Annotated in this window: 45 protein-coding genes and 4 pseudogenes; 25 read left to right on the forward strand and 24 right to left on the reverse strand. The window is 69.8% G+C overall.

Features of this window, described 5'->3' with window-relative positions; all coding sequences use genetic code 11:
* The first annotated feature begins 322 nt into the window (after positions 1-322).
* From FPZ41_RS12300 to FPZ41_RS12310, 3 genes are all read left to right on the forward strand, one after another.
* Entirely contained in the window at positions 323-562 is a 240-nt protein-coding gene (locus FPZ41_RS12300; protein ID WP_152861996.1) for a hypothetical protein, read from the forward strand.
* 53 nt (positions 563-615) lie between these two features.
* Complete coding sequence (locus tag FPZ41_RS12305; RefSeq protein WP_228022693.1) at positions 616-945, forward strand: resolvase; 330 nt, start codon at positions 616-618, stop codon at positions 943-945.
* A 64-nt stretch (positions 946-1,009) separates the two neighbouring features.
* Positions 1,010-1,678 carry a class I SAM-dependent DNA methyltransferase gene (locus tag FPZ41_RS12310; RefSeq protein ID WP_152861998.1) on the forward strand — a complete coding sequence of 223 codons (669 nt, stop codon included), beginning with the start codon at positions 1,010-1,012 and terminating at the stop codon, positions 1,676-1,678.
* 368 nt (positions 1,679-2,046) lie between these two features.
* Here FPZ41_RS12310 and FPZ41_RS12315 read toward each other — a convergent pair whose 3' ends face one another.
* From FPZ41_RS12315 to FPZ41_RS12325, 3 genes are read right to left on the reverse strand one after another with little or no spacing between them, the layout of a single operon-like run.
* On the reverse strand, positions 2,047-2,823 hold the full coding sequence (locus FPZ41_RS12315) for an amidohydrolase family protein (RefSeq protein ID WP_152862000.1): 777 nt from the start codon (positions 2,821-2,823) through the stop codon (positions 2,047-2,049).
* A complete protein-coding gene (locus FPZ41_RS12320; RefSeq protein WP_152862002.1) occupies positions 2,820-3,251 on the reverse strand; it encodes a thioesterase family protein in 432 nt (143 codons plus the stop codon). The genes FPZ41_RS12315 and FPZ41_RS12320 overlap by 4 nt, the downstream gene beginning before the upstream one ends.
* Positions 3,252-3,884, reverse strand: a complete 633-nt coding sequence (locus tag FPZ41_RS12325) for a TetR/AcrR family transcriptional regulator (protein WP_322620144.1) — start codon at positions 3,882-3,884, stop codon at positions 3,252-3,254. It lies immediately after the preceding gene.
* Positions 3,885-4,279: 395 nt separating this feature from the next.
* On the opposite strand from FPZ41_RS12325, the gene FPZ41_RS12335 reads away from it, so the two are divergent.
* The 5 genes from FPZ41_RS12335 (at position 4,280) to FPZ41_RS12355 (ending at position 9,364) form a co-directional block, all read left to right on the forward strand.
* On the forward strand, positions 4,280-5,269 hold the full coding sequence (locus FPZ41_RS12335; protein WP_152862005.1) for a BtrH N-terminal domain-containing protein: 990 nt from the start codon (positions 4,280-4,282) through the stop codon (positions 5,267-5,269).
* A 600-nt stretch (positions 5,270-5,869) separates the two neighbouring features.
* Positions 5,870-6,988: a tyrosine-type recombinase/integrase gene (locus FPZ41_RS12340; protein WP_152862007.1), complete on the forward strand. Its 1,119-nt coding sequence runs from the start codon at positions 5,870-5,872 to the stop codon at positions 6,986-6,988.
* On the forward strand, positions 6,988-7,323 hold the full coding sequence (locus tag FPZ41_RS12345; RefSeq protein WP_152862009.1) for a helix-turn-helix domain-containing protein: 336 nt from the start codon (positions 6,988-6,990) through the stop codon (positions 7,321-7,323). Before FPZ41_RS12340 ends, FPZ41_RS12345 begins: the two co-directional genes overlap by 1 nt.
* Positions 7,320-8,786, forward strand: coding sequence for a site-specific integrase (locus tag FPZ41_RS12350; protein ID WP_152862011.1), 1,467 nt, complete (start codon positions 7,320-7,322; stop codon positions 8,784-8,786). Before FPZ41_RS12345 ends, FPZ41_RS12350 begins: the two co-directional genes overlap by 4 nt.
* A gap of 41 nt (positions 8,787-8,827) precedes the next feature.
* Positions 8,828-9,364 carry a hypothetical protein gene (locus FPZ41_RS12355; RefSeq protein WP_152862013.1) on the forward strand — a complete coding sequence of 179 codons (537 nt, stop codon included), beginning with the start codon at positions 8,828-8,830 and terminating at the stop codon, positions 9,362-9,364.
* A 105-nt stretch (positions 9,365-9,469) separates the two neighbouring features.
* Here the strand turns inward: FPZ41_RS12355 and FPZ41_RS12360 are convergent, their stop codons facing one another.
* A complete protein-coding gene (locus FPZ41_RS12360; RefSeq protein WP_322620145.1) occupies positions 9,470-10,702 on the reverse strand; it encodes a metal-dependent hydrolase family protein in 1,233 nt (410 codons plus the stop codon).
* 248 nt (positions 10,703-10,950) lie between these two features.
* Here FPZ41_RS12360 and FPZ41_RS12365 point away from each other — a divergent pair, with 248 nt between their 5' ends.
* The 3 genes from FPZ41_RS12365 to FPZ41_RS12385 all read left to right on the forward strand — a co-directional run bounded on the left by FPZ41_RS12365 (position 10,951) and on the right by FPZ41_RS12385 (position 14,157).
* Positions 10,951-11,604, forward strand: coding sequence for a trimeric intracellular cation channel family protein (locus FPZ41_RS12365; RefSeq protein WP_152862017.1), 654 nt, complete (start codon positions 10,951-10,953; stop codon positions 11,602-11,604).
* 1,480 nt (positions 11,605-13,084) lie between these two features.
* On the forward strand, positions 13,085-13,741 hold the full coding sequence (locus tag FPZ41_RS12380; protein WP_152862021.1) for a YeeE/YedE family protein: 657 nt from the start codon (positions 13,085-13,087) through the stop codon (positions 13,739-13,741).
* Positions 13,741-14,157 carry a YeeE/YedE thiosulfate transporter family protein gene (locus FPZ41_RS12385; protein WP_152862023.1) on the forward strand — a complete coding sequence of 139 codons (417 nt, stop codon included), beginning with the start codon at positions 13,741-13,743 and terminating at the stop codon, positions 14,155-14,157. The genes FPZ41_RS12380 and FPZ41_RS12385 overlap by 1 nt, the downstream gene beginning before the upstream one ends.
* 439 nt (positions 14,158-14,596) lie before the next feature.
* Here FPZ41_RS12385 and FPZ41_RS12390 read toward each other — a convergent pair whose 3' ends face one another.
* Positions 14,597-15,442 carry an SDR family oxidoreductase gene (locus FPZ41_RS12390; protein ID WP_152862025.1) on the reverse strand — a complete coding sequence of 282 codons (846 nt, stop codon included), beginning with the start codon at positions 15,440-15,442 and terminating at the stop codon, positions 14,597-14,599.
* A gap of 85 nt (positions 15,443-15,527) precedes the next feature.
* Between FPZ41_RS12390 and FPZ41_RS12395 the strand changes: the two genes are divergently transcribed.
* Positions 15,528-16,130, forward strand: a complete 603-nt coding sequence (locus tag FPZ41_RS12395) for a TetR/AcrR family transcriptional regulator (protein ID WP_322620146.1) — start codon at positions 15,528-15,530, stop codon at positions 16,128-16,130.
* 12 nt (positions 16,131-16,142) lie between these two features.
* Here FPZ41_RS12395 and FPZ41_RS12400 read toward each other — a convergent pair whose 3' ends face one another.
* Positions 16,143-16,391, reverse strand: a complete 249-nt coding sequence (locus FPZ41_RS12400) for a hypothetical protein (RefSeq protein ID WP_152862028.1) — start codon at positions 16,389-16,391, stop codon at positions 16,143-16,145.
* 376 nt (positions 16,392-16,767) lie between these two features.
* A pseudogene (locus FPZ41_RS12405) lies at positions 16,768-17,999 on the reverse strand (IS110 family RNA-guided transposase).
* 286 nt (positions 18,000-18,285) lie between these two features.
* Between FPZ41_RS12405 and FPZ41_RS12410 the strand changes: the two are divergent.
* On the forward strand, positions 18,286-18,663 hold the full coding sequence (locus FPZ41_RS12410) for a hypothetical protein (protein ID WP_152862030.1): 378 nt from the start codon (positions 18,286-18,288) through the stop codon (positions 18,661-18,663).
* Between the two features lie 29 nt (positions 18,664-18,692).
* Here FPZ41_RS12410 and FPZ41_RS12415 read toward each other — a convergent pair whose 3' ends face one another.
* The 5 genes from FPZ41_RS12415 to FPZ41_RS12435 form a co-directional block, all read right to left on the reverse strand.
* Positions 18,693-19,061: a nuclear transport factor 2 family protein gene (locus tag FPZ41_RS12415; protein ID WP_152862032.1), complete on the reverse strand. Its 369-nt coding sequence runs from the start codon at positions 19,059-19,061 to the stop codon at positions 18,693-18,695.
* A gap of 307 nt (positions 19,062-19,368) precedes the next feature.
* On the reverse strand, positions 19,369-19,752 hold the full coding sequence (locus FPZ41_RS12420) for a hypothetical protein (RefSeq protein WP_152862034.1): 384 nt from the start codon (positions 19,750-19,752) through the stop codon (positions 19,369-19,371).
* 62 nt (positions 19,753-19,814) lie between these two features.
* Positions 19,815-20,192: a hypothetical protein gene (locus FPZ41_RS12425; protein WP_322620147.1), complete on the reverse strand. Its 378-nt coding sequence runs from the start codon at positions 20,190-20,192 to the stop codon at positions 19,815-19,817.
* On the reverse strand, positions 20,189-20,566 hold the full coding sequence (locus FPZ41_RS12430; protein ID WP_152862036.1) for a hypothetical protein: 378 nt from the start codon (positions 20,564-20,566) through the stop codon (positions 20,189-20,191). Before FPZ41_RS12430 ends, FPZ41_RS12425 begins: the two co-directional genes overlap by 4 nt.
* Before the next feature lie 654 nt (positions 20,567-21,220).
* Positions 21,221-22,408 (reverse strand): MFS transporter, encoded by a 1,188-nt coding sequence (locus FPZ41_RS12435; protein WP_152862038.1) that lies wholly within the window; start codon positions 22,406-22,408, stop codon positions 21,221-21,223.
* A 108-nt stretch (positions 22,409-22,516) separates the two neighbouring features.
* On the opposite strand from FPZ41_RS12435, the gene FPZ41_RS12440 reads away from it, so the two are divergent.
* Positions 22,517-23,359 carry a LysR family transcriptional regulator gene (locus tag FPZ41_RS12440; RefSeq protein WP_152862040.1) on the forward strand — a complete coding sequence of 281 codons (843 nt, stop codon included), beginning with the start codon at positions 22,517-22,519 and terminating at the stop codon, positions 23,357-23,359.
* Between the two features lie 210 nt (positions 23,360-23,569).
* Here the strand turns inward: FPZ41_RS12440 and FPZ41_RS12445 are convergent.
* Positions 23,570-23,927, reverse strand: a pseudogene (locus FPZ41_RS12445) (glutaredoxin domain-containing protein).
* Positions 23,928-24,231: 304 nt separating this feature from the next.
* Here FPZ41_RS12445 and FPZ41_RS12450 point away from each other — a divergent pair.
* From FPZ41_RS12450 to FPZ41_RS12460, 3 genes and pseudogenes are all read left to right on the forward strand, one after another.
* Positions 24,232-25,410, forward strand: a complete 1,179-nt coding sequence (locus tag FPZ41_RS12450; protein ID WP_152862042.1) for a Cmx/CmrA family chloramphenicol efflux MFS transporter — start codon at positions 24,232-24,234, stop codon at positions 25,408-25,410.
* A pseudogene (locus FPZ41_RS12455) lies at positions 25,407-26,147 on the forward strand (helix-turn-helix domain-containing protein); the annotation flags it as partial. The gene FPZ41_RS12450 and the pseudogene FPZ41_RS12455, both read left to right, overlap by 4 nt.
* Positions 26,148-26,208: 61 nt before the next feature.
* Entirely contained in the window at positions 26,209-26,631 is a 423-nt protein-coding gene (locus tag FPZ41_RS12460; RefSeq protein WP_152862044.1) for a VOC family protein, read from the forward strand.
* Here the strand turns inward: FPZ41_RS12460 and FPZ41_RS12465 are convergent.
* Both FPZ41_RS12465 and FPZ41_RS12480 read right to left on the reverse strand, forming a co-directional pair.
* Positions 26,607-26,858: pseudogene (locus FPZ41_RS12465) on the reverse strand (IS982 family transposase); the annotation flags it as partial. The gene FPZ41_RS12460 and the pseudogene FPZ41_RS12465 overlap by 25 nt on opposite strands.
* Before the next feature lie 1,069 nt (positions 26,859-27,927).
* Positions 27,928-28,296: a nuclear transport factor 2 family protein gene (locus FPZ41_RS12480; RefSeq protein ID WP_152862046.1), complete on the reverse strand. Its 369-nt coding sequence runs from the start codon at positions 28,294-28,296 to the stop codon at positions 27,928-27,930.
* 673 nt (positions 28,297-28,969) lie between these two features.
* On the opposite strand from FPZ41_RS12480, the gene FPZ41_RS12485 reads away from it, so the two are divergent.
* Positions 28,970-29,680, forward strand: coding sequence for a hypothetical protein (locus FPZ41_RS12485; protein ID WP_322620148.1), 711 nt, complete (start codon positions 28,970-28,972; stop codon positions 29,678-29,680).
* Positions 29,681-29,934: 254 nt separating this feature from the next.
* On the opposite strand, the gene FPZ41_RS12490 is transcribed toward FPZ41_RS12485, so the two are convergent.
* Together FPZ41_RS12490 and FPZ41_RS49855 are read right to left on the reverse strand one after the other, a co-directional pair.
* Positions 29,935-30,522 (reverse strand): HD domain-containing protein, encoded by a 588-nt coding sequence (locus tag FPZ41_RS12490; protein ID WP_152862048.1) that lies wholly within the window; start codon positions 30,520-30,522, stop codon positions 29,935-29,937.
* A 267-nt stretch (positions 30,523-30,789) separates the two neighbouring features.
* Complete coding sequence (locus FPZ41_RS49855; protein ID WP_322620149.1) at positions 30,790-31,704, reverse strand: AraC family transcriptional regulator; 915 nt, start codon at positions 31,702-31,704, stop codon at positions 30,790-30,792.
* A 143-nt stretch (positions 31,705-31,847) separates the two neighbouring features.
* On the opposite strand from FPZ41_RS49855, the gene FPZ41_RS12500 reads away from it, so the two are divergent.
* Complete coding sequence (locus FPZ41_RS12500; protein ID WP_152862050.1) at positions 31,848-32,495, forward strand: DsbA family protein; 648 nt, start codon at positions 31,848-31,850, stop codon at positions 32,493-32,495.
* Positions 32,496-32,548: 53 nt separating this feature from the next.
* Positions 32,549-33,199 (forward strand): NAD(P)-dependent oxidoreductase, encoded by a 651-nt coding sequence (locus tag FPZ41_RS12505; RefSeq protein ID WP_152862052.1) that lies wholly within the window; start codon positions 32,549-32,551, stop codon positions 33,197-33,199.
* 210 nt (positions 33,200-33,409) lie between these two features.
* On the opposite strand, the gene FPZ41_RS12510 is transcribed toward FPZ41_RS12505, so the two are convergent.
* Complete coding sequence (locus FPZ41_RS12510) at positions 33,410-33,832, reverse strand: hypothetical protein (protein ID WP_131566732.1); 423 nt, start codon at positions 33,830-33,832, stop codon at positions 33,410-33,412.
* A gap of 264 nt (positions 33,833-34,096) precedes the next feature.
* On the opposite strand from FPZ41_RS12510, the gene FPZ41_RS12515 reads away from it, so the two are divergent.
* From FPZ41_RS12515 to FPZ41_RS12530, 4 genes are all read left to right on the forward strand, one after another.
* Positions 34,097-35,932 (forward strand): asparagine synthetase B family protein, encoded by a 1,836-nt coding sequence (locus FPZ41_RS12515; protein ID WP_152862054.1) that lies wholly within the window; start codon positions 34,097-34,099, stop codon positions 35,930-35,932.
* Between the two features lie 66 nt (positions 35,933-35,998).
* On the forward strand, positions 35,999-37,063 hold the full coding sequence (locus FPZ41_RS12520) for a PLP-dependent cysteine synthase family protein (protein WP_322620150.1): 1,065 nt from the start codon (positions 35,999-36,001) through the stop codon (positions 37,061-37,063).
* Positions 37,064-37,083: 20 nt separating this feature from the next.
* Complete coding sequence (locus FPZ41_RS12525) at positions 37,084-38,277, forward strand: M24 family metallopeptidase (protein ID WP_152862058.1); 1,194 nt, start codon at positions 37,084-37,086, stop codon at positions 38,275-38,277.
* Positions 38,278-38,279: 2 nt separating this feature from the next.
* Positions 38,280-39,395 (forward strand): pyridoxal-phosphate dependent enzyme, encoded by a 1,116-nt coding sequence (locus tag FPZ41_RS12530; protein WP_152862060.1) that lies wholly within the window; start codon positions 38,280-38,282, stop codon positions 39,393-39,395.
* Between the two features lie 642 nt (positions 39,396-40,037).
* Here the strand turns inward: FPZ41_RS12530 and FPZ41_RS12535 are convergent.
* From FPZ41_RS12535 to FPZ41_RS12545, 3 genes are all read right to left on the reverse strand, one after another.
* Entirely contained in the window at positions 40,038-40,871 is an 834-nt protein-coding gene (locus tag FPZ41_RS12535; RefSeq protein ID WP_152862062.1) for an AfsR/SARP family transcriptional regulator, read from the reverse strand.
* 623 nt (positions 40,872-41,494) lie between these two features.
* The gene (locus FPZ41_RS12540) at positions 41,495-41,770 is read right to left on the reverse strand and encodes a DUF6059 family protein (RefSeq protein ID WP_152862064.1); all 276 of its coding nucleotides are present in this window, start codon (positions 41,768-41,770) and stop codon (positions 41,495-41,497) included.
* A gap of 249 nt (positions 41,771-42,019) precedes the next feature.
* Positions 42,020-44,176, reverse strand: a complete 2,157-nt coding sequence (locus tag FPZ41_RS12545; protein ID WP_407698776.1) for an MMPL family transporter — start codon at positions 44,174-44,176, stop codon at positions 42,020-42,022.
* A 99-nt stretch (positions 44,177-44,275) separates the two neighbouring features.
* Here FPZ41_RS12545 and FPZ41_RS12550 point away from each other — a divergent pair, with 99 nt between their 5' ends.
* The gene (locus tag FPZ41_RS12550) at positions 44,276-44,608 is read left to right on the forward strand and encodes a PadR family transcriptional regulator (protein WP_152862066.1); all 333 of its coding nucleotides are present in this window, start codon (positions 44,276-44,278) and stop codon (positions 44,606-44,608) included.
* Positions 44,609-44,941: 333 nt separating this feature from the next.
* Here the strand turns inward: FPZ41_RS12550 and FPZ41_RS12555 are convergent, their stop codons facing one another.
* The 3 genes from FPZ41_RS12555 to FPZ41_RS12575 all read right to left on the reverse strand — a co-directional run.
* Positions 44,942-45,583 (reverse strand): permease prefix domain 1-containing protein, encoded by a 642-nt coding sequence (locus FPZ41_RS12555; protein ID WP_322620151.1) that lies wholly within the window; start codon positions 45,581-45,583, stop codon positions 44,942-44,944.
* Positions 45,584-45,835: 252 nt separating this feature from the next.
* Positions 45,836-52,381, reverse strand: a complete 6,546-nt coding sequence (locus FPZ41_RS48205; protein ID WP_228022694.1) for a type I polyketide synthase — start codon at positions 52,379-52,381, stop codon at positions 45,836-45,838.
* Between the two features lie 37 nt (positions 52,382-52,418).
* On the reverse strand, positions 52,419-53,276 hold an 858-nt coding region (locus FPZ41_RS12575), incomplete at its 5' end, for an acyl carrier protein (protein WP_228022695.1).

Below are 53,276 nucleotides of genomic sequence, written 5' to 3' on the forward strand. Positions count from 1 at the left end.
CGCGGCATTGCCACCCGCTATGACAAGACCCCCGAGAGCTACCTTGCCGGACTCCACCTACGAGGCGCCGTCATCTGGATCCGCAGCCTTCAGCCAAGTCGCTGATCACGACTCCGTACAGGCCCTAGGGGAGCACTTGCTCAACGCCTATCAGCCACGTGACGTGACTGCTTCCGATCAGCCGCACGCTCTTGTCGGCAAGGGAATCGTTTGACGACAGCGCGAGGGCGCATCCAATGAAACCGGGTATTCCGGGACATCGGGTGCCGCCGATCCAATCAGATCCGATGGTGATGCCATCCACGATGGCGGGTTCTCCGCCATGGACCTCACCGCCCGCCCCCCCGGCACCGGAGAACTGCTGTCCACGGTGAAGTCCATGGTGCAGACTCTCGCCGCCGCGGGCGAACTTCAGCGAGACCTCCAGCGCGAGCTGACCTACGACGGGCTGCGGGCCGCCGAGGCCAAGGGCAGCAAGGCGGCCACCACCCGGCCGTCACAGGGGGAAAGACCGAGGCCGTGCGCGCCGCGTACCTGGGTGGACGGTCCATCGCTGCCCTAATCCGCGAGCACGGCGTCAGCCGAGGCGCCATCCGCACGGCTGTCGTCGTCCTCATGCCCGAGCACACCGCCGCCGGCCGCGAGGACGCCCCGGCCCCGGAGCTGCCGGTCACCCTCGATATGCCGGGCAGGGTCGCCGGCTTCCTCCGCACGGCCGAGCTGGAGTCCGCCGAGCGATCCGTGCTCGACCGCGGCGTGACCGTACGGCACGGCCAGGGCTACACCCTGCGCGTCAGCGCCGTACCCGCGGTCCACCGCCAGCTCCTTGCCCGCTGCCAGCCCCTCGACGGCGCCCAGGGCGCCCCGGCGTACCCGGCGCAGCGCATGGCCCGCCGCGCGTACGAGAACCGCGTCAACGCCCTCACGAGTACAGCCGGGCCGTGAGCAACGGCTTGGCGTTAACCGCCTTGCCAGTCCCAAGTCCGCTGGACAGTCCTATCGTTGGCAGATGCCCGCACAACCTATTGACCGCCCGGCCGATCTCGACGTGGTTCGTGAGTCCTATGACCGCGTGGCCGACAACTACGCCCACATGGTGGTGACGACGGGAGTCGGCGACATCCGTCGCCATCCATGGCTCAAGGCGTCGATCGATGCCTTCGCCGACACCGTGAGGGAGCTTGGGCCTGTCCTCGACGTCGGCTGCGGACCCGGAACGGTGACCGCCTACCTCGCCGAACGCGGACTCGACGTGTCCGGGGTGGATCTCTCTCCTCGCATGATCGAGAACGCGTGCCGTCTCCATCCGCACTGCCGCTTCAGTGTCGCCTCTGCCACCGATCTCGACCTTGGTGAAGCGTCCCTTGGCGGCGTGCTCGGGTGGTGGTCACTGTTCAACCTCCCCCGTCACGTCCTTCCCCAGGTTCTCGCCCTGTTCGCGCGCGCGTTGAAGCCGGGCGGGCACTTCATCACCGCGACACACGTCGGCGACGAAGACGCGGTGCGCACCGAGGCCTACGGGGGTGTACCCGTTCGGTGGACGACACACAAATGGCGGCCGGAACAACTCGTGGACCTGATCGAGCAGGCCGGCCTGCGCCCGGTCGCCGAACTCCGGCTCCCCGCGGAGGAGTACAGCGGGCCGGGCCTGGTCGTCATGGCCAGGCGCCCCGGCTGACGATCAGGCGTCGGAAGCGGAACAGGGTCTCCTGCCGGACCCACGACCCATCACCTGACGCCTACCGCTATTTTCCGTTCGGATACTCCGGGAGCCGGACCAGCGCACGCTCCGCGGCACCGCGAGCACCGGACGACTGCGGCGGAGCCGTGACCGGGCTGGGCGACCAGCCGAGCGGCGCGGGCCGTGTACGGCGAGCACCTGGTCCGCATCAGTCAGCTCATCCCGGCCCTGCTCTACAGGAACGTCATGGACCGCCGGGACCTGCCGTGGCGCACGAGCGCGGCGACCGGGACCAGGTTCTGGCGGAGGTGGGCCTCCAGGCGATGGAATGGCGGGCTCGCGAGGCCCCAAGCGGCGTGCGAGTGCTAGGAGTTGCCGGGCAGCCGGTAGAAGGCGGCTGCGTTGCCCCAGAGGACGGCGTCGAGGTGTTCCTCACCGACGGTCTCGGCAATGAGGGTGAAGTCCTCGTCCGTGAAGGGGCGGCGTGCGCGTGTGGAGGGCAGGTCGGTGCCGACCATCAGCGCGGCGGGGTCGGTCTTCACGATGGCGGTCATGACATCGGCGGGGTCGAGGTCGACGCGCCCGAATCCCGTAGCTTTCACCTTCACTCCCTGCTCGACCAGCTTCAGCAAGTGCGGGAGCCCGTCGCGGTGCAGGCCCAGATGATCGACGCTGACCGCGGGCAGCGCCGCCAGGGTGCTCGCCAGATCGGGAAGGGTCCGCGCGTCGATGTAGAGCTCGCTGTGCCACCCGGCAACATCGTGGACACGGCGTGCCAGACGGTCCAGTTCGTCCAGAGACGCCGACCCGCCCCGGCGCACGTTGAAGCGGACAGCCCGCACGCCCGCGGCGTCGAGATCGGTGATCTCCTCGTCCGTGACGGTGGCCGGCACCTGCGTGACCCCGACGTAGGCGGGGCCGAGCCTGGACAGGGCGTCGAGTAGATAGCTCTGGTCGAAGCCCTGGAACGAGCCCGAGACCACCGCCCCGCCACGGACGCCGAGGTCGTCCACCCGCTCGCAGTACTGGTCGACGGTGAACGCCGGCGGCAGGTAGCCGTCGTTCGGGATCAGCGGGAACCGCGGATCGATGATGTGCAGATGGGCATCGAAAACGGGGTGCTGTGTGGTGTGCTCGCTCATGCCGGAACCTGCCCGTCGGCCGTGCGGGCGGACAGCATCGACTCGAACCGATCGAGGTCGATCACCGCGCGCTGGTGCGTGCCCCGGCACACCACAGCGGCCTCGTCGCTCGCCGTGACGCCGAAGGTCAGGATCCGCCCCGCCACCTCGGCCAGTTCAACGTCGATGGTCAGGGTCTGGCCGGGCGGGGTGGGGGCTTCGTGGCTGAGGTCGACGTGGATACCGAGGGTGCGCTCGCCGTCGTCGAGGTGTCCGTCCAGCGCCTGCATGCAGGCCCACTCGACCAGTCCGACGAGGTAGCCCGTTGCCAGCACCTGGGGCATCTGCGTGAAGTGGCCTGCTTCGGGCAGCAGATGGGGCACCGTGCGCTCGATGGGAACCGTGTAGGTCGCCCTCGCGGTCAGTTTCGGCTGGAGAGTCGGTCGCATTCAGTCCTCCGTGTGCTTGTTCGGTCGTGTGCTGATGCCCGGGCCGGGAACGGCCCGGCCGGGCGGGGTGCGGGCGGCGGCGACGAGCCTGGCCGCGGCCGATCCGGCGCGGCGCATGGCGTCGCTGTCACCGCTGTGGACCACGCGGGCGTTCGCGCCGTCGATCAGCAGCAACAGGTCCGAGCCCAGTTCCTCGGGGTCGGCCAGGCCGGCGTCCGCCGCCAGGTCGGCCAGGGTGGTGCGCAGCCAGTTCTTGTAGGCCAGGATCACCGCCCGACCGGGATGGCCGGCGTCGGGCAGTTCCACCGCGGCGTTGGTGAACGGACAACCGCGGAACCCCGGCTTCGCATGGCCCAGGGCCAGCCAGTCGAAGACCGCCAGCAGCTTCTCCTCCGGGCCCGACGACACCCCGGCCAGGAACTCGGTCAACGCCTCCTGCCTGGTCCACCGCCGCCGGTCCAGCACCGCGGCGATGAGCCCGTCCTTCGAACCGAACTGGGCGTACAGCGTCGGCTTGGACACACCCGACTGCGCCACCACCGCATCGACTCCCACCGCCCCGATGCCCCGGGCGTAGAACAAGGCCGAAGCCGTCTCCAGCAGCCGCTCGCCAGCGCTACTTCTCTTCTCCACGCCCCTATACTGACAGGTCTGTAAACCTGGCGCGCTGCAGACCTGTGGGCTCCTTCCAGTCATCTGGTTGAACGGCCCGTTTGCCGCTGTGGGCGCTGTACCCGCTGGATCTGGACGAGCGGATGGAGATCGCCGTCGGAGTGCAAACGCCGGAGGAGGGAGGAACACCCGGCCCGGGGCTCGAGCCATTGCCCGGCGGAATTTGTTGCCGAGACCGTGCACATCGCACCCTGTGCCCATCTGCCCTTGGCCTGCAACGCTCTCTTCGCCGCCATCCACGAGCGTGGACTGCGCCCGCACGCGCCCGTACGTGAGGCCTGTCTCGTCCGGTCGGCAGAGGCACCACAAGAAGAACTGATGACCCGGCTGATCATCCCCGTTCAGGAGAGCATGGCATGACGAAGGTGCGAGACATTGATGCCCGCGGTACGCAGCACTGCGAGACGACAGCTCTGGGGGTGCTGCTGCGGCACGAGGGACTCGATCTGTCCGAGCCCATGCTCTTCGGCCTCGGCTCCGGTCTGTCCTTCATCTACTGGGACAGCAAGAACATGGGCTTTCCCTTCCTCGGGGGGCGGGTCAAGCCTTTCGAGCTCACGAGAAACCTGGCCACCAGACTCCGGCTGGAGCTCCTGGTCGAGGAGACCACCTCCCCCCGCAGGGCATGGGAGAACGCGGCAGCCGCCGTCGCCGCCGGTCAACCCGTCGGACTGCAGCTCGACAGCTACTACCTCGAGTACTTCGCGTCCAAGGTGCACTTCGGCGGTCATGTCGTCGCCATGTACGGCTACGACGACCACGACGCCTACCTGGTGGACACCGACCAGCAAGGCGGAGCAGTATCCACCAGCCTGACCAGCCTCGCCCGGGCCAGGGCCGCGCGCGGCCCGATGACCGCCAAGCACCGGTCCTTCACCCTCACCGCTCCGAAGAGCCTGCCCTCCCCACAGGGCCAGATCATTCCCGCCATCACTGCCTGCGCCGACGCCTTCCTCAACCCGCCCATCGCCAACCTCGGTCACCGGGGCATCGAGAAGGCCGGCAAGCTGGTACGCACCTGGCTCCAGCGCACTGAAAACCCGCAGCGGGACCTTCCGCGGGCTGCCCTCTTGATGGAGAAGGCCGGCACCGGCGGCGCCCTGTTCCGCAACCTCTACCGCGACTTCCTCGCCGAATGCACCCAACTGCTCGACAGCAGCCACCTCCGCACCGGCCACAGGTTGTACGCCGAGGCGGCCAGCCTGTGGACGGAAGTCGCAGCGCTGATCACAGAAGCCGGTGAATCAGGCGACGCGCAGTGCCTCGCACGGGCAGGCATCGTCCTCTGCGATCTTTCACGCATAGAGCGCGAGGCCATGCAGGCGCTGAACTGCCTGGGGAGCTAAGCCCCAAGCGCGATCCAGCCCTGACGTTCTTCAAAAAACCTTCGTCTTCTGAAGATCACCCTGATGTGAATGCCCGTACTCGCGTGCACAGATGAGCTGGGCACTCGTCGCCGAGCGCAGGGAAGTATGGACTCTTCGAACGTCCCGAAGTCGTGTGCACTACGGTCCTTTTGGCCGTAGCCGTGTGCGCGACGGAGGACTTCCGGATGGCGGATGGCGGATGGAGCGGTGGTCGAGCGTGGGGCGCTGACCGCGCCGGACGAGGTGTGGGATGCCGCGGTGCGGCAGGCGGAGATGATCGGGCCGTAGGGCGACCGAGGCGCATCCCGCTTCAAGATCATTCCGTGGCCGCTTTCCGGCTACCTCGGCAAGCGACCGCAATTTCATCTGATGTAGCACTGCGGGCAGGCTGCACATCGGAGGATCTGTCACTCATCGACGCAGGTCAGGGCCTCAGTGCATACGTTCTCTCCAGCCGGGCAGGTCGCTCCCGTAGCCCTCAGCGCAACCATGGGCAGGCTTCCTGCCTGCATGTTTGCGATCAGCTTACATCTGATGAAAGATCCCTTCGTCTGATGTAAGTGACGGAGAGTGCTTTTGATGAGCAGAAACAGCCTCGCACCGGGGGCAGCGGGGCTGCATCTGGTCAGCGATCTGCCGCTGCTGCGGCCCGACGAGCAGGTCTTCACCGCGATGCTGGACGGCTGGCGCAACCAGCAGCTGGCACGCAACTTGGCGTTCTCAACGATCGAGGGCCGGGAGAAGACGGTGCGGGCGTTCGCCCGGCATGCGGACGCCTTCCCGTGGACCTGGTCGCCGCAGATGCTTGACGAGTGGATGGGCGATCTGCGAGCGGTCCGCAGGCTGAAGCGCTCCACACTGCGCAACTATCAAGGCGCCGTACGCTCGTTCTGCGACTTCGCCGTCGACCCCGCCTACGGCTGGGCGGCGACCTGCGAAGAACGTTTCGGCACCCACCCCATACAGGTCGTGCACGAGTGGAACGCCGCGGTGCACGTGGAGGACGCCGAAGCCGACGCGGCGAAGAGGCCCTTCACCCAGGACGAGTTGCAGGCGTTCTTCGACTACGCCGACGACCAGGTCACCAAGGTTCGAGGCCGGGGCCGCAAGGGCTGGCTGCCCGCGTTCCGTGACGCAGTGCTCTTCAAGACCGCGTACGCCTTCGGCCTGCGCCGCAACGAGACCCGGATGCTGGACGCAGTCGACTTCGGCCGCAACTCCGAGGGCCCGGAGTTCGGCGACTACGGCGTCTGCTACATCCGCCACGGCAAGGCGAAGAAGGGCTCGCCCCCGAAGCGCCGCAGCGTGCTGACAGTCTGGGACTGGTCGGCGGAGATCCTCCAACAGTGGAACGAGGATGTCCGGCCGCTGTTCGTCACTTCCGGCACCGGAGCTCTGTGGCCCTCGGAACGCTCGGCCCGCATCGGCTTCTCCCAGATGAACACCCGCTTCGCTGCCTACCGGGACGCGCTCGGCCTGGACGAGGGACTGGACTTCCACTCGTTTCGAAGGTCGTACGTGACTCACCTGATCGAGGACGGCTGGGACGCCCGGTTCGTCCAGGAGCAAGTCGGTCACGACTACGCGTCCACGACCGCGATCTATACCTGCGTATCCTCCGACTTCCGCACCCGCACCCTGCGCAGAGCGCTGGACGCGACGATGAAGGCCGCCCTGCGGCCGGCAAGGAGAGCCTGATGAAGCGCCAGGTCAGCTACCAGTGGCGGCTGCGCGAGGTGATGGCCACGCGCGGCATCTTCGTCGCCTCCCACCTGTCGCCGCTACTGGCCGACCGCGGCATCGAGCTGTCCTCGGTCCAGGTCTGGCGACTGGTCACCCAGACCCCCGAGCGGCTGTCCCTGCCCGTCCTCGCCGCCCTCTGCGACATCCTCGACGTCACTCCCGCCGAGTTGATCGCCACCAAGGCGGAGAACACGGCCCCGCGCCGCGCCGCCGCCTCCGGCGGCGCCGACGTAGTCGACCTCGCGGCCACGGTCCGTCCCAAGCGGGCACGGGTCCGCCCGGAGAAATGAGCCGCACCCGGGTCCGGCCCGAGGACCTGTTCTGCGCACGCTGTCACCGGAACGTCCGTCTCGGAGCCGCCCACTGGCCCGAGGGCTACCTGTGCTCCGCCTGCTACGACCACGCGTTGGAAACTTATGGGCAGTGCGTCGGCTGCGGCGTCGACCGTCTCACCCCCGGCATCGCACCGGACGGCGGCCGGTGGTGCACCAACTGCGCGGGCGGCCTGGGTGAGTTCCATTGCGAACGCTGCGGCCGCGAGGCCCGCCGCTACCTGCGCGGAGCGTGCGGGAACTGCGTCCTGGCCGAACGCCTGGAAGAGCTCCTTGACAACGGCGCCGGCCTCGTCCGGCCCGAACTTGTTCCCTTCTTCGACGAGGTCAGGTCCGTGCCCCGCCCCAAGGCAACGCTGACCTGGGTCGGCAAGCCACACGTTCAGCAAATCCTGCGCGCCCTCGCCCGCAGCGAAGTGCCCCTCACCCACGAGGGATTGAGCACGCTGTCGCCCTGGCGGTCGGTCGCCCACGTCCGTGACCTGCTCATGCACACCAGCATCCTGCCGCACCGCGACCGGCACCTTCTGCTCTTCGAACGCCGACTGCCCGAATGGCTCGACACCATCGAGGACATCGAACACCGCCAGCTCCTGAACCGCTTCGCCACCTGGCACCTGTTGCGCAAGCTCCGGGCCACCGCCGCCAAGCGGCCCCTCGGCCCCGGGGCCGTCAAATCCGCCCGCACCCAGCTCATACAGGCAGCCGCCTTCCTCACCTGGCTCGCCGAACGGGACCGCGCCGTCGGCGAGTGCACCCAGGCCGACCTCGACGCCTGGTTCGCCCAGGACGCCACCGCCCTCCGCGTCGTCAAAGCATTCCTGCGCTGGAGCATGGACCACCAGGTCATGCCCCGGTTGAGGGTCCCCACGATCCGCACGGAGAACCCGGCCCCGATCAGCCAGCACCACCGCATCGCCCTGATCCGCAAGGTCATGACCAGCAACGACCTCCCGCTCATGGAGCGGATCGCGGCCGCCCTGATCCTTCTCTATGCCCAGCCGGTCCGTCGGCTCGGCCGGCTCACCGTCCACGACGTCCAGCACGACGGTGACCTGGTCGCACTTCTCCTCGGCGATCCGCCCACACCGGTTCCCGAGCCCCTCGCTGGTCTGCTCGTCGACTACATACGTGACGGACGGCCGAATCGGCCAGGCGGCAGCCTTCCCACCAGCGACTGGCTCTTCCCCGGACGCAGAGCCGGACAGCCCATGGACCCCGCCACCCTCGGCAAGCGACTCGCTGCCGTGGGCATCCCCACCCTCCACGGCCGGACCGCCACCCTGCGACAACTCGTCCTCCAGGCGCCGCCCTCGGTCGTTGCAGGGATGCTCGGCTATCACGCCGTTCACACCGAGGCCGTCGCCGCGCAGGCCGGAGGCACCTGGAAGAAGTACGCACCCGGCGACCACACCCGATGAAACGATCCGCGCAGAACCTCACCGGAGGAGACAGTAGCCCGATGTCCGCCAAACGCTCACTCACGCGCGCATTCACCGAATTCGCGCAGCCCTTTGGAAGCCACGGTGGCCGGAGGCCACGTCCGCTTGACCTCTTCCTTCTGGAAGGCACCGCCCCCGAAACAGCGCGGACAGTGGTTGAAGAGGTGATCCGGGAGGTGGCACCTGACGCGGCTTCGACGGACATTGATCTCATTTCCGACCTCCCCTGGCCTTCGGATGCCCAGACCGCCCTCACCGCCATCGCCGACGCGACGGGGGCTCAGGAAGGGGAGACAGCCGTAGTCCTGGACCTGACGGACGAGCGGCAGCGCGAATGGTTCATTACCCTCGTGCCGCACACCATCTCCGCAGAGATCTGGGGGCCGACGGGATCAGGAGTCTCCTTCTCCGCAAGCGACACCGGATCGGCGATCGGGTGGAGGTTGCCCGCTGAGCGGTGGGAGAGGGTCCGCGCGAGGCTAAGCCACCGAGACATCGATCCCGACACCGCAACACAAAGGGCTACCCGAGGCCGCCCTGACAAATACTCGCAGTAATTGGAAGCAGCGCAAGCGCTCGATCACAGGTCACCTGATCACAGACTCCTACCAGTGGATCCCTCTGTTCGGTGCGAGCTGGCGACCCAGCGGCCCGTTGGGGACTTACCTGGCGATCCCAGGTGTGGGAGTGCGGTGCACGGTGCCGTCCTGCATGACGAAGTCGATGCCCGCGACGGCCGTGATGTCGTCGAAGGGGTCGGCCGGCAGTGCGACCAGATCGGCGGTCGCGCCGGGCTGGAGGCGTCCGAGGTCAGGCCGGTCGAGCAGGTCGGCGGCGACGCTGGTGGCAGCGCGAAGGGCCCGCACGGTGGCGATACCGGACTTGACCATCGCCGGAAACTCGCGCCAGTTGTCGGCGTGCGGAAACATGCCGGCGTCGGTGCCGAACGCGATGCGCACGTTGCTCGCGGCCACGTTGTGTGCGGACTCCCGGAGTTGGTCGGCGTAGCGGGTGAACTTCACCCGTTCCGCCGGATCTTTACCCTCCCAGTAGCTGTCGTCGTCGAGGTGGTCGAGCGCATCGAGGACCATGAACTGGGTCGGCACGAGGAACACGCCCCGTTCTGTCATCTGGGTCAGGGTCGACGCCGAAGCGAGGTTGCCGTGCTCGATCGAGCGAGCACCGGCGGTGACGGCACGCGAGACGCCCTCGTCGCCATAGGCATGCGGCGTGCAGGGGATGCCCAGTTCGCGGGCCGTGGCGACCAGCGCGTTCATCTCCTCCTGGGTGTAGGTGGTCTGTGTGGGATCGTCCGAGGGAGTGGCGAAGCCGCCGGTGGCGCCGAACTTGATCCAGTCGGCGCCGGCACGGATGTTCTCGCGCACCCTGCGCGTGATCTCGTCCGCGCCGTCTGCCAGGGCGCCGATCTCGCGGTTGAAGTGTGACGCGAGCAACGTCGAGGCGTCGCCATGCGCGCCCCGCGCGGAGATCAGGTACGGCGCGACGATCATCCGCGGCCCCACGATGTGACCACAGTTAATGGCGTCGCGCAGTTGCAGCGTGACCGGCTCGGCGGCGAAGGTGGCCAGATCGCGGATCGTGGTGAAGCCACGGTGGAGCAGGTTACGCAGTACCGGCAAGGCACTCAGCGCGATCGCCGCAGACCCGTCGGACACGAAGGCCCGCAGGAGTCGGCTGGGATCGACGGTGGTGTGGATGTGGCAGTCGATCAGTCCCGGCAGCATCATGCGATCGCCGAGTTCGACCACCTCTGCGCCGGCGCGATCGACAGCCGGTCCCACCTCGGCGATCCGACCGTCGCGCACCGCCACCTCGGTGTGCCCGGAGGGCCGGTCCGCGAGTCCGTCCCAGCTCCGGTCGGCGATCAGCACCACCGCGCCCCGTTCCGTGCCACAGCTACGTCTTGTCACAGCGTTACCCTCCGCTTGCGCCCCCACCAGGTATCAATCGCTCGCCATTGGTCCGCCGGGGTCCAGGATCCAGCGCGGCGGCAGGTCACGCATCGCGTGTCGGCCGTTCGGGTCAACGCGGTGCCCGCACTGTGACCTGGTGAGACAGTGCCGAGGGCTTCAAGCCGGGCGGCGGTGGGACAGGTGAGGGGTCGACGTGGCATGGCTATGGAATGTTGCACCTCGTACTCGACCTGCTGGGCACCTTCGCGTTCGCGTTGAACGGTGCGCTCACCGCGACGCGGGTGGCACGTCTGGACATCGTCGGCGTGCTCGGGCTCGCCATGGTGACCGCTCTGGGCGGCGGCGTGCTCCGGGACGTGCTCGCCGGCGCACTGCCCCCGGCGACGTTCAGCGACTGGCGGTACCTGGCGGTCGCGGTAGCCGGCGGCATGGTCACGTTCCTGCTGTGGCGGCACCTGGAGCGCTACACGACCCTGATCACGGTGTTCGACGCGGCCGGCCTCAGTCTGTTCGCGGTCACCGGCGCGACCACCGCGCTGGAGTATCACATCGGCGCGCCGCAGGCGGTGCTGCTAGGCATGGTGACCGGGATCGGCGGCGGCACGTTGCGCGACGTGCTGGTCTTGCGCTTGCCGACGGTGCTGTACGCCGACCTGTACGCGATCCCCGCGCTGCTGGGGGCCGGGATCACCGTCGCATGCGAACGCACCGGCGTCTACGGTGTGCCCGCGGCGCTGGGGGCGGCCGTCGGATGCTTCATGCTGCGGATGATCGGCGACCACTACGGGCTCAACGCGCCAGGGCCGCGCCGCGCCGACGGCATCGCCGGGCCCGACGACAGCTCGGGCGACGCTGCGTCATGACCCCATGCCATCCGACATCCGGAGAGCCGCCACAGCACGTCTACGGCCTCACGTTCGACCCGGCCGAGCGCTCGGCCCTGGAGGGCATGCTGGACAACTGTGCCTGGCAGGCCGCCCGCTCTCACTGGTCAATCGGCCCGGTAGGCACGGAAATGGCCGCGCCGCAGTACTGCTCTACGCCCACTCAGCCATGAGGGATGAACGTGCGCAGGTCTGCGCTCGTGGCATCGTGCCGGCCATCGCCCGCCGCGGGACCCGGCACGGCACCGAACTGGGCACCTGCATAGTTTCGGCTCAATACTTCATGCCGGGCTTTGCATCCACTCGACGAGCCGAGCCCACCAGCCACCCTTCGTTCGGCCCGTAGAATATTTGGGCGCCGGGGAACATGTGTGCATCGCTACGACGCGTCCCGTCGGGCCGGCACCGGTTGCGAGCGCGCCACCGCCTCCGCTGTGCGTGCACGCCTGCGGTCCTCGGACTCACGCGTGCATCGCTGAGGCGTTGGCACGCCCGCGAGCACTTGTTACACGTGCCAGCAGCCCTGATAGGCGACCTTCCGGCACGACCGGCAGACAGCATGTCGGCGCATGATTCCCGTCCATCAGCACCTTCATTTACGATCTGCAATATTCACAACCTTGCCACAACTGACCTCAAGGCTTTCACTTTCTCCAGAGGGGAATCGTGCGAGCAGAGGCCGTGACCGCGGGGTCGATCACGATCCAAACACCTCTTCGTCGACCTGTGAATATCCAGACATGCAGGATAGACGGGCATATCTGTCGCTGGACGTATCTCGCTAAATGCACGTCAAGTAGTGGGTTTGGAAATTTCCCTGAGGTTGCTCGGGACGCCGAATCAATGGTTGCATCACGGCTGACCGCAGTGACGGGCAGTCACAGAACGACGCTGTGCCTGCATTCCTCGACGCTTTGAGATCGTCGACCAGGCGCGGCAAGAACAAGAACCGAGAATGGCAACCGCCTTCCCGAACGGGTGGTGTGCGCCGGTCAGGAGGGAGCAACGTGAGTTGCTCGCACGCCGAAGGATGCCCCCTTTTCCCCTTGCTCAGGGCGAGCTTGCGGGGTTGGCGCAACTACTACTGCGACAGCGAGGGGCAGTGGCACAGCTGCGCGCGCTACCAGATGGCACTCACCGGCGAGCGTGTGCCGATCAGCCTGCTGCCCAATGGGGCCCAGGCGCGACACCTCGAAGACATGGCGGGCGCGGACCCGTCCGGCGCCGCCGCACAGTCGGCAGCAACACGGTCACCTGAGCCGTCAGGACCTGTGCCCGCGACACCGGAAACCATGGCCCAGTTCGGGTCATCAGCCCCGCCCGACCCGGCCTGGCATCACCAACCGTCACCACCCGCACAGAGTCCCCAGCCTTCAGGCCATCCCACTCCACGCACACATCATGCGAGCTCGAAGCGTGGATGGTGGGCTCAAATCACCGATTGGATGAAAGGCCCCGCATGAGTACCTACTGGCCCTGGTGGGCGGGCGCTATCGGGCTCGCTCTGGTCACCATCAACTACGCCCTCATCACCGATCGGTCTTTCGGGGTGTCGTCCGCGTGGGATCGCGTGTTGCACTGGCGGAGCGAACGCCGCCTTGAGCGGATGGACGAGGAGTTCGCCGACGATCAAGCTCTCGCTCAGGCGCTCGCCGTGGCTACTGCGGAGCACTTTGGCACCGGCACCGGCGCGTCCACTGTGCCGCAGGTTCCGCACGGGAAGTCGCAGCCGCTCGAAGTGGATGCCGAACCGGCGGCGAGTGAGAGCCCCGCTACCACGAGCCTGCGCCCGGCCCCGCTCTTCACCCAGGCTGCCCTGCTGGTGTCGATCTTCCTTGGCGGGTTTATTGCCGCGGTCACCTCCGGGCGGTTCCAGCTCCGGTACGACATGGGCCCGGGCTTTCGGGACTTGGTCACCGCCAATCCGATCACCATGATCGCCCTGCTGTTCGTGGGAGGCGTGCTGGTCGGCTTTGGCACTCGGCTGGCCGGCGGGTGCAACTCCGGCCACGGACTCAACGGCTGCGGCCGGCTGCGGCCGGTCAGCATCGTCGCGACCGCCGTGTTCTTCGGCACCGCCGTCGCGGTGTCGTTCCTCCTGTGGAAGGTGATCTGATGCGTACCCGAGGCACTCTCCTGCTGGCCAACATCGTCACCGGACTGGCCCTCGGCTATACCGTCACCAACATCGGCTACGGGGACTACGCCGAGCTGAACCGCATGTTCACCTTCCAGGACCTGCGCATGTTCCTCTCCTTCGCCGGCGCTGTGGTGATCATCGTGTGCGCGTTCGCTCTGCTGCGGGTCCGCCGCACCCCAGGGCGCATCCACGCCGGGGTGGTCCCCGGCGCGGTGTTGTTCGGTACGGGATGGGCGATCTCAGGCGGGTGCCCGGCAATCCCGATCACCCAGGTCGCCAGCGGATACCTGCCCGCCCTCATCACAATCGCCGGTGTCACCGTCGGTATCCGGCTGTGCCGCTGGGCCAACGCCCGATATTTCCACCTCGACCGCGGCTCCTGCGGCCTGTAAACAAGGACGCACGAGCTTCCCAGGCCGATGTCACCTATCGGCCAACACTTCTTCCGGGCTGCGGCGCTGAGGCGCCAGTCCCGGCCGAGCGACAGCCCTGTCCCTCAGAAGAGCGAGAGGTTGCCGCGGGCGGTACTTGCCGGTCGGCCCGCGCAGCGTTAGCCCGTCGCCCTCAAGTCCGCCAGCGCATTCCGCAGCCCTCGCGGGCGTGGTCAGCATCGGTTCCGCTGGCGGATTCGAGGTGCTTCCGGGGCGCGCAACAAGGGCAGCGAAGGCAGATTCACACACTGAGCATGACTCGGACGCATGTGCAGGTGATTCGACCGAACCCCCTTCGGGTCGGTGATCAGACCGCCATGACCGGAGGCTGACGCAGCATCGGCACGCAGTGATCTCCAAGAAACCACGGCCACGTCTGGCTCCGGTCCGGCCGCAGGTTCTACTGGAAGGCTGGCAGGTTGCGGGCGACCCACTCGCCGAAGGGCCTGGCCGTACGGCCAAGGACGCTCTCCGTATCGGGGCTGATCGCCTGCTCGGCCGGCAGCGGGACGCCGAGGATGTCCAGGGTTCCGTCGATGACCTCTTCGGGCATGAACTGCGCCATGTGGGCTTGGGCCTGTTCGCGGGACAGTTCCACGAAGGCGACGTCCTCGCCCAGGGACTGGGAGATCACTGCGGCCTGCTGGCGCGGGCTGATGGCCTCGGGTCCGGTCAGTTCGTACGTACGGCCCGCGTGCCCCTCTTCGTGCAGTGCTGCTGCGGCGACCGCGGCAATGTCCGCCGGGTCGATGACGGGCAGGGCCACATCGCCGAACGGGGCGAAGATCGTGCGCTGGGCGCGTACCGACTCGGCCCAAGCGAGGGCGTTGGAGGCGAATCCGCCCGGACGCAGGATCGTGAAATCGGCTCCGGAGGCGCGCACGGCGGCCTCGAAGTCACGCAGACGGGTGTGTGAAAGGGCCTCGGGGCGGGTGGAGTTGATCTGGGAGGAGAGCAGGACAAACCGCTTGACCCCGGCGTCCAGTGCCCCGCCGATCAGGGCGTCCGGGCTTTCGCCGTGGCCGTTGAGCTCGCCTCCCAGCAGAAGGAAGAAGGAGTCGGCGCCGTCGAGCACGGGCCGCATGCTCGCACTGTTGCCGACGTCCGCCTGAGCGTGCCGGACCCCGGCAGGGAGCCCTTCGGGCTGTGGGCGTCGCGAGACGGCCACCACGTCCTCGCCCCTCTCGGCCAGCAGGGGCACCAAGGTCCGTCCGATGTTGCCCGTCGCGCCTGTCACCACGATCATGACGATCCCCTCGAATTAGTTAGTTGACTGACTTACTTCGGGGACCGTAGCACGGCTTCACGGGTCGTTGTCTATAGTGAGTTGGGTGACTGACTCAGTGAAGCCTCGGGCGCGAGCGGCCGACAAGCGCCGACGACTCGCAACCGAAGCGGCCCGGATCCTGCACGAGCAGGGCGTCGAGCGCACCACCCTCGCCGACATCGCACGCGCGGCCGACGTTCCCGTCGGGAACGTCTACTACTACTTCAAGACCAAGGACGAACTGGTCCTGGCCGCGCTCTCCGAGCACAGCGCACACCTGGACGAACTCACCAACCGCCTGGACCAGTTGCCCGACCCGCGCGACCGCCTCAAGACCCTGATCGAGGCATGGATCGACCAGCGCGAAGTCGCCGCCCGCTACGGCTGCCCCACCGGCACCCTCGCCGTCGAACTCGACAAACGCGCCGACGGGACCCTCGACGCGGAGGCCGGAACAGTGGTCCGGCGCCTGCTGGAGTGGTCCGGAGACCAGTTCCGCGCCCTGGGCCTGTCCGACCCGGACGACCACGCCCTCACCCTCATCTCCGCTTATCAGGGCATGTCGCTCCTGGCCAATGCCCTACGCGATCCGGACATCATGGCCCGCCAGGGAGCCCGCCTCCTCCACTGGCTCGACTCCCTTGAGGCCCCCGACCAGACCACCTGACCCAGAGGGCAATCACCGGCCGGACCACTCACCCGCCCGGGCAAGCAGGTCTGGCGAGAGTCCGGTATCGGCGGTCCCGACGACACCGGACAGCTCCAGGCCCGGATCACCACACTCGAACAGCAGGTCGTCGACCTGGAACTCAAGATCCAGGACCGTGACGACGACCTCGCCGCCGCCGCGCAGCCAACCGCGAACTGATGAGGCCCACGACGGACCCGTCGGCAGCTGCGCCACGGGCCGCGCGAGGGCGATTTCCACCGGCCACTCCACTCCATCAGCCTGCACCTTTGGGACACTGGCCGCCTGCCGACGCACTCCCGCACGGCCAGCAGGCGGCCCGGGCGGCACAACTGCTGCAGTACAGCCGTCCCGCCGGGAGCACAGCAGCACCCGCCCGTCCGCGTGCACGGCGAACTGGCGCGGTAGCCATCCCACTTCGGCTCCGCTGCCTACCCGGCGGGCAGCGCAGGGCTGTCCACGGCCACGGCCACGGTCAGCATCGGCTCGGGCAAGGAACACGTCATACTGCGATGCCTTCCACGCACGATCACAGCCACGGCGCACAGTTGCCGGGTGTGGAATCGCATCCTTGCCCAGTGCTGTCACCGGATGGACACCTCAGGCGATTAGCAGGTCAAGCGGCGACCGGGAGTTCGGTGGGGAAGGCCGTGCTCTCATCGAACAGTGTGGGGGTTCTGGAGGCAGTGGTAGAGCTGGCCGATCATGCGGTTGAAGAGGTTGCGCTGTGCGGCGGCATGCCAGTCTCCGTGGTCGTCGCGCCGCCTGCGGTAGTGGGCCTTGGCGCTGGGTGAGGCAGTGATCGCGGAAAAGGCCCACAGGTAACCGGCGTGGTTGAGTCGGTCGTTCTTCACCTACCGGCGGGTGATGGACGACTTCTTGCCGGAGGCGCGGGTGATGGGTGAGGAGCCGGCGTACGCCTTCAGACCGCGGGCGTCGGCGAACCTCTGCCGGTCGTCTCCGATCTCGGCCAGCACCCGGGCGCCGAGCTGGACGCCGAGACCAGGGGAGCTGAGGATCACGTCAGGGTCGGGGTGCTGAGGGAAAGCCTCCTCGACCGCCTCGGCGAGGCCGTCGGCTGCGGTGCAGGCAGCCTCCAGTTGGACCAGCAAGGCCAGCATCTGCTTGCCGAGCGCGTCCTCGACGGGCGGAGGCTGGTGGGCCCACTCGGCGCGGAAGACCTCGCGGAGCCGTTCGGCTTCGGCTTCGATGCCTCGCTTGCGGCCGGCGCGTTTGAGTGCGGCCTGGATCTGCGTGCGGGTCAGCCGGGCGGCCCTGGTGGGGGTGGGGGCGGTCTTGAGAAGTTCGCGGGCCTCGGGCCGGCACAGGCCGTTGTTCCACTTGGCGAAGGCGTCCAGAGCGGCCGGGTAGTACTCACGGAGCAAGGACCGGAGCTGGTTGGCGCACTGTTGCTTTGTTCCACGTCGCGTCCTGCTGGGCGCGGGCGAGGACGGCGAGGGCCTGGGCCAGGTCGCTGTCCTGGGGCAGGGGGCGGTGGGTGTGCATGTCGGTGCGGAGGATGTTCGCCGGCACGAGGGCGTCGCCGGGGTCCGACTTCTTACGGGAGACGTTGTGGCGGTCGCGGTAGCGGGCGGCAGCCATCGGGTTGATCGCGAAGAGCTGCAGCTTGCCGGTCCGCAGCACCGCCACCAGCAGGCCCCGGGAGGTCTCGAGCGCAACCGGAATTGGGTTGTCCTCGGTGTCTCCGTATTCGGCGAGCGGGTCCAGCAGTATCCGGTAGCCGGCCGCGTCATCGGCGATGTGCCGCTTGGCCAGCAGCTGGCCGGAGTCGTCGACGAGGGCGACGTCGTGAGTTCGTTCGGCCCAGTCGATTCCGCAGTAGATCAAGGTGCTCCTCCCTTGAGCATTGACTGTTTGCGCTGGTCACGAGCGCATGCGGGCCACGCAGCGACCTAATTCAAGGACTCGGCCCCATGGCCGGTCCGCCACCTCAGCAGCCGTTCGTGGCGCCGGCTCACCCCACGGGCCACCGTTAACAAGGAATTAGGTTCGCCGGGTTGGCGGACGAGCAGCGGGCCTTGGCGGGCACGGGGAGACTGGCGATGAGTGACAACTACCTGACGGTGATTGACCCTGGTTGAGCCCACTGGTGTCGGCTCGCGATACTCCTCGAATGACCAACAGTGCACAGTCCGAAGCCGCTGAACAGGGTTGGGACGAGCCCTGGTACCGCGTTCGTACGGACCGTTTCGTGGTCTCCTTCCTGCCCGGCGCAAGTGAGGATCTGGATGCCGTGTGCAACGTCGATGTCGAGGTCCGGTTGATGGAGGACGGCTCACGCTGGAGCGCGACCGTGTTCACCGTCGCGGAGATCGAGCCCTTGATGGAGAAGGGGGCTCAGACCAGCGAGGACCTGGAGGGCCGCTACTTCTGGTGTTCCGACGGTCTGATTGTTCGGGGTCCTGGCATCGACGTCGTGACCGAGGTGATCGCCGGTCTGCTCAACTCCGGCGAGTTCGACCAGGTACTTCAGCGACTCGACGACGAGTGACCGTCTCAGCCGCATTCTGAAACGATCAGTTACGACGGCTGATGGATCTCGGTGACGATGGTGTAGAGCTCGATGATGACGCCGTCCTTGGTGCGAGCGATGTCCATGCCGGCTACCGCCAACTGGTCGGCAGGCCCGTACTCCCAGCCGAGGTGTCCGATGTCGTCGAGTTCCGAAGCGAGGCCTACGGGGCGGAAGACCCAGCCAGGGTTCTCGGCGCGCAACTCTTCCGCGCGGCGTTCGAGGTCCTTGCGCCCGCGAGTGATCCGGTCCGGTTCGTGCCACACCACGTCTTCGGCGTAGTTCTCGGTGATGACCGCGACCCGATGGGCCGGGTCGGGTTCGTTGAAGACCTCGAGAAGGTTGACTCGCATGAGGTCGGCGGGAGATCTAGTCATGGAGAGCCCTTCATGCGAGGTGGTCACCGTAGTTCAACTCTTGACGTTCTAGTCCGGCGCGCACCGGCACCAGTCGAGCTCACTGCGGCCGCCGAGTTCAACAGGGACTGCACAACGACTCGCAGTACCAAAAGAAACGACGTCCTAGTCCCTGCCGGCCCGTGTGCAGAAGCTCGACCCCCGTGGCCGCAGCCTGTGGTAGGGGCATGAAACTGGCGACCTCGCGTATTCGGCAGAAGCTGACGAATGCGCGACTCCCACATACGCGAGGTCGCCAGTTCGATACCCCAGGCAGGCACAGGTGTAGTCAGCCCCAGTCGCCGTTGATCCACGCGAGCAGGCGGGCGCGCTTCTTGTAGGAGCAAGGAGCGTAGACAGCGCCGGACGTGACGTACGTTTCGGACCCGCCCTGCAGGTCGTACCCGTAGTCGCTGGGTCCGTATTCGCCGTCGCGGTAGCCGTCCATGTCGTCGGCCCAGTCGAGGAGACCGAAGTCGAGGTTGAGGTTCTCGAGGTACCGGTTGGGGTCGGCCGGTTCTACCGGTGTGGGACGACCGTCCGCCCCGGCGGTGAGCCGGTCTTCGAGGCAGCCGTCGGAGCGCACGGGCTGGCCCAGCCACCACCCGGCCAGGAACACGGCGTACAGAGTGGTGGCGGCGCCGAGGCGGCGCAGGGTTATCCAGGCAGGCATCCGGGGAGTGTCGCACGGTACGAGGCCGGCGCCCGCGTCGGCGGACACGCCACACCACCTCTCTACCGCCAGTGGCCCTCGAGCCACGCTCGAATGCGGGGGCGCTCGCTCGTGTCGTTGGTGCAGACGACGGCGTAGGAGTCGAACGTCAGGGACAGCCTGGCGGTGGCGCCCCCACGCGGGTCGTGGGCCGGGTCCGGCGTCGGGTCGAGCGGGAGGGGGGACTTCGAGTCGTACCGTGACGGGTACGCCGTCGGCATCGGAGTGGGTATGGGGGTTGATTCGATTTCGTACTCCTCGGCGATCCGGTCGAGGGCGGCCTGGTCGACGTGGCATTCGGGGGAGACGGGCTGACCCAGGTACCAGCCTGCAACGAACACGCCGTAGAACGCGGCGGCGGCGCCGAGGCGGCGCGGGGTGACCCAGCGGGGGGTGTTCACCGGCGGCCCCGTTCCAGAACACGGGCGGCGTCCCGTAGCGCCTGGACAGCGGCTGTGGCGTCCTTGGCCCGGCTGTCACGGATGAACTGGCAGGCGGTCGAGAGCGACTCCTCCCGCATGGCGGCCTCATTCCCCATGGTCGCGGAGCGGCCGGTGCACACGCCGGGCAACGGTTCCCCGGTCATGGACTGGTTCCCGGTGCCGTGGCGGGGGCCGACCGAGTGCTCGACGACGATGTTGCCCGGGTCCGCGCTGCCGCTCTGGTCGGCGGCGAGGGTGAACCCGGCGCCGAACGCGGCGGCGGTGCAGGCCGCCCCGATTCCGAGGGTGGCGCGGAGGCTAACCCGGCGTATGTCGGGCGATGTTGTGCTCATGCAGAAGGACCCTACCCGCAGGTGTAGACCTATCTGCCGGTATGCGTGTCCCCCGGCATGCGGCCGACGCGGATGTCGCGGGGAACAGGCCGCGCGGGGCTGAACGGCAGGGGGGCCGAGGAGTATCCGAGCACGGATCACCGCAACGGCGTTCAGTTTCCTGAACGCTTCGGGCGCACTGGCCAGTGGTGGCCTTGGCGGATGTGCGACATCCCGCGAGTTTCCCTGAGCAGGGTCGGGGACTGGCGCGGTGGCCCGTGAGGGCTCCGTTTCCAGCTACCGCGCGTCAAACCGTGCATGCGCTTCTCGCGCACACGGCTTACCGACATCGGGGGCATGGGTTGTCCGGCCCGGCGGCCGGGGGAGAGCCATCGGGCATTGGGGTTGGTCGCGGTCTTGGTGTTCGGGCGCTGGCCCAGGTAGTCCAGCAGCATTCCGGCGAACGGGACGGGAACGGGCGACGGTGGGTTGCCAAGCCGGCAGCTCCGGTGCGCACGCTCGCCCGACGCAGCACAACATGCGTCCAGTTCGCATTCGATGCGATTCGCGCCGGTTCCCAGATAGGCGCCAAAGGGGCAACGAGTTGATCTTGAAGCCGTGAAGGGCGGGGGCCGTCACCCATTTCGCTCAGTGTCCCGCGGTTCAAGCGGCTGATCACGGAACATGAGTTGCATCTGTTCTTCTCGCGGACTCGCGACGAGCTGGAGTGGGCGGCCGAGGCGACGGACGGCGGCGGGACAGCAGGCATCCAGTCAGCGCGGCGGCGAGGCCGGCCAGCCCGGCGGCCGCGAAGCCGCCCGCTGGCACGGAGGCGTCGATCGTCACCCCGACGATCGGGGATCCGAGCGCGAAACCCGCGCTCTGCGCTGAGGATTGCAGACCTGTAGCCTCACCCCGCACGCCGGCCGGCGCCAGTCGGCTCACCGCGTCAGTCACCGCGGAAAGGGTCGGCGCGGTGAAAAGCCCGGTGCCGACAACGGCCACGCACAACCAGGGCCAGTCGTCGGCAAGCCCTGCGGGAATCGTCACGAGCCCGAGCAAGCCGAGCAGCAGCCACGCGGGCAGTGGCCGGGGCAGCGCGCCGTAGATCAGCCCGCCGGCGACGGAGGTCAGGCCGAACACGGCTAAGACCACGGCGGCCCAGGACACCTGACCTGCTTCTTCGAGCGTGGCGACGATGGCGAGGTCGACGCCGCTGAGCAGCGTCGTGGTACCGAACGCCATCGTCAGTACGGCGATCATGCCGACGCCCAGCCACTCCCGTCGCGGGGGCCGTCCGACCGCGCCGGCACCCGCCTCGTCCTCGGCACGCAGCGGCGGGTTGAGCAAGGCGATCGCGGTTCCGCCGGCGACGATCGCGGCGCCGAGCCCCCACGCCACCACACCGGGGGACACCTTCGCGGCGCAGAGGATCACGACCGCCGGGCCCACCATGTACGACAGCTCGCCCTGCACCGACTCCAGCGCGAACGCGGCCCGGCGCTGTTCCGCCGTCGTCATCGCGGCGATCGCCTGCCTGGTCACCGGCTGGGCCGGCACCATCAGCAGACCCGCCGCAAAAGCGGCACCCAGTAGGGCCCTGTACGGCAGGACCGGCACGCTCAGCCAGAACACGGCCTGCACTACGACAGTCACCAGCAGCACCGTACGCAGGCCCCGCCGATCGATCATGCGGCCAAGCAGCGGCCCGCCCAGCGCCAGCCCGGCGGTCAGAGCCGCCGCGACACTTCCGGCTGCCACGTAGCTCATATTGAGGCGCAGCACGACATGCATCGTCAGGGCCATCACGACAGCCGTGATCGTGGTACGGGCGAGAAAGGAAACACCCAACAGCGATGCCATCCCTGGCACGGCGAGTATCTGTCGGTATCCGGTCACTCGCATGACGCTAGATCCTCCGTCATGCCATAGGTAGTGGTTCATTTGGTGGGGCTGACATAATGAATCGTTATGGCCAGGGATCTTGAAACCGCATTGCTACGGTCCTTCGTCACCATCGTGCAGGCGGGCAGCATCAGCCGCGCCGCGACCACGCTTGGACATACCCAGCCCGCGCTCAGCCAGCAGGTACGCAAGCTCGAGAGGGCCATTGGCCGTCCGCTGCTTTACCGATCACCGTCCGGTGTTTCGCTGACCAGGGCGGGCGAGGAGCTCCTGCCGTACGCCGAACGCATTCTCGCGCTCTCCGCACAGGCACTCACCGAAACCGGGCGCACGCTTACCGGCCGCTGCGGCGTCGGGTTGCTCGAAGACCTCGCCGCGTCCCAGCTTCCGCAGGCCCTCGCCGACCTTGCCCGGCTGCACCCCGGCGCAACCCTGGAGGTGCTCAGCATGTCCAACGCCGCGATGCGGGAGGCCTACGACGCGGGCCGCGTCCAACTGGTGCTCAACGAAGTGCCGGCTGTTCCTGGACCGCCGCGCTGGACGGTACGCCGACCGCTGGTCTGGGCAATCGGCCAGGGTGTGGACGTGGCTGCCGATCCGCTGCCGGTGGTGTTGTTCTCGAACACGTGCTCCTGGCGTACGTCGGTGCTGGAAACGCTGGAGCGTGCCGATCGGCCCTGGCGGGTGGCATTCGAAAGCAACAGCCTGGTCGGTGTGCTCGCCGCGGTACGAGCCGGACTCGGCGTCGCGGCGCTCCTGCCCACGAACCTCGAACCAGCCATGGCCTGCCACGACGCGGACGCCCTGCCCACCCTGCCGGACGTCGAGTTCGGCCTCGCACGGCACCGACGGTCCGAAGGTGATCCGCTGATCGATGCCGTTGAGACCGCGCTACGACGCATGATCTGAGGTCGAGCCTGGCCAGTGTGCCGGTTTCCGTTCCACCCACAACAGGAGCTGGTCAGGCGCCCATACGTCGGAGGGTGTCGTGGACGAAGTGGTTCTGTGGCGGGACCGTCTACCAGGGACTTCACCAAGTTGTCAGGCCAACTGCCAAGCTGCACCGATTGATGATCTTTGGGGCCTTCGGGCGCCTCTCCGATAGGGCCCCGCTTCTGATCACGGGGAAGGGGAGAGATGCTCGCGCACCCATTCAGGACCGGGGTTGGTGTGCGGTCGGCCCGCCACGATGACCGTCGGCACGGTCTCGTTGCCATCGTTGGCTGCCCTCACCGCTGCGGCTCCAGCCGGGTCACGCCAGATGTCTACCCAATGCAACTGGCGGGCGCTACGGCCCAGCCGGAGGCGTAGTCGCAGGCAGTACTTGCAGCCCGGTCGCCAAGTTCATCCGTGCGAGCGGCACGAACATCAGCAGGAGTGCTGTAGCTGCGCCGGGGTTCCTGCTGAAGATCAGCCCAGTCGCAACGGCTGAGCCGACGAGCACAAGCAGCACAGGCAAGATCCAAGCGCGCGTCATGGTGACGCAGGCTATCGATGAGTCGAAAGTCGAACTAGATGTTGCGGTACATGACGTTGGTGACACAGACCAACGTCGGTGAATCCGAGGTGCGTCGATGAGCATCGGCCGGGTAGCGTACGGGCCATGTCGAGTCCTGAGTCGGACAGGGTGGGGGCTTTCGGTCACGCCGTCAGCCCCCTGAACCCCTGAGTTCGTAGCCCTGTCGTCGCGCCGCATTCTGCGGTCGGACGTATGTGCCCCTTGGGCTGGCCGCGGTGACGAGATGACCTTCTCGTGCCTCTCCTCACCTCGGAGCCACTCGATGCCTCTCCCGCTGTACCTGCTTGCCATGGCGGTCTTCGCCATGGGCACCTCGGAGTTCATGCTCGCCGGCCTCCTGCCGGACATCGCCTCAGACCTCGACGTCACCGTCGGGACAGCAGGCGTACTCACCTCGGCCTTCGCGATCGGCATGATCATTGGGGCCCCGCTCATGGCAGTACTTGCCCGCAACTGGCCTGGACGGTCGAGCCTGCTTGGGTTCGTCCTCGTGTTCTTGGCAGCCCACACCGCGGGCGCTGCCACTTCCAGCTTCCCGGTCCTGTTCGCGACCCGGGTAGTTGCCGCGCTGGCGAACGCCGGGTTCCTCGCTGTCGCTCTGACGACTGCCGCCACGCTGGTGCCCGCCGACAAGAAGGGACGCGCGCTTGCCGTGCTGCTGTCAGGCACCACCGTGGCGACGATCGCCGGCGTCCCAGGCGGATCAGTGCTCGGCGCACTCCTCGGCTGGCGGGCCACGTTCTGGGCCGTCGCCGCTATTTGCCTGCCCGCAGCCATCGGCATCCTCACGGGAATCCCAGCGCGTCCGGTGAAGGCAGAGGAGGCCGACGGGCCGAGCTTGCGGGCGGAACTCGCACAGCTCAAAAAGCCGCGGTTGATCCTCGTCATGGTGCTCGGCGCGCTGGTGAACGCGGCGACCTTCGCAAGCTTCACCTTCCTCGCCCCCGTCGTGACCGACACCGCCGGGCTGGGCGAGCTGTGGATCTCTGTCGCTCTGGTGCTCTTCGGTGTCGGTTCCTTCGCCGGTGTCACCGTCGCCGGACGGCTGTCCGACCGGCGCCCCGGCCTGGTCCTCGCAGTCGGCGGTCCGCTGCTGCTCATCGGCTGGCCCGCCCTGGCCGTGCTGGCCGACCAGCCGATCGCTCTGTTTGCCCTCGTGTTCGTCCAAGGCACACTGTCGTTCGCGCTGGGCAGCACGCTGATCACGCGGGTTCTCTATGAGGCCGCAGGAGCCCCCACCATGGCCGGCTCGTATGCGACCGCCGCGCTCAACATCGGCGCCGCCGCCGGCCCCCTCATCGCCGCGACCACCCTCAGCACCGCGGTCGGGAACCTCGGGCCACTGTGGACGAGCGGGCTCTTGGTCGCTGTCGCGCTGCTCATCGCGTTCCCCCTCCGCACTGTGGTCGCGGCCGGCCGAAGCACCGAGGTGCTCCAGTGACGCATGCGAACGCCCCCTTGAACATCGAGGAACGCCGAAGGCTCGTCGAACGCTGCCGCAGCCGCCCGATCGCACACGTCGCCGCCGAGGTCGGCGTCTCCCGCGCCTGCCTGTCCAAGTCCAAGTGGAAAAACCGGTCTGGCACGTACGGCGAGGTCGGGCTACGGGACCGCTCCAGCGTCCCGCACTCCTCACCGACCCGGACCCCGCCCGAGGTCGTCGAACGGATCGAGCAACTGCGGCTGGACAACAAGTGGTCCGCCCGCAGGATCGCGCTCGAACTCGCGGACCAGGGCGCGCAGATCAGCGAACGCACCGTGGGCCGGTGGCTGGCGCCCCTGTGCATCAACCACCGCCGGTTCCTCGACCCGAATGGGTCCACCGACCGCCCCCGTCGAAGCGGATCGTGGCCCGCTTCCCGGGTCACATGGTCCACCTGGACGTCAACAAGGTCGGACGCCGCCACCGCCGTGGCCTTCTTCAACCGCGCCCGCGCGTTCTTCACCGCCCACGGCATCCACTGGATCGTTCGCGTAGTTACGGACAGCGGCGCCAACTACCGGGCCGCAGCCTTCGTGCACTCCCTGATCTCGCGGGCTTCCCGCCACCAGCGGACCAAGCCCTACACGCCCCGGCACAACGGCAAGGTCGAGGGATACCAGCGCATCCTCGCCGAGGAACTCCTCTACGCCCGCCAGCGGACCTCTGAATCAGAACGAGCCCGGGCAATCGCGGTCTGCCGGACGGGGTGGCGCGGCCTCATAGGCGGAGCCCCCGTCCGCACTGTCTGGAGGAGCCATGACGAGTAGGTTCACCGAGTTGGTTGTCGATGTCGACTGCCACGATCCGGAGCGGCTCGCGGCCTTCTGGTGCGCGGTCCTGGACTTCAAGGTGATCGACCGGAGCGAGGACAAGGTCGAGATCGGCTCCTGGGAGCCGAGCGTCGAGGAGGTCCGGGCCCGCCAGATGCCGCCCACCCTGGTGTTCACCCGGGTACCCGAGGGCAAGACCGTGAAGAACCGGCTCCACCTCGACGTCAGCCCGATCGACGGCAGTACCGACGACGAGGTGGCCAGGCTGCTCGGCCTCGGCGCCGCCAAAGTGGACGTGGGACAGGGCCCCGGCCGGAGCTGGGTGGTCATGGCCGATCCCGAGGGCAACGAGTTCGACGTTCTGCGCACCCTGGCACCGTCCAACTACATGATCGGGCCCAAGGGGTAGTGGTCGTAGGCGGTCAGTGAGCGCAGGACGGGCTGTCCTCGCTGGTCATTGCGCCAGATGACGGTGGTCAGCGTGAGGATGCGCTGCATGACGCGGGCGACGACGCCGACGGGTGTGCGGCGGTGTTGCCGTTCCGGGTCGAGCCGGCCCCTGAAGGTCTCGTTGACGGACTCGATAACCTGCCGCAGCGGTTTGAACAACTCGGCTCCGGGCCGCTCCGGTTCACCCACAAGGAGTTCGTCAACGCATGATGTCGGCTCAGCTCGGGGACGGTGCGGGGCAGGCTGCGCCGCATCGGTCGGCTGTGGGACCGCGGGCGCACGGGCCCGTCGCTCCCCCTCCGGTGGCGACGGGCCTGAGCCTGTGTCAGCGGGAGAAGGCGTCCGTGATGGGCACGCCTGGGTAACGCTCCCGTCCGGCCTCGGACTGGTCGGCGCGCATGCTGAGGTGTCGCGTTGGCGATCGGAGCGCTGGTGACCGAGCGGGCCTGCGAGCTCCCGGCCGCCGGCGTCACGCTGCGGGGAGTGGTGGGCGGCCATCGCCTCCGAACTGGCCGGGCACGTCGTCGCCTTCGGCTACGACGCCGATTCCGGCTGACTCACGGTGTGTCCGGAGTGGGCGGCTTGGCGACGAAGGTCCGACTGGAGCAGGCCCACGTCATCTCAGCCGCCAACTGGTCGGCGGTCTGTGCGGGGCCCAAGCACTCCTACCGGCCCAAGACCTCGGCCATCCTGGAACCCTGCCGACAACGGACCACGGGAAAGGGGCCCAACGGTGAACTGCCCGAACTGCGGAGGTCAAGCACGGCAAGCTCCGGACGGCTCCTGGTACTGCCCCCAATGCGGGCCCATCTCCGGCAGCGCCCCCGGACCGACCGGGTCGATAGGGTGCTGGTCATGACGCCCGATGAACAGCACACGCCGCCGGTGGCGTTTCTGGACTCGCAGGAGATCACGACGACGGAATGCCGGAGGTGCGGCACGGAGGTCTCGGGTGTGAATGGGCGCTATGCCTGTGGGATCTGTGGGTGGGCTAATCACTGGTCGGAAGGGCACAACGAGTTGCCGACAGCGGACCAGGACGTGGACGCGGACCGAGCGGCGGGACCCGCCATGGAGAAGGCTGCGGGCCGGAAGAAGTGAGGACGCACCCCGGCCCGCGGTCACATCTCGCCGCTCTACGGGCGGAGTCGGCAGTCGGGGCAGTGGCCCGGGTCTACCCGTCGAAGCGCACGGCGCTGGCTGGGCCGACGGCCAGCTCGTCGACCGCCGCCCTGATGGGCGGCGGTTCACAAACTCAGCCGGCCAAAGTGCCCTGGTGGAAGTACATCCGCCAGCCCGTCTCCGTCAGCCGCCACAAGGAGCTCCGCCATGCCCGGCGGCCTTGGTTGTCGGCGAAGTACGTCAGGTGAACGATGCCGGGGGCAAGGACGGCTCCGGTCACTTCGCTGACCTTGACCGGAGACTCCGGGGAGACGCTACCGCCACTTGTCACAGTGAGGATCGACTCCACGTCCCACCTGCGTCCGGAAGCCCCGATCTCAGTGAACTCCGGGTCCAGGAGCTCCAGGACACGAGCCGGGGAAGCTCGCACCTCAGGATCGAGGAGCCGCATCTCGCCGGCAATGGCCGCCTGCACGGCCAATTCCCGCTCATCATCCGCCATGCAGGAACCCTACGGACGCCGCACCTCAGCGAACAGCGAATTGTTCACACGACGCCGCGGCGGCCCGCGGCAGGGGCAATGTGTCCCGACTGTGGGAGCAGCTCGAACCGGATGCACAGCTCACAGCCTCGAGGGGCGGTTTGGGGGAGGGGAGCCCGCCTGAACTGCGCTCCTTCGAGTCAGTTGAGGCCGCCGCAGATGTTGTGAGAACGCCTACGGGCGCCTGGCGGATGGGGCGTCACGGACGTTCATGATCTTGAGGAGCCCCTGAGCGCTCTCGCAGCCGTCTTCAGGGACGCCCTACGTGGACATGGAGCAGGCGTGGATCGCGCGCATATGAGTCCGTCGGGACCGCGCGATCACGGTTAGGCGGGTGGCGCGACGATCGCTGCCTGGCGCAGTGGCTGTTGTCGTTCCGGGGCGTTGGTCGAACAGGAGTCTCGATCGGGTGACTGTGGCGGGTGCCGCGCAGAGCAGGGCCTTTCGGCAGCTCGCAGGCCGTCCAGGCCAATAGGCTGTCCAGGAGGCCCTGCTGCCCCTCTCTTATGCTCCCGCCGTACCGAGCGCGACAATTGCTGCGGCGTGTCTGACGAGCCTTCGGGCGGAGCGTCCCTCTTGCCGTCAGCGGAAACCCGTTCGACGGGCCGGGCCGGAATTGTCATGATGCGCAGTCGTGACGACTCCCAAGCAGCTCCTGGTCCCGGCCGCCGCCCGCAACAACGCCGAGTGGTGCGCAGCGATGAGCCGATCGCACGGCTTGGCAGGCGAGTTCGGGCCACAGGCTTGGGCCGCTCCGTCTCGCACGCCGCTTCGCTACCCCGACGCGGTGACTCTGGTGCCTGGCGCCGACCCGGCCGTGCTGGCGGCCCGGATCGACACCGCCGCACCCGGTGCCTCCGTCAAGGACAGCTTTACCGACCTCGACCTGACGGAGTTCGGCTTCCAGGTGTTGTTCGAGGCGCAGTGGATCCACCGCCCGGCAAGTGCGCCCGCCATTGCGTCAGATATTTCCTGGGACGTGGCAGGCGATCCGGACTCATTGCGCGCCTGGGCGCTCGCCTGGGATGACGGCGACGGCAACGCGGACCTCTTCCGGACCGAACTACTCGACGACCCCGCCACCTTCGTGCTCGCCGGACAGTCAGTCGACGGCCGAGTGGTCGCCGGAGCGGTCGCGAGCCGCAGCGACCAAGTGGTCGGAATCTCCAACGTCTTCGCGCTGGACGGTGGCCTTGACCTGGCCTGGCCGGTCGTACTGGACGCGGTACACCAGCTGTTCCCCACCCTGCCGGCGGTCGGCTACGAGCAGGGCGAGGACCTGGCGGCCGCCGTCCGCCATGGCTTCGAGCCGGTCGGTCCGCTGCGGATCTGGCTGTACGGCTAGCAGCCAGACCGGCTCCAGGACTGCCCGAGCCTCCCATTTCTCTTGACCTGACCCGGAAACTGCCACCTTCGGTGAGAATCTGGACGCAGCCATCTCACCGTCCTGGCACAGCCCAGCTCAGGATGGATCTGCTGCGCTGCCAGGTCCGCCAGTCGGCGGGCCGGGCCGAGGACCCGTCCACGGTCGAGGCAGAACCCGGCCTCTTCACCCTCACACCGGAACGGACGTCACCTCCCGGACCGCCCTTTCAGAGGTCACTCTCCGGCCTGTCGCTGGCGCAGCAACTCGGCTGCGATCGAGTATGGCGGTGCCGCAGCCTGGGAGCGGGCGGCATGCTCGACGATCGCGTCCTGGACAAAGCGGTCGTCGGCGGGTCGGGGGTATGTGGCGTAGATCGGCTGGAGCACCGCGGCGTCGAGGTCGGTGAAGAGGCCGGCGTCGGTGAAGACACCTTTGTGGGTCAGGTAGGTCAGCAGTCCGCGCCGGTCGGCAATGCCCAGGGAGGAGTGCAGGGCAATCGCTTCCCACACCCGGTCGACGTCCGCTGCGGCGATGCCGTGCTCGGTCAGCACGGATGCCGCCAGATCGGCGCCTTCCACTTCGAACCGGGCCTGGCCGGCCGCGAAGGTGCCCAGCCCCAGATCGTGCATCACGCAGGCGGCGAAGAGCAGGTTCTCGTCGTAAGCCGCGTCGTTCAGGCAGCCTTCCTGCTCGGCCAACAGGCGGGCGAACAGGAAGCTGCGGAAGCTGTGGTTGGCGATCGGCGTGCTCTCCGACTTCTGTACGAGGGCGAGGCTCGCGTCGACCAGTGGCCCCGTGGGCAGGGCGAGTATGTCGTTCATGCCCCGAACGTACGAGGGCGGAGCAAGAACGAGAAGAGGCCCGAGTGCCGTGCATCGCCAGGATCGGGTCAGGACTTCTACGAGTTGATCAGCACCAGGTGGTGGTCCTCGTCCTGTCCGGTGTGCCGGCGATTCTCAGTGACGTGTGAGTGATCGAGCCCAGAGAACGCACCGCGCCTCGTCCTTGGTGGACGGCGTCTCGCGGCACAGCGGCACCGCTTCTGCTGGTGTGAAGGAAGGTACGTCTGGCAGCTTTGGCCGGTGGCTTCAGCGGGCGGCCCGGGCCGGGCGGTACCGGCTACGGAAGGTGGCTGGTGTGGTGCCGGCGCGCTGGATGAAGTATTTGACGAAGTTGCTGGTGTCGAGGAAGCCGAGGCGGGCCCCGATGCTCGCGACGGGTTCGTCGCCGTGGGCGAGGAGGCGTTTGGCCTCCAGCACGACGCGACGGTCGATGAACTCCTTGGCGCCGACGCCGACAGCGGCGAGCGCAGCCCGGGTCAGGGTGCGCGGCGAGTATCCGAGGGCGCGTGCGTAGTGTCCGACATCGCGGGCCCGGGTGAAGTCGGTTTCGACGGCGGCGCGGAAGCGCTGGAAGGTTTCCGTGTGCTCGGCGGGCAGGGTGCCCACGGGTGCGGTCAAGTGGGTCAGGCGCAGCAGGAGCACGGCTAGCAGCCGCTGGAGGATGGCAGAGCGGGTGGGGGTCGCCATGTGGGTGGTGCCGTATTCGTGGGCGAGGTGGTCGAGGGCCCGGTGCAGGGCGGGGGCGTCCTCGCCGGTGATCTGCCACAGGGTGGATCCGAAGGGGTCGTCGAGGTGGACATCGGTGGCGGTGGCGGGGTCGAGGAAGTCGGGCTGGAACAGCACCACAGTGCCGGTCGCCGCGCTGAGGTCGCCGAAGCGCTGTACCTGGCCGGGGCGGACCCACAACCAGGTGCTGTCGGTGACGGCGTAGTCGGCGAAGTCGACCATGTGCCACAGCAGCCCCTGTTCCACTGTGAGGAGCAGGTGGAAATCCGGGCGCTGCGCGCGGCCGGCTCCCTCGGCGTCCTGTGCGCCTTCCACCCCGCCGTGGCTGTGCATGCGGCGGCGCAGTTCGGCGATCGGCATCACTTCGATACCGACCGCGCCGGCCGCCGGCGGGACGTACTGGATCTCAGGGATCGCTTCGTGTCCATTTTTCACCACGACGAGACCTCACCGTACCTGGGCGGAACCTTTCGCGGCTCCTACGTTTGAAGTCAGTCGAGAGCATATGCGGCGGCAAGGACGTCGCAGCTCCCGGCCGATATCGATGACTGACTTCTACCAATGACAGGAGGCCCCGAATGACAGACCGTATCCGTCTGACGTACGCGTTCGACGCCTACTGCGGCTGGTGCTACGGCTTGGGCCCGGCGTTGCGGCAGTTCGCCGACGACAACGCGGACCGTATCGCTATCGATCTGCGGGTGTTGTCCGGGGGTCTCTTCTCCGGCCCGCGCGCCCTGCCCGTGGCGGGGTACCCGCACATCCCAGCGGCCAACCAGCGCATCGCCGCCGCCACCGGGGTCACCTTCGGTGAGGGCTATCAGCACGCCCTGGCCAAGGGGACCGTGGTGATGGACTCCACCGACGCCGCCACCGGCCTGGTCGCGCTGCGCCGCCAGGCTCCCGGACGCATCCTGGAACTGGCGAGCGCCCTCCAGCGCGCCTGGTACATCGACGGCCACAGCCTCTCCGACCTCGATGTGTACCGGTCCATCGCCGCCGGGCACGGCCTCGACGCCAACGCCGTCGCGGAAGCCTTCCTCGACCCGGCCACCCGCGCCGAAGCCGAAGGCGGCTTCAGGGAACTGCGCCGGCTCGGCGTCGATGCCTACCCGACCCTGCTCCTGCACACCCCCACGGGCACTCACCGCCTCGGTGGACCGCTTTCCAGCGCTCTCCAGCTCACCGAGGCCCTCGACCGGCGCATGGCCCCCACCTCCGCCTGACCGCCCAGAACCACCACGACAGATCACAAAAGATCACAAAGGAAAGCACTGCCATGACGAACATTGCTGTCTTCGGCGCCAACGGCACCATCGGCTCCGCCATCGTCCGCGAGGCCCTCGACCGCGGCCACACCGTCACCGCCGTCGTCCGAGACCCTGCCAAGGTCACCGAACGCCACGCGAACCTGACCGTCACCACCGGCGACATCCTCGACGCCCAGTTGGTCGCCGCCGCCGCGAAGGGCCACGACGTCGTCGTCAGTGCTGTCGGCGGCGGTGACGGCCCCGGCCACATCGCCACCATCAAGCCTGCCGCTGTCGCCCTCACCGAAGGACTGCGGACTCTCGGCGGGCAGGCGCCCCGCCTGATCACCGTCGGCGGCGCCGGCTCCCTGCGCACCCCCGACGGCAAGCAGGTGTGGGACGCCCCGGGTCTGCCCGAGTTCCTGCTGCAGATCATGCACGCCCACGGCGACGCCCTCGACTACTACCGGACCGTCACCGACGTCGACTGGACCAACATCAGCCCAGCGGCCATGATCGAGCCCGGCACCCGCACCGGCAGCTACCGCACCGCCCTGGACGACCTGATCACCGACGACGACGGCAACAGCACCATCACCGTGGAGGACTACGCGGTGGCCCTCCTCGACGAAATCGAGCAGCCCAGCCACCGTCGGCAGCGCTTCACCGTCGGTTACTGACCGACAGGCGCACCGGCTTTTCGGCCCGCCGCGACAAGGCAGGGCCCCGCGGCGGCCCCGGAGAAGGTCACGTGCACCAGGGCGGCACAACGACCCCGGCCCGTACGACGCCGACAGCCGCCGTCCGGTCAACAGGGGACCGGACGACGGCTGTCGTGGAGTGCGGTGCCGGTGCAAGCGGCTTCCGCGAGGCGCTGTGGAGGGCTGGTGTCACGCCCTGCCGGAGCGGGACCGCCAACGCAGCAGGGCCAGGGCGATCAGGCCGCAGACCGCGCCCTGCGCGGCGTTGAAGACCAGGATGCCGATCATGCCGGGTACTGGGGGCACCTCGGCGTCGTCCAGGAACGGCTGGAGTGAGAGGTTCAGCAGGAGTGCCAGGACGCCGTAGGCCACGCCGACGAACGCCAGCGACTCGACCGGGCGGGGGAAGCGGCGCACCACGGCGGTGCCGATCCACACGACGATGATCAGCGCGGTGAGGATCAGCGGCCCCACCGGTTTCTTGAGAGGTCCGTCGTCGTACGCCCCGACGATGCTCAGGATCGGGCGCAGGAGCGAGAAGGCGCCCAGCGCGATGATCGTGGCCCATGGCAGTTCGCGCAGATCACTCAGGGTCGTCTCCTTGATCGCCATGCGTCTGTTCCCCTTTCTGGCGCGTGGTCGAGGCGCCGTGCCGGCGCCCGTCCTGATCGGCCGCCCCGCTACGAAATATAGACAGTCTACATGTAGGGAAGCAACGTGGTCATGGCGACCGGATCCGGCACCGGGCGCTTCAGCGGCCCACGATCCGACCTCGAGACCTCGCCGGAAGCGTGAGAGGCCGATCCGGTGCCGGCCCCCGTCGGCACCGGCAAGGGCAGTGTGCGCACCCGTGGACGGACGTCGGAGGGCGATGACATGTCAGGTCTGGTCGGCTGGATTGACTTCTCTCGCAACCTGGCCCTGCAACGGCCGGTGATCACCACGATGACCGGCTCCCTGGCCCATCGCGGACCGGACGGCGAGAGGGTGTGGACGTCGCCCAGGGCCGCCTTCGGGCACCGCGCGCTGGTGGTGGAACCCGGGGATGGACGCCAGCCCGTCGTGACCGAGGCGGATGGCCACGACGTCGTGCTGTGCCTCACCGGCGCCCCCGGGGGCCTCACCGCGCTGCGCGAACGGCTGCGCGGTGCCGGACGGCCGGTGTCACCGGACGCCCCCGCGGCGGAACTGCTCAGCCAGGCGTACCTGCGGTGGGGCAGTGACTTCGTGCCGTGGCTGAGCGGGGCCTTCGCCCTCGCCGTCTGGGACGGCCGCACCGAGGAGCTCGTCCTGGCCAGGGACCAGCTCGGCGGGCAGACGCTCTTCTTCACCGAAACCCCCACGGGTGTGGTCTTCGGTTCGGAGCGCAAGGCCCTGCTGGCCCACCCCGAGGTGCAGCCGGCCGTGCACACGGCAGGGCTGCGAGAGGTGATCTGCCACGCCGTGCCCACCGGCCCGCTGTTCTCCGGCTTCTCCCAGGTGGAGGCCGGTGAGGTCGCCGTGTTCGGGCGCTCGGGCTGGACCCGCAGGCAGTACTGGAAGCTTCAGACCCGCCCGCACGAGGACGACCTGCAGACCACCGTGGCCCGCATCCGGGCCATGCTGGAGGAGAGCGCCCGCGCCGCCACCCCCTCCGGCCCGGACCTGGCCGCCGTCACCCTCTCCGGCGGCGTCGACTCGTCCTCCGTCACCGCGCTGATCGCCGCCGAACTGCGCCGCCGCGACCTCGGCCGACTGCACGCGTACACCATCGACTACGCCTACGACGGCTTCCGCTCCGACGCCATGCGCACCAGCAAGGACGCACCCTACGCCCGGATGGTCGCCGAACACGTCGACGCGCGGCACCACGTGGTGCAGCTGGAGGCGGCCGACATCCTCGACCCCGTCGTCCGGCTGTCGATGCTGCGGGCCAAGGACTGCCCGACCCGCATCTACGACATGGACGCCTGGCAGCAGATCTTCCTCCAGCGGGTGGCGGCCGACGGCCACAAGGTGGTCTTCACCGGACTCGGTGCCGACAACGCCTTCCTGGGCGCCACCTGGTGCAACGACCGCGGGCTCGTCGAGTCCGGCACCTTCCCGTGGATCGCCCTGGCCCAGCGGCACGGGGCGCGCAACGGCTTCGGCACGGGGCTGGTGAACCAGGACCTGCTCGCACGGCTCGACCTGCCCACGTACTACGCGGACACCTACGCCTCCGCCGTCGCCGACGTCGAGCACCTCCCGGAGGAGGACGACTGGGCCCGCAAGATGCGCACGGTCGCCTACCTCGTGCTGACCCAGTTCCGCGGCGACTCCTCGATCTTCTCGGCCACCGGGCTCCAGGTCCGCTCGCCCGTCAACACCCATGAGCTCCTGCAGTACACGTACAACATCCCGGCCGAGATGCACCGGCACGGCGGCATCGAGAAGGGCCTGCTGCGCGAGGCCGTCGCCGACCTGCTGCCGCAGGAGGTCGTCCGCAGGCCCCGCAGCGCCACCCCGATCAGTCACGACCCGGGTTACCCGGCGCGACTGCAGGAGGAGTTCAAGGCGATGCTCGCCGACACCGAGGCCCCCGCCCGGCCCCTGACCGACCTGGCGGCGGCCACCGAACTCGTCGGCCAGCCGGACCGGTTGGCCAAGGACCGGTTGGCGCGCGCGAGCGTCGAGCTCATCCTCCAGCTCAACCTGTGGCTGGACCACTACCGGGTGCAGCTCGTCCTGTGACCGGGCCCCACCACCCGCCGACCGGAGGACACCCGTGACGGACACCGAACTCTGCGAGGTCCAACCGTGATCAGAGACAGCCTCCTCGACACCATCGGGCACACTCCGGTGGTCCGGCTGCGGCGCTGGTCGGTGGCGGGCTCGGAGATCCTGATCAAGCTGGAGGGCTGGAACCCCGGCCGCAGCATCAAGGACCGCTCGACCCTGTCGATGGTCGACCACGCCGAACAGGACGGACTGCTGCCCCCCGGCGGCACCATCATCGAGTCCACCTCCGGCAACGTCGGCAAGGCGCTGGCGCTGATCGGGGTGGTCCGTGGCTACCGGATCGTCCTGGTGACCGACCGCAAGGCGCCCCGCTCGATGCTCAGTTACGCCACCGCCCTCGGCGCCGAGATCGAGGTCGTCGACAAACCCGATGCCCAGGGTTCCCTGCAGGGCGCCCGGATCCAGCGGGTCAAGGAACTGCTCGCCGAGATCCCCGGCTCCTTCTGGCCCGATCAGTACAACAACCCCGCCAACCCGCTCGCCCACGCCGAGACCACCGGGCACGAACTGCTCGCGGACGACCCCGACTTCGACACCCTGGTCACCGTGGTCGGCACCGGCGGGCACATCAGCGGCATCTCCGCCACCGTCAAACGCGCACGGCCCGAGGTCGTCACCGTCGGCGTCGACGTGATCGGCTCCGCGACCTTCGGCTATCCGCACGGCACCTGGGCCACCCGGGGTATCGGCCTCGGCTGGCACCCCGGCTGCCTGGACCGGGAGGTCATCGACCGGGTCCACATGGTCGCCGACCACGAAGGGCTGGCCACCTGCCGGCTGCTGGCCCGCACCGAGGGCGTCCTGGTGGGGGAGTCCGCCGGGCTCGCCGTGTTCGGCGCGCTGCACCACGCCCACCACCACCCCGGCAGCCGCATCATCGTGGTGGCGGCCGACGACGGCGCCAACTACCTCGGCGAGACCTTCGACGACGACTGGCTGTGGTCGCGCGGGCTGCTGCCGACCATCGAGGAGGCCGGACTGACCTCCCTCGACGCGCTGGTCGAAGCAGCCCGCGACCCGGTCAGCCCGGCCGTGCCCGAGCCCCGGGCAGGAGCCGACGACCTTCCCGCACCGACATGGTGAACGGCCCGGAGGGAGCAGAGATGCCGGCCAATCTGGAACGACTGACCGCGCGGATGGACGAACTCGGCCTGGACGCCGTGGTCGCCACCACGTACGAGAACGTCTACTACCTCACTGGTGTCCCCAGCGTCGCCCTGGAGGTCTTCCCGCACTCCGGGCAGTTCTACGCCGTTCTCACCCGCGACCGGCCCGAACAGGTCCGGCTGGTCACCTCCCGCTGCGACGCCGACCAGGTGCAGGACGTCCTGCCGCCGGTGGCGTCGGCGGTCGGATACGGCACCTTCTACCGCGAGAAGGGCGAGGACGCCGTACTCAGCGACGACGAGGAGGCGCTGTGGCGGATCGCCGTCGACGGGTCGGCGCCCGCCACCGCCCTTGACGGCCTCGTGCACACCCTGCAGGCGGCCGGGCTGGAGCGTGCCCGGATCGCCGTCGACGAGGAGGGCGTGCCGCACGGCTACCTCGACGTGCTGCGCGAGGCGGTGCCCGGAGCAGACGTACGGCTCGGGGCCGAGGTGCTGCGCTGGACCCGTAAGGTCAAGACACCTGAGGAGATCCGCCGGCTGGAAGCCGTGGCCACTCTCACCGAGCAGGGCATCCGGGCGGTCACGGCCGCGGCACGGCCCGGGGTGACCCAGCAGGAGCTCGTGCGGGAGTTCGAGACGACCGTCGTGGCCGCGGGGGCCCGGCCCAAGTTCACCCTGATCCGCTTCGGCCGGGGCGGGGTCGCGGGCCAGGCGGTGTCCCGGGAGCCGCTGCGGCGCGGCGACTCGCTCTGGCTCGACGTGGGATGCGTCCTCGACGGCTACTGGTCCGACATCGCGCGCCTCTACAGCCTCGGCGAGCCGTCCGACCGGCTCGTCCGGTACCACGCGGCCATGGTCGCCGGGGAGGACCGGGCACTGGCCGAGGCCCGCCCCGGCATGACGGGGAAGGAGTTGTTCGACCTGGCCGTGGAGGCGGTGCGTGAGGCGGGGGTGCCGCACTACCGTCGGCACCACGTCGGGCACGGCATCGGGGTGGAGATCTACGACCCCGTCCTCATCACCCCCGACAACGACGACCGTCTGGAGGAGGGAACCGTGGTCAACTTCGAGACGCCGTACTACGAGTTCGGGCTCGGCGCGGTGCAGATCGAGGACCCGTTCGTGGTGACCGCAGGAGGGAACCGGCTGCTGACCACCCTGGAACGCCGTCTGACGGTGATCGGCTGACGATGGGAGCGCCGACTGCAAGGGCCGTCACCCGCCACCCCGCCCTGCGCTCGCTGCGGTGCATCCGCTGCGGCGACCATCAGCCGGTGGACGACCATCCGCGAGGCTGCCCGTCCTGTCTCAAGTACGGCACGCCGGCCAACCTGGCCTGCGTGTACGGGGAACCGGACGCCACCGACGGCGTCCGCCTGCCCTACGCAGGGGCGCCCACCCTCGGAGAGGGCGGAACGCCGCTGCTGCGGTTCGACACGACCGGTGACCTCGATCTGCGGCTGAAGTGGGAGGGCGCCAACCCCACGGGATCGCACAAGGACCGGTTCAGCGCCCTCGCCGTCGCGCGGGCGCTGCACGCCGGGTACGAGGTGGTGGCCGCGGCCTCCTCCGGCAACGCGGGCGTCTCGCTGGCCGCGTACTGCGCCCGGGCAGGTCTGGGCTGCGAGATCGCGGTCACGGACGACACGCCCGGACACGTCGTCGGGCTGATGCGCGACCTCGGTGCCGAGGTCGTCGTCTTCCCGGAGGCCGAACAGCGCTGGCGGCACCTCGCCGGCCACCTGGACTCACGGACGGTGCTGCCGGTGACCAATGTGGCGGTGCCGCCGGTCGGCAGCAGCCCCTTCGGGATCGAGGGCTACAAGATGCTCGCCGTGGAGATCCGGGCCGACCTCGACGGCCGTCTGCCCGACTGGGTCGTCGTCCCCGCCTCCCGCGGGGATCTGGCGTGGGGCGTGTACCTCGGCTTCCGCGAGCTGTGCGGGAGCGGGCCGGTGCCGCACCTGTGCCTGGTGGAGCCGTTCCCGCGGGTCTCGGCCGTGCTGGGCGGTGCGGATCCGCACGGCTCGTTCCCGGGCGGCACGTCGGTCATGCCCTCACTCGCGGGCAACAGCGTGGCCCTGCAGGCCCTGGAGGCCGTACGGCTCTCGGCCGGGCGGGCCGAGGTGGTGGACGACGCCGCCGCGACCGCGGGGACCCGCCGCGTGTGGCGCTCGGGACTGCCCCTCGAACCGAGCAGCGCAGCCGCTGTGGTGGCCGTCGAGCAGGCACGGGCCGCCGGAGCCATGGCTGACGGCTCGCTCGTGGTGGCGCTGGCCACGGCTCATGGCATGAAGGGCATGTGACAGCCCTCCCGCACGCACGGGAGTTACCTGCCCCGGACAGGTCGGCAGCGTCCTCTGCGCGCGCAGGGCCTGTCCGCCGGGTGCTGGCTCCGGATAAGTGCCGGGGCGGGGCCGCTGCCCGGGCCGTGATGCGTTCGGATCTCCGCGGAACCCCGGGGCCGCGGACTCCGCCTGCGGGACAGGCGCTTCGTCCAGCCGCGGAACCGGAGCCGCGGCGACCGCGCGCGCGGCGACCGCACAGCGGGGACGGGCCACGCGCGGTCCCCCGGCAGGTTGTTCCCGCCGGGTACTCCGGAGCCCTGGCCGGACACGGCTCAGGACTCCGTCCGCGCGCGTCGACGCCGGAGGAGGCCCGTGGGCCCGGCCCGTGGCCGCGCAGGCCGGGGAAGCACCGGACCGTCGTACGATCCGACCGCGGGGGAGTGGGGGAGGACGTGGACGGTTCGCGGGCTTCGTCGTGGCGGGCCTTCGGGTCTTCGGGCCGAACCGGTCGCGGACTTCGTGAGAACGGCCGTCGTACGCACGGTCTTCGGACGTGGCCTTCGGACCGAACCTGTCAGATCGCCCACGCCTGGGGCCGCCCGGCCTCGACTGGATCCGGAGAGCTCTCACGCGCTGTCTCCGGCGGTACGCCGTCCGGCCTCAGTATCTGACTTCGTGCATCGCCCATGCCCCCGGCGACGGCGACGGCGACTCCGGTGCCGGACCCGGTCCGAGGTCACCGGTGAGGATGGCGTGGTGCAGCTGTTGGAGGGTCTCCGACGGGTCCACGCCCAGTTCGCGGACCAGGCTCTCCCGGGCGTGCTGGTAGACCTGCAAGGCCTCGGAGCGTCGGCCGGCACGGTAGAGCGCGATCATCAGCTTGACCTGGAACCCTTCGTGCGTCGGCTGCGAGGAGACCAGCTTGATCAGTTCGGCGAGCAGCTCGTGGTGGCAGCCCAGCCGCAGGTCCGCCTCGATCCGCAGTTCCAGGACGCTCTTGCGTATCTCGTCCAGTCGTAGTGCCTCCGAGACCAGTACCGGGCCGGGGTTCAAGTCGACCATCGCCGGCCCGCGCCACAGGTCCAGGGCCTCCCGCAGTGTGCGAGCCGCCCCGGCCACGTCACCGGCCGACAGCTGGGCCCTGCCCCGCTGCGCCCGCTCCTCGAACCTCAGCGAGTCCAGGTCCTCGTTCGGCAGCGTCAGCATGTAGCCCCCGACGAAGGTGCGCAGTTCGTCCCCGGGGTCCCGGTCCGCTCTTGAACCCCCCGCCAGGCGCAGCGACTTGCGCAGCTGGTAGATGTACGTCTGCAGGGTGGTGGCCACGCTGCTGGGCGGGCGGTCCTCCCAGACCTCCTCGATGAGCTGCTCGTTGCGTACCACCTGGTTCGCGGACATGGCGAGCAGCGCCAGAATCCGTCGTGGTTTCGGCGCCGTCGGTGTGACGTTCCTCCCGTTCATCGTGACGGACAGCGGACCCAACACGCTGATCTGCATTGCCTCCACACCCTTCGTAGCGAATGCAAAACACTTTCTTTTTTCCGCACTGGACGCATATGTCGGACATGGAGTCCGGTAAATTGGCCGGGTGGCGCCAGACGTCAGTGGTGTGAGGCCGGATGTCGGCACGACAGAGCGACGCTTCTCGACTTGGCCCGCAGGGGGGGGCGGACTGCCATGAAATTAGGGCAGCCGAATTCGCCCGCGTGGCATGCCGAGCGGTGATGGGTGAACCTCTCGTGGCGGCGCGCCCTTGGGGCTCCGTTCACCGGCGGCTGTCGACCGTCGTCCGGTCTCCTGTGCGCGGTTCCTGATTTCAAGCGCCCGTGGCCTGTGGGGCTTTGCTGCTGTCCAGGCCTCGGTCGGCTTCCTCTAGGCGCGCGGACTTCGCCCGCGTGGGCGTGCGGGCGCGGTGAAGAAGGAGGCGGGTCGCGGCCGAGCGTCGTGAGACATCCTGTAGATCCCCCGATTTTCTGGATTGTGTGGTGCTCGGTGGTAAAGATTCCGTTTCAGACTATGCCGTGCCGAACATTTACAGGCAAGTGAACGGGGCGCTCCGGTTGTTTTCTTGCCGAACGAGCACAGGTGGAGCGGGGTTTTTCATCTGCGGAAGGGCGAGGTCAGCGCAGCTGTGACCACAGGGCCTGTTCCTCCGGTTCTGGTGGAATGTGCGGAATAAGGCGTTCAGGGTGGCCCGGTGCCGGTCCTCCGGAGGCCTTGCCGATATCTGGATTTGTTGATTCCAGAACATTCCGGGGTTCCGGATCCGGGTCGTTTCGCGGCTGCGTGAGCTGCATGGGCTGCGTGAAGAGATGGGGCGGTGGTGACATGCCGATGGCGAGAGCGCCCATGAACTGGGCCCCCGCGCCCACGTCGTGCGCGAGCGACAGCAACATCCGGCCGCACCATCGCAGGACTCTCGGTACCTTCATGGGCCGACCTCACCCTCGCCGCGGAATCGGGTCCCCCGCATCCTGGGTGGGTCACCTCAACTTCTGGTCGAGGCGCAGTGAGGGCACACCACGGCTTGCGCTCGCGCTGGTGCCGGGGGTGCCGGAGGGCCGACAGCAAGAGTCCGGCCCCCACACCCGCGTCGGGCGTGGAGGCCGGCCGGCCCCTGTCGGGAGGCGGGGGATTCCCTCCCGTCAGGTGTGTTCGATGGCCACCCGGGGCAGGCGCCTGGCCAGCCCTCCGGGAAGCCACCAGGCAAAGCGGCCGAACAGGTGCATCACCGCGGGCAGGATCAGGCAGCGGATGATGACGGCGTCGACGAAGACGGCGACGGCCAGTCCGAAGCCGAACTGCATGAGCATCCGGTCGCCGCTGAACATGAAGGCGCCGAACACCACGATCATGATCGCGCCTGCGGCCGTGACGACCTGGCCCGTGGTGGCCAGCCCCTGACGGATCGCCAGGGCCGCGTCCTTGCTGCGCTCCCACTCCTCGTGCATGCGGGAGAGCAGGAAGACCTCGTAGTCCATGGACAGTCCGAAGACGATCGCGAAGATCATCACCGGGACGTACGCCTCGATCGGGCCCTTCTCGATGCCCAGGGTGCCGCCCTGGAAGACCAGCGTCATCACGCCCATGGCGACGCCGACGCTGAGCAGGTTGAGCGCCGCGGCCTTCAGTGGGATGAGGATCGAGCGGAACACCAGCAGGAGCAGCAGCATCGACAGTCCCACCACCACGGCGATGAAGGCGGGCAGCCGGTTGGCGACTGCGTCGGAGAAGTCCTCGGCGGAGGCGGTGCTGCCGCCCACCAGGAAGGTGGCGTCCGTCTCTCGGGCCACCGACGGCAGCACGCCGTCCCGCAACTCGCCGACGAGGTCGTTCGTGGCCGCGTCCTGAGGGGCGGAGGTGGGGAAGACGATGATGGTGGACAGGTCGTCACCCGAGGACTGCGGCGGCAGCGCGGCGGCGACGCCCTTGGTGTCCTCGAGCGCCGCACGGGCCTGCGAGGCGGCTGCCGAGTCGCCCTCGGCGACCACGATCAGGGGTCCGTTGAAGCCCGGGCCGAAACCCTCGGCGAGCAGGTCGTACGCCTGGCGGGTGGTGGTGGAGGTGTCGTCGGTGCCGGCGTCGGCGAAGCCGAGCCGCATGTCGAGCGCGGGCAGTGAGAGGGCCGCGAGCAGCGCGGTCGGCACCAGCGCGGCCGCCCAGGCGCGCCGCTGGACGGCAGCGGTCCAGCGGCCCCAGCGCTCGCCGCCGGCCCGGCGCCCCTTCTCGACACGGCGGCGCACCTGCTTCTCGATCCGGCCGCCGAAGATGCCCAGCAGGGCGGGCAACAGCGTCAGCGACGCGATCATGGTGAGCAGCACGGTCAGGGCGACGGCCACGGCCACGCCCTGCAGCGAACCCAGGCCGAGCACGACGAGCCCGAGGAGGGCGACGATGACCGTGCATCCGGCGAAGAACACGGTACGGCCGGCGGTGTCGATGGCCTTGACCGTCGCCGCCTCGCGGTCGGTGCCGGCGAACAGCTCGCTGCGGTAGCGGGAGAACACCAGCAGGGCGTAGTCGATGCCCACGCCGAGACCGACCAGCATCATCAGCGGTGCGGTGAAGTTGGCGATCGTCGCCACGTGCGAGGCGAGGATGATCAGGCCGAGCGTGGTGCCGACGGCGAACAGGGCGATCGCCACGGGCAGCACGGCGGCGAACAGGGACCCGAAGAGCAGGACCAGGATCACCAGGGCGGCGAGGATGCCGATGCCCTCGGCGGAGCCGCTGTCCTCGCCCTGAGCCGCCCGGACCGGGTCACCCGACAGTTCCGCGCGCAGACCGGCGGTCTCGGCCTTCTGCGCGGTGTCGATGATCTTCTGGGCGTCCTCGGTGGGGATGTCCTCCGACTGCTTGTCCAGCGAGACCGAGACGTAGCCGATGGTCCCGTCCTTCGACACTGCCTGGCGATTGTCGTAGGGGCTGACCACGCTGACGACGTGTGGTTCCTTCTTGACCTGGGCCAGCATCGACTCGACCCGCTCGCGCGTCTGCGCGGCGGTGAGTCCGCCGTCGGCCTCCAGCACGATCGTGACTGTGGCGCCCGCCTGCGAGGGGGCCCGGTCCTGAAGGACGTTGAGCGCCTTCTGGGAGTCGGTGCCCGGCAGGCCGAAGTCGTTGTGGTAGTCGTCGCCGACGGCCTGTGAGCCCATGCTCACCGCCAGCAGGACGACGACCCAGCCCACCAGTGCCCACCACTTGCGGCGGTAGGAGACCTGGGCGAGACGTTCGAAGAGGCTCGGCCTCGCCGTCCCCGACGAGTCACCCGCCTCGGTAAGGGTCCGATTGGGCGTGGCCACCGTAGTCCGACCTCCCTGGTCCAGTGGCGTCACCCGCCACGATAGATAGATTGGCTACATGTAGGTGGTCGACGCTAGCACATGATGTAGATTGCCTACATGATGTCTGAAGCGCTACGGGGCCATCTGGACGCGCTGATCCTCGCGGTGCTCGAAACGGAGCCCCTGCACGGATATGCGGTCATGGAGGCTCTCCAGGTCAGCAGCGGCGGGGCGCTGGACCTGCCGACCGGGTCGCTGTACCCCGCGCTGCGGCGCCTCGATCGGGCGGGACTCGTGGAGAGTGAATGGAGCACGGTGGGTGGCCGGCGGCGCCGCACCTACCAGCTCACCTCCGCGGGCCGCCGGGCGCTGGCCAGCGAGCGGACGAAATGGCGGGATTTCTCCACCATGGTCGAGGGCGTCCTGCGCCCGGGGTCCGCGCCGGCCTGAGGGTCACGAGGAGAGCGACGACCGGCACGCTTCACGAGCTGTGCCGGCCTTTTCGCATGCCGTGACGCCGGGGGCATCAGGGACCAGGGAGATGCGGGCGGCTGCCCTGGTTCCGCAAGGCAGGCCCGCCCTCGTGCGGCGGCAGGGCAGGCCCGCTGTCGTACGGTGTGGCGACGCATCTCCATGCCGTGTCGGCGCGGAGATGCGGGGTCAGGAGCTTCCCGGTACGGGAGCGCGCGTGCCCTGCCTCACGACGCCCGGCCGATCCGGAGGACGGGACCCGGCTCTGTCACCACGGCTCGGCGCCGAAGCGTCGTGCAGACAAGCACACGGTCAGGACGCGGCCAGACAACGGCGGCCCGCCACGGCGACCCCGGCCAGCGGAACGCCGAGCAGCAGGGCCGTCATCGGCAGGCCTGTGAGTCCCAGCAGGGAGTCCGTGGCCGGGCTGTAGAGCGTCAGCAGCAGGCCGAGGACGGCGAAGACCGCGCAGACGAGGAACGCGAAGAAACCGGCCGCACGGACCAGACGGCGTCGCGCGCCCAGATAGCGCACCCCGGCGCCGGTGGCGATCGCCACCGCGAGCGCTGTGCCGATGGCCCCAGCGCCGGTCCAGCGCACCACGTCGTCGACCAGGGCGTAATCCGTGTCGGCGCGGGCGTCCGCGCCGTGTCCGGCGAGAGTCAGCAGTAGCCACCACGCGACCGGCTGGACGGTCAGGACGACGCAGATCAGCAGTGCCGTACGCCGACCCTCGGCCATGGCCAGCTCCGGCTGGTACTCGGGAGCGATGATGTCGACGGGGCCGAAGTCGGCCACGGCGCGCTGCTCGGCGCTGGTGCGATCGAGTCCGCTCTCCTCGTACGCCTCGGCGGCATCGACGAGCCCGTCACGAGCCTCCGCGAGCATGTCCGCCTTGACCGCCCGCGGGCCGCGCAGGGCCTTGTCCAGTTCGGCGACGTATCGGTCAATCACCCGGGTCTCCCTGGAGTCCTCCGCCGCGTACGGTCCTTGCCGAGTATAGGGAGTTGAGAGCAAAGGGGGTTCAGGGGAATCCCTGAGGCATCCCTGAACCGGCCCTCCTCCCCGCGGGCGGGTCGCGTACCGCCGCCCGGCCGCGGTACGTGGAGCAGTGCCGCCCCGCGGCCCGTCACGGGTGTCCCGCACACGGCGCCCGAACCCCCGTACGGGGCCCGGACACGACCCGGACCCCGTGTCTGCCCCGGGTCAGCCCCCGCCGACGGGCGAGAGCATCGCCGGGTCGTCGAGGAGGTGGTCGGTCAGGTCGGGCACCGTGGGACGGTCGAAGACCAGTGTCGCGGGCAGCCGCAGGCCGGTCGCCGCGGTCAGGCGGTTGCGCAACTCGACCCCGGCCAGGGAGTCGAACCCCATGTCCTTGAAGGACTGGTCGACATCGATCTCCTCGTCGTCGCCGTACCCCAGTACGGTCGCCACCTCGCGCATCAGCAGCTCCGACAGGGCCGCGCGACGGCGGTCGGCGGGCAGCGCCGCCAGCTGCCGGGACCAGACGGGAGCGTCCCCGGTATCGTCCCGGCGGGCGGTGCGCCGGGCCGTCGGACGGATGCCGCCGAGGCCGCGCAGCAGCGGCGGCAAGCTGTCCCGGCCCGCGAGGTCGCCCAGCGCCGGCCGGTCCCACCGGACCGGCAGCACCTGCGTGGCGCCCGTCGCCAGCGCCGCGTCGAACAGGGTCAGCCCCTCCGGCACCGAGAGCGCGGCCACCCCGCCGCGGCTCATGCGGGCCCGGTCGGCCTCGGACATGTGCCCCGTCATACCACCGGCCTGTGCCCACAGCCCCCAGCCGAGCGACGTGCCGGACAGGCCCTCGGCCCTGCGGCGGTGCGCCAGCGCGTCCAGGAAGGAGTTGGCGGCGGCGTAGTTCGCCTGTCCCGCCGAGCCCAGCGTCGCGACCACCGAGGAGAAGGACACGAAGGCGGACAGTCTGGTCTCGCGGGTCAGCTCGTGCAGGTGCCAGGCCGCATCCGCCTTGGGAGCGAGCACCCGGTCCACCGCGTCCGGCGTGAGCGTCTCGACGGTGCCGTCCGCGAGAACGCCCGCCGCGTGCACGACCGCGGTCAGCGGCCGGGTGTCCGGGATGTCCCGCAGCAGTCGGGCCACCGTAGCCCGGTCCGCGAGGTCACAGGCCGAGAACGACACCCGGGCACCCTGCGCCGCCAGCTCCTCGGCCAGTTCCTCGGCCCCGTCGGCGCTCGCGCCCCGGCGACCGGCCAGCAGCAGGCGCCGTACCCCGTGCCGGGTCACCAGGTGGCGGGCCAGCAGCCGGCCGAGGACGCCGGTGCCGCCGGTGATCAGGACCGTGCCGTGAGGGTCGAAGCCGGGTGGCGGCGTCAGCACGACCTTGCCCGTGTGCCGCGCCTGGGCCATGTGACGCAGGGCCCGCGCGCCCTCCTGCACCGGCCACGTGGTCACCGGCAGCAGCCCCGGCACGCCCCGGTCGAACAGGGCGAGGACCTCGGTCAGCATCCGCGCCACGTGGTCGGGTTCGGCCCGCAGCAGGTCGAAGACGTCGTAGCGGACTCCGGGATGCCGCCGGCCGACCTCCTCGGCGTCCCGGATGTCGGTCTTGCCGATCTCGACCAGGTGCCCCGAAGATCCCAGCAGCCGCAGCGAGGCGTCCAGCAGCGGACCAGTGAGCGAGTTGAGCACGACGTCCATGCCCGCGCCGCCCGTCGCCCGGCGGAACGTCTCCTCGAACGCGTCGGTGCGGGAGTTCGCGATGTGGTTGTCGGCGAGCCCCTCCGCGCGCAGGACGTCCCACTTGCCGGGCGAGGCGGTGGCGAACACCTCCGCGCCCAGATGCCGGGCGAGCCGGATCGCCGCGATACCCACCCCGCCGGCCCCGGAGTGCACCAGGACCCGGTCGCCGGGACGGACCCCGGCCAGCTCGGCCAGGCAGTGGTACGCCGTCAGGAACACCACCGGCACCGCGGCCGCCTGTGTGAACGACCAGCCCCGCGGGATCCGCGCCAGCAGCCGCCGGTCCGTGACGGCCACCGGGCCGAACGCGTTCCTCGGCACCAGGCCCATGACATGGTCGCCGGGAGCCAGGTCCCGCACACCGGCACCCGTCTCCAGGACCACACCCGCGCCCTCCAGCCCCATGCCCTCCTGACCCGGAACCATGTCCAGAGCCACCACGACGTCACGGAAGTTGACGCCCGCCGCACGCATCGCCACCCGGACCTCCCTCGCGCCGAGCGGCCGCGAGCCGTGGTCGTCCGGGACCAGTGCGAGGCCGTCCAGGGTGCCCTTCGTGCTGATGTCCAGGTGCCAGCTGCCGTCCGGGGGCGGCGTGAGGGTGCGGCGCGCGGGTACCGGGGCCAGCCGGGGCGCGTGCCAGGCGCCCCGGCGCCACGCCAGCTGCGGTTCCCCGGTCATGAGGGCGACGGCCAGCCGGTCCGCCCCGCTGTCCGCGTCCTCGTCGGCGCCCTCGGCGTCCAAGTCGAGGAGCACGAACCGGCCGGGATGCTCGCTCTGGGCGCTCCTCAGCAGCCCCCACACCGTGGCGGCCGTGAGATCCGGGCCGGGCTCCCCTGGACCGGTGGCGACCGCGCCGCGGGTCACCACCAGCAGCCGCACCGAGCGCAGCCGGTCCGCGGCCAGCACCTCCTGGACGAGCGCGAGCGCGGACCGGGCGGCCTCATGGGCGGCCGCCGCCGCGCGGCCCCCCTCGGACGCGGCCCCTGCCGGACCGGGCGGCCAGAAGGCCACCAGCACATCGGGTACGGCGTCCCGCTCGTCGAGCGCCGACAGCAGGGTCGGCAGATCGGCGTGGGCCGGGGCCTGCGGCAGCCGCGGGTGGGCGGCACCGAGCACCGCCCAGCGCACGGCCGGTTCGGGCACATCGGCGGGCACCGGTTGCCAGATCACCTCGAAGAGGGCGTCTGCCGAAACGGCGTCCTGCGCTCGCAGCGCGGCACGCGAGGTCGGGCGCAGCGACACTTCCTGGACGGTGACGACCGGCGCCCCGGACCGGTCGGTGAGCAGCAGCCGGGCGTGTCGCGGCCCCGTGGGCGTCACGCGGACGCGCACCTCGTCCGCCTCCACCGCGTGCACCCGTACTCCGGCGAAGGAGAACGGCAGCAGGATGCTCTCCGCGTCCTCCGCCGCGTCCAGCGCGTGCACGACCAGGGCGTGCAAGGCCGCGTCCAGCAGCGCCGGGTGCACGGCGAATCCGGTCGGGTCGGTGTCCGGGGCGAGCCGGACCTCGGCGTACAGCTCCCGCTCCCGCCGCCAGGCGGCGCGCAGGTTCCGGAAGGCCGGGCCGTACCGGTAGCCGACGGCGGCGAGACGGTCGTAGACGTCGGTGACGTCGAGCGTTTCGGCTCCGGCCGGCGGCCACTGCTCCGGCGCCGGCGGATCCGGATCGGCGAGCGGGGCGAGGGTGCCCGAGGCATGGCGGGTCCACCGGGCGCCCGTCGCGTCCTCCAGCCCGGCGGGGCGGGAATGCACGGTGAACGTACGACGGCTTGCGGCGTCGGGGCCGGCCGCGGCGAGCTGCACGTCCACCGCGCCGTCGACGGACAGCACGAGGGGCGCCTCCAGGACGAGGTCGTCCACGAACCCGCCGAGCCGGTCGGCGGCGTGCAGCGCGCAGTCCACCAGCGTCGTCCCCGACAGGAGCACCGACTCGTGCACGACGTGGTCGGCTAGCCAGGGCTGCTCGGCCGCCGAGATCCGCCCGGTGAGCAACAGGCCCTCGTCGGCGGCCGACTCGACCGCGGCGCCCAGCAGCGGATGCCCGGTCGCCGCCACACCGAGCCGGGCGGGATCGGTGCCGGACGACGGCTGCTCCAGCCAGTAGCGGCGGCGCTCGAAGGCGTATGTGGGCAGCTCCACCGCCTCCGGCCGTCCCGGGGGCAGCAGCGTGGACCAGTCCACGGGCGCGCCGCGCACATACCCCTCGGCGAGCGAGATCAGTAGCCGGCGCCGGCCGCCGGCGCCGCGGTTCAGGGTGCCCAGGGCGGCGCCGGGTACTCCGGCGGCGTCGAGGGCGTCCTGGACGGCGATGGTGAGCACCGGGTGCGGACTGCACTCGACGAACAGGTCGTGGCCCGTGTCGATCAGGGCGGTCACCGCGTCGTGGAACCGCACGGGGGCGCGCAGGCCGCGGAACCAGTGCTCCGCGTCCATCGGCGTGGCCTCGTCGAGCAGGCCGCCGGTGAGCGTCGAGTAGAGGGGGATTTCGGGGCGGCGCGGGGCGAGTGGGGCCAGCAGGTCCAGCACCTCCGGACGCAGCGCCTCCACGTCCGGGCTGTGCGAGGAGTAGTCGACGGGGACCACGCGCGCGTGCACGCCTTCCGCGTCCCACTCGGCGACCAGCGACGTCAGGAGTGCCGCCGGGCCCGCGATCACCGTGGCCGCGGGGCCGTTGACCCCGGCGAGGTGCACCCGGCCGGCCAGGTCGGGATCGGCGAGCCGCTCGCGCACCCGGTCGGCGGGCAGGGCCACCGACGCCATCCCACCGGTGCCCGCCAGCGGGACCAGGGCGCGGCTGCGCAGAGCCACCACGCGCGCGGCGTCCGACAGCGACAGGGCGCCCGCCACGCACGCGGCGGCGATCTCCCCCTGCGAGTGCCCGACGACGGCGTCGGGCTGCACACCGTGGGCACGCCACACCTCCGCCAGGGCCACCATGACCGCCCACAGCGCGGGCTGCACCACGTCGACCCGGTCGAGCGGAGGGGCTTTCGGCGCCTCGGTGAGCACGTCGGTCAGTGACCAGTCGGTGTACGGGGCGAGGGCCTCGGCGCACTGCCGGACGCGGTCCCGGAACACCGGGGACGTCTCGAGCAGTTCGCGCGCCATCCCCGCCCACTGCGAGCCCTGCCCCGGGAAGACGAACACCGTGCGCCCGGTCCTCGCCCGGCCTCGCACCACGCCCGGCACGTCCTCGCCGCGCGCCAGACGGGACAACAGCGCGCGGAATCCGGCCAGATCCTCGGCGAGCACCACGGCACGGTGCTCCAGCGCGGCCCGGGTTCCGACCAGGGCGTGCGCCACGTCGGCAGGTCGGGGCGGGAGTGCGGTGGACCGGGTGCCGTCCGGGGCATGGCCCGCGTCGGCCGGCCCCGATGCCGGTGCCTCGCCCAGGTTCTCGGCGAGCCGTGCCGCCTGCCGGGCCAGGGCCGGGGCGGTGCGCGCGGACAGGGGCCACGGGAGGGGGAACGGCTCCGGCGCCGGTGCGGTGGGTGACGTGGCCGGGGTCGGCTCCGGCTCCTGTGTGGTGGCCGCCTTCGCCTGGTCCGGTGCCTGCTCCCGTGCGGTGGCCGCCGTCGCGTGGTCCGATTCCGGCGCCTGTGCGGTGGCCGCCTCCGGTGCCTGCTCCCGTGAGGTGGGCGACCTCGTCGGTTCCGGCTCCGGTGCCTCCTCGAGGATCACGTGCGCGTTGGTCCCGCTGATACCGAAGGACGAGACGCCCGCCCGGCGCGGTGTGCCGCGGCGTGGCCACGGACGGGCCTCGGTGAGCAGCCGTACGCCGCCCTCCCGCCACTCCACGTGCGGGGTGGGCGCGTCCACGTGCAGGGTGCGCGGCAACTGCTCGTGGCGCAGGGCCTGCACCGTCTTGATGACGCCGCCGACCCCCGCGGCCGCCTGCGCGTGCCCGATGTTCGACTTCAGCGAGCCGAGCAACAGCGGGCGGTCCGCGGGCCGCTCCCGGCCGTAAACAGCGAGCAGCGCGCCGGCCTCGATCGGGTCGCCGAGCCGGGTGCCCGTGCCGTGCGCCTCCACGGCGTCCACGTCCTCGGGCCGCAGCGCGGCCGAGTGCAGCGCGTCGCGCACGACCCGCTCCTGGGCCGGCCCGCTCGGGGCGGTCAGCCCGTTGCTGGCGCCGTCCTGGTTGACGGCGGAACCGCGGATGACGGCCAGGATCCGGTGGCCGCGCCGCCGGGCGGCCGACAGCCGCTCCAACACGATCAGGCCGACGCCCTCCGCCCACGAGGTGCCGTCGGCGGCGGCCGCGAACGGCTTGCAGCGACCGTCCGCGGCCAGTCCCTGCTGCCGGGTGAACTCCAGGAACATCCCCGGCGTCGCCATCACACAGACCCCGCCCGCGAGCGCGAGATCGCACTCGCCGGCCCGCAGTGAACGGCAGGCGAGGTGCAGTGCGACCAGCGAGGACGAGCAGGCGGTGTCGACGGTGAGGGCGGGGCCGCGCAGCCCGAGGGTGTAGGCGACGCGTCCGGAGGCGACGCTGGCGGTGGTCCCCGACAGCAGGTAGCCCTCCACGCCCTCGTGCCCGGTCCGGCTCAGCGACGCGTACTCCTGTGCCGTGACTCCGGCGAACACGCCGGTACGGCTCTCCCGTAGTCCGGTCGCGTCGATGCCCGCGTGCTCCATGGCCTCCCAGGCGCTCTCCAGGAGCAGCCGCTGCTGGGGGTCCATGGCCAGGGCCTCGCGCGGGCTGATGCCGAAGAACTCCGCGTCGAACTCGTCGGCGTCGTGCAGGAAGCCGCCCTGGGGTGCGGGGGTGCCGGTGTCCCCGGCCGCGTCGGCGAGCCCGTCGAGCCGCCAGCTCCGGTTCGCCGGGAACGGCGAGATGGCGTCGGTGCCGGAGGCGACGAGCCGCCACAGGTCTTCCGGGCCGCGCACCCCGCCGGGGAAGCGGCAGGCCATGCCGACGATCGCGATGGGTTCGCGGTCCTGGTCGCGGAGCTCGGCGAGCTCCTGCCGGGTCCGGTACAGCTCCGTCGTGGCCCGTTTCAGGTAGGTCCGCAGTCTGGCCTCTGTCATGGCTGCCCCGTTTTCCGCCGCGGGGTCCGGCGTTGGCTCAGGCGTCGAACTCGTGGTCGATGAGGGCGAAGATTTCGTCATCGGTGGCGGTTCCGATCTTCTCGGTGAGGTCAGTGAGGTCGCCGGGCACGGCGTGCGGCCCGCCGGAGGCATCCGGGGCGCCCGCGAGGGTGGACAGCAGCTCGCGCAGTCCGCCGGCGAGCCGGTCGCCCGTGACGGGGTCCAACGGTGCGTCGGACAGCGCCGCCCGCAGCCGTTCGAGGGCCGACAGGGCGGCGGAGGCCGCCTCCGGCCGGTGGGGCGTGAGCTCGGCGAGGAGGTGCTCGGTGAGGGCCGCGGGGGTGGGCCGGTCGAAGACGAGGGTGGCCGGCAGCGGCAGGCCGGTGAGCTCCCGCAGACGGTCCCGGTACTCCACGCCGGTCACTGAGTCGAAGCCGGCGTCGCGGAAGGAACGCTGCGGGTCGACCGCGTCCGGCCCGGGATGTTCGAGTACGGCGGCGGCCTCGGCCCGGACCAGCTCCAGCGCGAGCAGGTACTGCTCCCGGCCGGTACGGCCCGCCAGCATGCGCGGCCAGTAAGGATGGTCGGAGGGCTCGTCGGGTTCCGGGGACGGACCGGTCTCCGGCAGGGAGGGTCCGTCGGTCCACTGTGGTGGGGTCGCGCTGCCGTCCGCCGCGGTCGAGGCGGCCCGGATGCCGGCGTCGTCGGCCGGCTGCTGCGGGAGCCAGTGGCGGCGGCGCTGGAAGGCGTAGGTCGGCAGGTCGGCGCGGGGGCCCGGGCCCAGCAGCGCGGACCAGTCCACGTCCTGGCCCGCGACGTGCAGTTGGGCGATCGCGGTGAGCAGGGCCGTGGGTTCGTCGTGGCCGGGGCGGAGGGTGGCCGTGAGGATGGGAGG

Origin of the sequence: Streptomyces acidicola (assembly GCF_009377235.1) — a bacterium.
Taxonomy (GTDB): Bacteria; Actinomycetota; Actinomycetes; order Streptomycetales; family Streptomycetaceae; genus Streptomyces; species Streptomyces acidicola.

Excerpts from the sequence above, each read along its gene's own strand:
- FPZ41_RS12300 (WP_152861996.1), top strand. The coding sequence starts at position 323 with ATGGACCTCACCGCCCGCCCCCCCGGCACCGGAGAACTGCTGTCCACG.
- FPZ41_RS12305 (WP_228022693.1), top strand. The coding sequence starts at position 616 with ATGCCCGAGCACACCGCCGCCGGCCGCGAGGACGCCCCGGCCCCGGAG.
- FPZ41_RS12310 (WP_152861998.1), top strand. The coding sequence starts at position 1,010 with ATGCCCGCACAACCTATTGACCGCCCGGCCGATCTCGACGTGGTTCGT.
- FPZ41_RS12315 (WP_152862000.1), bottom strand. The coding sequence starts at position 2,823 with ATGAGCGAGCACACCACACAGCACCCCGTTTTCGATGCCCATCTGCAC.
- FPZ41_RS12320 (WP_152862002.1), bottom strand. The coding sequence starts at position 3,251 with ATGCGACCGACTCTCCAGCCGAAACTGACCGCGAGGGCGACCTACACG.
- FPZ41_RS12335 (WP_152862005.1), top strand. The coding sequence starts at position 4,280 with ATGACGAAGGTGCGAGACATTGATGCCCGCGGTACGCAGCACTGCGAG.
- FPZ41_RS12340 (WP_152862007.1), top strand. The coding sequence starts at position 5,870 with ATGAGCAGAAACAGCCTCGCACCGGGGGCAGCGGGGCTGCATCTGGTC.
- FPZ41_RS12345 (WP_152862009.1), top strand. The coding sequence starts at position 6,988 with ATGAAGCGCCAGGTCAGCTACCAGTGGCGGCTGCGCGAGGTGATGGCC.
- FPZ41_RS12350 (WP_152862011.1), top strand. The coding sequence starts at position 7,320 with ATGAGCCGCACCCGGGTCCGGCCCGAGGACCTGTTCTGCGCACGCTGT.
- FPZ41_RS12355 (WP_152862013.1), top strand. The coding sequence starts at position 8,828 with ATGTCCGCCAAACGCTCACTCACGCGCGCATTCACCGAATTCGCGCAG.
- FPZ41_RS12365 (WP_152862017.1), top strand. The coding sequence starts at position 10,951 with ATGTTGCACCTCGTACTCGACCTGCTGGGCACCTTCGCGTTCGCGTTG.
- FPZ41_RS12380 (WP_152862021.1), top strand. The coding sequence starts at position 13,085 with ATGAGTACCTACTGGCCCTGGTGGGCGGGCGCTATCGGGCTCGCTCTG.
- FPZ41_RS12385 (WP_152862023.1), top strand. The coding sequence starts at position 13,741 with ATGCGTACCCGAGGCACTCTCCTGCTGGCCAACATCGTCACCGGACTG.
- FPZ41_RS12390 (WP_152862025.1), bottom strand. The coding sequence starts at position 15,442 with ATGATCGTGGTGACAGGCGCGACGGGCAACATCGGACGGACCTTGGTG.
- FPZ41_RS12410 (WP_152862030.1), top strand. The coding sequence starts at position 18,286 with ATGACCAACAGTGCACAGTCCGAAGCCGCTGAACAGGGTTGGGACGAG.
- FPZ41_RS12415 (WP_152862032.1), bottom strand. The coding sequence starts at position 19,061 with ATGACTAGATCTCCCGCCGACCTCATGCGAGTCAACCTTCTCGAGGTC.
- FPZ41_RS12420 (WP_152862034.1), bottom strand. The coding sequence starts at position 19,752 with ATGCCTGCCTGGATAACCCTGCGCCGCCTCGGCGCCGCCACCACTCTG.
- FPZ41_RS12430 (WP_152862036.1), bottom strand. The coding sequence starts at position 20,566 with ATGAGCACAACATCGCCCGACATACGCCGGGTTAGCCTCCGCGCCACC.
- FPZ41_RS12435 (WP_152862038.1), bottom strand. The coding sequence starts at position 22,408 with ATGGCATCGCTGTTGGGTGTTTCCTTTCTCGCCCGTACCACGATCACG.
- FPZ41_RS12440 (WP_152862040.1), top strand. The coding sequence starts at position 22,517 with ATGGCCAGGGATCTTGAAACCGCATTGCTACGGTCCTTCGTCACCATC.
- FPZ41_RS12450 (WP_152862042.1), top strand. The coding sequence starts at position 24,232 with ATGCCTCTCCCGCTGTACCTGCTTGCCATGGCGGTCTTCGCCATGGGC.
- FPZ41_RS12460 (WP_152862044.1), top strand. The coding sequence starts at position 26,209 with ATGACGAGTAGGTTCACCGAGTTGGTTGTCGATGTCGACTGCCACGAT.
- FPZ41_RS12480 (WP_152862046.1), bottom strand. The coding sequence starts at position 28,296 with ATGGCGGATGATGAGCGGGAATTGGCCGTGCAGGCGGCCATTGCCGGC.
- FPZ41_RS12490 (WP_152862048.1), bottom strand. The coding sequence starts at position 30,522 with ATGAACGACATACTCGCCCTGCCCACGGGGCCACTGGTCGACGCGAGC.
- FPZ41_RS12500 (WP_152862050.1), top strand. The coding sequence starts at position 31,848 with ATGACAGACCGTATCCGTCTGACGTACGCGTTCGACGCCTACTGCGGC.
- FPZ41_RS12505 (WP_152862052.1), top strand. The coding sequence starts at position 32,549 with ATGACGAACATTGCTGTCTTCGGCGCCAACGGCACCATCGGCTCCGCC.
- FPZ41_RS12510 (WP_131566732.1), bottom strand. The coding sequence starts at position 33,832 with ATGGCGATCAAGGAGACGACCCTGAGTGATCTGCGCGAACTGCCATGG.
- FPZ41_RS12515 (WP_152862054.1), top strand. The coding sequence starts at position 34,097 with ATGTCAGGTCTGGTCGGCTGGATTGACTTCTCTCGCAACCTGGCCCTG.
- FPZ41_RS12525 (WP_152862058.1), top strand. The coding sequence starts at position 37,084 with ATGCCGGCCAATCTGGAACGACTGACCGCGCGGATGGACGAACTCGGC.
- FPZ41_RS12530 (WP_152862060.1), top strand. The coding sequence starts at position 38,280 with ATGGGAGCGCCGACTGCAAGGGCCGTCACCCGCCACCCCGCCCTGCGC.
- FPZ41_RS12535 (WP_152862062.1), bottom strand. The coding sequence starts at position 40,871 with ATGCAGATCAGCGTGTTGGGTCCGCTGTCCGTCACGATGAACGGGAGG.
- FPZ41_RS12540 (WP_152862064.1), bottom strand. The coding sequence starts at position 41,770 with ATGTTGCTGTCGCTCGCGCACGACGTGGGCGCGGGGGCCCAGTTCATG.
- FPZ41_RS12550 (WP_152862066.1), top strand. The coding sequence starts at position 44,276 with ATGATGTCTGAAGCGCTACGGGGCCATCTGGACGCGCTGATCCTCGCG.
- FPZ41_RS48205 (WP_228022694.1), bottom strand. The coding sequence starts at position 52,381 with ATGACAGAGGCCAGACTGCGGACCTACCTGAAACGGGCCACGACGGAG.